General features: G+C 71.0%; 58 protein-coding genes, 1 tRNA gene and 2 pseudogenes. 36 read left to right on the plus strand and 25 right to left on the minus strand.

Annotated features, from left to right (window positions below; all coding sequences use genetic code 11):
- Positions 1–159: 159 nt before the first annotated feature.
- Together lon and ACLF6P_RS19680 are read right to left on the minus strand one after the other, a co-directional pair.
- Complete coding sequence (gene lon, locus ACLF6P_RS19675; protein WP_415951840.1) at positions 160–2,628, minus strand: endopeptidase La; 2,469 nt, start codon at positions 2,626–2,628, stop codon at positions 160–162.
- 106 nt (positions 2,629–2,734) lie between these two features.
- Positions 2,735–3,409 (minus strand): DUF4142 domain-containing protein, encoded by a 675-nt coding sequence (locus tag ACLF6P_RS19680; protein ID WP_415951841.1) that lies wholly within the window; start codon positions 3,407–3,409, stop codon positions 2,735–2,737.
- A 161-nt stretch (positions 3,410–3,570) separates the two neighbouring features.
- On the opposite strand from ACLF6P_RS19680, the gene ACLF6P_RS19685 reads away from it, so the two are divergent.
- Positions 3,571–4,311 carry an SAM-dependent methyltransferase gene (locus ACLF6P_RS19685; protein WP_415951842.1) on the plus strand — a complete coding sequence of 247 codons (741 nt, stop codon included), beginning with the start codon at positions 3,571–3,573 and terminating at the stop codon, positions 4,309–4,311.
- Between the two features lie 86 nt (positions 4,312–4,397).
- Here the strand turns inward: ACLF6P_RS19685 and ACLF6P_RS19690 are convergent, their stop codons facing one another.
- On the minus strand, positions 4,398–5,279 hold the full coding sequence (locus tag ACLF6P_RS19690) for an NAD(P)-dependent oxidoreductase (RefSeq protein WP_415951843.1): 882 nt from the start codon (positions 5,277–5,279) through the stop codon (positions 4,398–4,400).
- Between the two features lie 149 nt (positions 5,280–5,428).
- Here ACLF6P_RS19690 and ACLF6P_RS19695 point away from each other — a divergent pair, with 149 nt between their 5' ends.
- Entirely contained in the window at positions 5,429–5,815 is a 387-nt protein-coding gene (locus ACLF6P_RS19695; RefSeq protein WP_415951844.1) for a winged helix-turn-helix transcriptional regulator, read from the plus strand.
- On the opposite strand, the gene ACLF6P_RS19700 is transcribed toward ACLF6P_RS19695, so the two are convergent.
- Positions 5,712–6,905: a methyltransferase gene (locus ACLF6P_RS19700; protein ID WP_415951846.1), complete on the minus strand. Its 1,194-nt coding sequence runs from the start codon at positions 6,903–6,905 to the stop codon at positions 5,712–5,714. The two genes, ACLF6P_RS19695 and ACLF6P_RS19700, sit on opposite strands and share 104 nt — an antisense overlap.
- Before the next feature lie 168 nt (positions 6,906–7,073).
- Between ACLF6P_RS19700 and ACLF6P_RS19705 the strand changes: the two genes are divergently transcribed.
- The 10 genes from ACLF6P_RS19705 (at position 7,074) to ACLF6P_RS19750 (ending at position 18,797) form a co-directional block, all read left to right on the plus strand.
- Positions 7,074–7,607: an RNA polymerase sigma factor gene (locus tag ACLF6P_RS19705; RefSeq protein WP_415951847.1), complete on the plus strand. Its 534-nt coding sequence runs from the start codon at positions 7,074–7,076 to the stop codon at positions 7,605–7,607.
- Entirely contained in the window at positions 7,604–8,701 is a 1,098-nt protein-coding gene (locus ACLF6P_RS19710) for a cupin domain-containing protein (protein WP_415951848.1), read from the plus strand. Before ACLF6P_RS19705 ends, ACLF6P_RS19710 begins: the two co-directional genes overlap by 4 nt.
- Before the next feature lie 150 nt (positions 8,702–8,851).
- The gene (locus ACLF6P_RS19715) at positions 8,852–9,721 is read left to right on the plus strand and encodes an ABC transporter ATP-binding protein (protein WP_415951849.1); all 870 of its coding nucleotides are present in this window, start codon (positions 8,852–8,854) and stop codon (positions 9,719–9,721) included.
- Positions 9,718–11,145, plus strand: a complete 1,428-nt coding sequence (locus tag ACLF6P_RS19720) for a hypothetical protein (RefSeq protein WP_415951850.1) — start codon at positions 9,718–9,720, stop codon at positions 11,143–11,145. Before ACLF6P_RS19715 ends, ACLF6P_RS19720 begins: the two co-directional genes overlap by 4 nt.
- 42 nt (positions 11,146–11,187) lie before the next feature.
- Complete coding sequence (locus tag ACLF6P_RS19725) at positions 11,188–11,454, plus strand: ribbon-helix-helix domain-containing protein (protein WP_415951851.1); 267 nt, start codon at positions 11,188–11,190, stop codon at positions 11,452–11,454.
- Positions 11,451–11,888, plus strand: coding sequence for a PIN domain-containing protein (locus tag ACLF6P_RS19730; RefSeq protein ID WP_415951852.1), 438 nt, complete (start codon positions 11,451–11,453; stop codon positions 11,886–11,888). The genes ACLF6P_RS19725 and ACLF6P_RS19730 overlap by 4 nt, the downstream gene beginning before the upstream one ends.
- A gap of 25 nt (positions 11,889–11,913) precedes the next feature.
- A complete protein-coding gene (locus ACLF6P_RS19735; RefSeq protein WP_415951853.1) occupies positions 11,914–12,594 on the plus strand; it encodes a spermidine synthase family protein in 681 nt (226 codons plus the stop codon).
- Positions 12,595–12,729: 135 nt separating this feature from the next.
- Positions 12,730–13,467, plus strand: coding sequence for a response regulator transcription factor (locus tag ACLF6P_RS19740; RefSeq protein ID WP_415951854.1), 738 nt, complete (start codon positions 12,730–12,732; stop codon positions 13,465–13,467).
- Positions 13,468–13,697: 230 nt separating this feature from the next.
- The gene (locus tag ACLF6P_RS19745; protein WP_415951963.1) at positions 13,698–14,759 is read left to right on the plus strand and encodes a HAMP domain-containing sensor histidine kinase; all 1,062 of its coding nucleotides are present in this window, start codon (positions 13,698–13,700) and stop codon (positions 14,757–14,759) included.
- A gap of 237 nt (positions 14,760–14,996) precedes the next feature.
- Positions 14,997–18,797, plus strand: a complete 3,801-nt coding sequence (locus ACLF6P_RS19750) for a multifunctional oxoglutarate decarboxylase/oxoglutarate dehydrogenase thiamine pyrophosphate-binding subunit/dihydrolipoyllysine-residue succinyltransferase subunit (RefSeq protein WP_415951855.1) — start codon at positions 14,997–14,999, stop codon at positions 18,795–18,797.
- Between the two features lie 161 nt (positions 18,798–18,958).
- On the opposite strand, the gene ACLF6P_RS19755 is transcribed toward ACLF6P_RS19750, so the two are convergent.
- A complete protein-coding gene (locus ACLF6P_RS19755; RefSeq protein ID WP_415951856.1) occupies positions 18,959–19,738 on the minus strand; it encodes a hypothetical protein in 780 nt (259 codons plus the stop codon).
- Positions 19,739–19,885: 147 nt separating this feature from the next.
- Between ACLF6P_RS19755 and ACLF6P_RS19760 the strand changes: the two genes are divergently transcribed.
- The 4 genes from ACLF6P_RS19760 (at position 19,886) to ACLF6P_RS19775 (ending at position 22,784) form a co-directional block, all read left to right on the plus strand.
- Positions 19,886–20,065: a DUF6104 family protein gene (locus ACLF6P_RS19760; protein WP_003992906.1), complete on the plus strand. Its 180-nt coding sequence runs from the start codon at positions 19,886–19,888 to the stop codon at positions 20,063–20,065.
- An 88-nt stretch (positions 20,066–20,153) separates the two neighbouring features.
- Complete coding sequence (locus ACLF6P_RS19765) at positions 20,154–21,077, plus strand: DUF4097 family beta strand repeat-containing protein (RefSeq protein WP_415951857.1); 924 nt, start codon at positions 20,154–20,156, stop codon at positions 21,075–21,077.
- A 1-nt stretch (position 21,078) separates the two neighbouring features.
- Positions 21,079–22,167, plus strand: a complete 1,089-nt coding sequence (locus ACLF6P_RS19770; RefSeq protein WP_415951858.1) for a helix-turn-helix transcriptional regulator — start codon at positions 21,079–21,081, stop codon at positions 22,165–22,167.
- Positions 22,168–22,274: 107 nt separating this feature from the next.
- Positions 22,275–22,784 (plus strand): DinB family protein, encoded by a 510-nt coding sequence (locus tag ACLF6P_RS19775; protein ID WP_415951859.1) that lies wholly within the window; start codon positions 22,275–22,277, stop codon positions 22,782–22,784.
- A gap of 86 nt (positions 22,785–22,870) precedes the next feature.
- Here the strand turns inward: ACLF6P_RS19775 and ACLF6P_RS19780 are convergent, their stop codons facing one another.
- The 4 genes from ACLF6P_RS19780 to ACLF6P_RS19795 form a co-directional block, all read right to left on the minus strand.
- A complete protein-coding gene (locus ACLF6P_RS19780; protein ID WP_415951860.1) occupies positions 22,871–23,446 on the minus strand; it encodes a Clp protease N-terminal domain-containing protein in 576 nt (191 codons plus the stop codon).
- Positions 23,446–23,655: a helix-turn-helix domain-containing protein gene (locus ACLF6P_RS19785; protein ID WP_415951861.1), complete on the minus strand. Its 210-nt coding sequence runs from the start codon at positions 23,653–23,655 to the stop codon at positions 23,446–23,448. Before ACLF6P_RS19785 ends, ACLF6P_RS19780 begins: the two co-directional genes overlap by 1 nt.
- A gap of 79 nt (positions 23,656–23,734) precedes the next feature.
- A complete protein-coding gene (locus ACLF6P_RS19790; RefSeq protein ID WP_415951862.1) occupies positions 23,735–24,697 on the minus strand; it encodes a zinc-binding dehydrogenase in 963 nt (320 codons plus the stop codon).
- Positions 24,698–24,848: 151 nt separating this feature from the next.
- Complete coding sequence (locus ACLF6P_RS19795; protein ID WP_415951864.1) at positions 24,849–26,057, minus strand: NAD(P)-dependent malic enzyme; 1,209 nt, start codon at positions 26,055–26,057, stop codon at positions 24,849–24,851.
- Between the two features lie 566 nt (positions 26,058–26,623).
- Here ACLF6P_RS19795 and ACLF6P_RS19800 point away from each other — a divergent pair.
- From ACLF6P_RS19800 to ACLF6P_RS19810, 3 genes are read left to right on the plus strand one after another with little or no spacing between them, the layout of a single operon-like run.
- Positions 26,624–27,571: an ABC transporter substrate-binding protein gene (locus ACLF6P_RS19800; protein ID WP_415951865.1), complete on the plus strand. Its 948-nt coding sequence runs from the start codon at positions 26,624–26,626 to the stop codon at positions 27,569–27,571.
- Between the two features lie 50 nt (positions 27,572–27,621).
- Positions 27,622–28,596 carry an amino acid ABC transporter permease gene (locus ACLF6P_RS19805; protein WP_415951866.1) on the plus strand — a complete coding sequence of 325 codons (975 nt, stop codon included), beginning with the start codon at positions 27,622–27,624 and terminating at the stop codon, positions 28,594–28,596.
- A gap of 20 nt (positions 28,597–28,616) precedes the next feature.
- A complete protein-coding gene (locus ACLF6P_RS19810; protein ID WP_415951964.1) occupies positions 28,617–29,369 on the plus strand; it encodes an amino acid ABC transporter ATP-binding protein in 753 nt (250 codons plus the stop codon).
- A gap of 180 nt (positions 29,370–29,549) precedes the next feature.
- On the opposite strand, the gene ACLF6P_RS19815 is transcribed toward ACLF6P_RS19810, so the two are convergent.
- Complete coding sequence (locus tag ACLF6P_RS19815; RefSeq protein WP_415951868.1) at positions 29,550–30,350, minus strand: class I SAM-dependent methyltransferase; 801 nt, start codon at positions 30,348–30,350, stop codon at positions 29,550–29,552.
- 102 nt (positions 30,351–30,452) lie between these two features.
- On the opposite strand from ACLF6P_RS19815, the gene ACLF6P_RS19820 reads away from it, so the two are divergent.
- Entirely contained in the window at positions 30,453–31,109 is a 657-nt protein-coding gene (locus ACLF6P_RS19820) for a CGNR zinc finger domain-containing protein (RefSeq protein WP_415951869.1), read from the plus strand.
- 38 nt (positions 31,110–31,147) lie between these two features.
- On the opposite strand, the pseudogene sodX reads toward ACLF6P_RS19820, so the two are convergent.
- Positions 31,148–31,438 (minus strand): annotated as a pseudogene (gene sodX / locus ACLF6P_RS19825) (nickel-type superoxide dismutase maturation protease); the annotation flags it as partial.
- A 173-nt stretch (positions 31,439–31,611) separates the two neighbouring features.
- Between sodX and sodN the strand changes: the two are divergent.
- Positions 31,612–32,007, plus strand: coding sequence for a superoxide dismutase, Ni (gene sodN / locus ACLF6P_RS19830; RefSeq protein ID WP_415951871.1), 396 nt, complete (start codon positions 31,612–31,614; stop codon positions 32,005–32,007).
- Positions 32,008–32,232: 225 nt separating this feature from the next.
- Positions 32,233–32,400, plus strand: coding sequence for a hypothetical protein (locus ACLF6P_RS19835; RefSeq protein ID WP_415951873.1), 168 nt, complete (start codon positions 32,233–32,235; stop codon positions 32,398–32,400).
- A gap of 2 nt (positions 32,401–32,402) precedes the next feature.
- Here the strand turns inward: ACLF6P_RS19835 and ACLF6P_RS19840 are convergent, their stop codons facing one another.
- Positions 32,403–33,221: a class I SAM-dependent methyltransferase gene (locus ACLF6P_RS19840; protein WP_415951874.1), complete on the minus strand. Its 819-nt coding sequence runs from the start codon at positions 33,219–33,221 to the stop codon at positions 32,403–32,405.
- Positions 33,218–34,555 carry a helix-turn-helix domain-containing protein gene (locus tag ACLF6P_RS19845; RefSeq protein ID WP_415951875.1) on the minus strand — a complete coding sequence of 446 codons (1,338 nt, stop codon included), beginning with the start codon at positions 34,553–34,555 and terminating at the stop codon, positions 33,218–33,220. Before ACLF6P_RS19845 ends, ACLF6P_RS19840 begins: the two co-directional genes overlap by 4 nt.
- A 104-nt stretch (positions 34,556–34,659) precedes the next feature.
- Here ACLF6P_RS19845 and ACLF6P_RS19850 point away from each other — a divergent pair, with 104 nt between their 5' ends.
- The 5 genes from ACLF6P_RS19850 to ACLF6P_RS19870 all read left to right on the plus strand — a co-directional run bounded on the left by ACLF6P_RS19850 (position 34,660) and on the right by ACLF6P_RS19870 (position 37,951).
- The gene (locus ACLF6P_RS19850; protein WP_415951876.1) at positions 34,660–35,160 is read left to right on the plus strand and encodes an ATP-binding protein; all 501 of its coding nucleotides are present in this window, start codon (positions 34,660–34,662) and stop codon (positions 35,158–35,160) included.
- On the plus strand, positions 35,157–36,272 hold the full coding sequence (locus ACLF6P_RS19855; protein ID WP_415951878.1) for a hypothetical protein: 1,116 nt from the start codon (positions 35,157–35,159) through the stop codon (positions 36,270–36,272). Before ACLF6P_RS19850 ends, ACLF6P_RS19855 begins: the two co-directional genes overlap by 4 nt.
- The gene (locus ACLF6P_RS19860) at positions 36,269–36,622 is read left to right on the plus strand and encodes an ASCH domain-containing protein (RefSeq protein WP_415951879.1); all 354 of its coding nucleotides are present in this window, start codon (positions 36,269–36,271) and stop codon (positions 36,620–36,622) included. Before ACLF6P_RS19855 ends, ACLF6P_RS19860 begins: the two co-directional genes overlap by 4 nt.
- 103 nt (positions 36,623–36,725) lie before the next feature.
- Entirely contained in the window at positions 36,726–37,346 is a 621-nt protein-coding gene (locus ACLF6P_RS19865) for a DUF5753 domain-containing protein (protein WP_415951880.1), read from the plus strand.
- Between the two features lie 74 nt (positions 37,347–37,420).
- Positions 37,421–37,951: an NUDIX domain-containing protein gene (locus ACLF6P_RS19870; protein ID WP_415951882.1), complete on the plus strand. Its 531-nt coding sequence runs from the start codon at positions 37,421–37,423 to the stop codon at positions 37,949–37,951.
- A gap of 28 nt (positions 37,952–37,979) precedes the next feature.
- Here ACLF6P_RS19870 and ACLF6P_RS19875 read toward each other — a convergent pair whose 3' ends face one another.
- The gene (locus ACLF6P_RS19875) at positions 37,980–38,618 is read right to left on the minus strand and encodes a hypothetical protein (protein ID WP_415951883.1); all 639 of its coding nucleotides are present in this window, start codon (positions 38,616–38,618) and stop codon (positions 37,980–37,982) included.
- Between the two features lie 329 nt (positions 38,619–38,947).
- Positions 38,948–39,463, minus strand: a complete 516-nt coding sequence (locus ACLF6P_RS19880; protein WP_415951884.1) for a hypothetical protein — start codon at positions 39,461–39,463, stop codon at positions 38,948–38,950.
- 47 nt (positions 39,464–39,510) lie between these two features.
- Between ACLF6P_RS19880 and ACLF6P_RS19885 the strand changes: the two genes are divergently transcribed.
- The gene (locus tag ACLF6P_RS19885; RefSeq protein WP_415951885.1) at positions 39,511–40,059 is read left to right on the plus strand and encodes a dihydrofolate reductase family protein; all 549 of its coding nucleotides are present in this window, start codon (positions 39,511–39,513) and stop codon (positions 40,057–40,059) included.
- 20 nt (positions 40,060–40,079) lie between these two features.
- Here the strand turns inward: ACLF6P_RS19885 and ACLF6P_RS19890 are convergent.
- A pseudogene (locus tag ACLF6P_RS19890) lies at positions 40,080–40,178 on the minus strand (LLM class F420-dependent oxidoreductase); the annotation flags it as partial.
- A gap of 49 nt (positions 40,179–40,227) precedes the next feature.
- Complete coding sequence (locus ACLF6P_RS19895) at positions 40,228–40,794, minus strand: rhodanese-like domain-containing protein (RefSeq protein WP_415951887.1); 567 nt, start codon at positions 40,792–40,794, stop codon at positions 40,228–40,230.
- A 76-nt stretch (positions 40,795–40,870) separates the two neighbouring features.
- Here ACLF6P_RS19895 and ACLF6P_RS19900 point away from each other — a divergent pair, with 76 nt between their 5' ends.
- The gene (locus ACLF6P_RS19900) at positions 40,871–41,152 is read left to right on the plus strand and encodes a metal-sensitive transcriptional regulator (protein ID WP_415951889.1); all 282 of its coding nucleotides are present in this window, start codon (positions 40,871–40,873) and stop codon (positions 41,150–41,152) included.
- 44 nt (positions 41,153–41,196) lie between these two features.
- On the opposite strand, the gene ACLF6P_RS19905 is transcribed toward ACLF6P_RS19900, so the two are convergent.
- A complete protein-coding gene (locus ACLF6P_RS19905; RefSeq protein ID WP_415951891.1) occupies positions 41,197–42,003 on the minus strand; it encodes a sulfite exporter TauE/SafE family protein in 807 nt (268 codons plus the stop codon).
- Entirely contained in the window at positions 42,000–43,409 is a 1,410-nt protein-coding gene (locus ACLF6P_RS19910) for an MBL fold metallo-hydrolase (RefSeq protein ID WP_415951892.1), read from the minus strand. Before ACLF6P_RS19910 ends, ACLF6P_RS19905 begins: the two co-directional genes overlap by 4 nt.
- A gap of 244 nt (positions 43,410–43,653) precedes the next feature.
- Between ACLF6P_RS19910 and ACLF6P_RS19915 the strand changes: the two genes are divergently transcribed.
- Positions 43,654–43,727, plus strand: a tRNA-Ala gene (locus tag ACLF6P_RS19915).
- A gap of 20 nt (positions 43,728–43,747) precedes the next feature.
- On the opposite strand, the gene ACLF6P_RS19920 is transcribed toward ACLF6P_RS19915, so the two are convergent.
- On the minus strand, positions 43,748–44,488 hold the full coding sequence (locus ACLF6P_RS19920; protein ID WP_415951893.1) for a LolA-like protein: 741 nt from the start codon (positions 44,486–44,488) through the stop codon (positions 43,748–43,750).
- A gap of 146 nt (positions 44,489–44,634) precedes the next feature.
- Here ACLF6P_RS19920 and ACLF6P_RS19925 point away from each other — a divergent pair, with 146 nt between their 5' ends.
- A complete protein-coding gene (locus ACLF6P_RS19925; protein ID WP_415951895.1) occupies positions 44,635–45,651 on the plus strand; it encodes a DUF4436 family protein in 1,017 nt (338 codons plus the stop codon).
- Between the two features lie 37 nt (positions 45,652–45,688).
- Here the strand turns inward: ACLF6P_RS19925 and ACLF6P_RS19930 are convergent, their stop codons facing one another.
- A complete protein-coding gene (locus ACLF6P_RS19930; RefSeq protein WP_415951896.1) occupies positions 45,689–46,546 on the minus strand; it encodes an ABC transporter permease in 858 nt (285 codons plus the stop codon).
- Positions 46,547–46,594: 48 nt separating this feature from the next.
- Positions 46,595–47,518, minus strand: a complete 924-nt coding sequence (locus ACLF6P_RS19935) for an ABC transporter ATP-binding protein (RefSeq protein WP_415951898.1) — start codon at positions 47,516–47,518, stop codon at positions 46,595–46,597.
- 132 nt (positions 47,519–47,650) lie between these two features.
- Here ACLF6P_RS19935 and ACLF6P_RS19940 point away from each other — a divergent pair, with 132 nt between their 5' ends.
- From ACLF6P_RS19940 to ACLF6P_RS19950, 3 genes are all read left to right on the plus strand, one after another.
- Positions 47,651–48,901, plus strand: a complete 1,251-nt coding sequence (locus ACLF6P_RS19940) for a sensor histidine kinase (RefSeq protein ID WP_415951899.1) — start codon at positions 47,651–47,653, stop codon at positions 48,899–48,901.
- Between the two features lie 50 nt (positions 48,902–48,951).
- Positions 48,952–49,626, plus strand: coding sequence for a response regulator (locus tag ACLF6P_RS19945; RefSeq protein WP_415951965.1), 675 nt, complete (start codon positions 48,952–48,954; stop codon positions 49,624–49,626).
- Between the two features lie 66 nt (positions 49,627–49,692).
- Positions 49,693–50,523: an ATP-grasp domain-containing protein gene (locus tag ACLF6P_RS19950; protein ID WP_415951900.1), complete on the plus strand. Its 831-nt coding sequence runs from the start codon at positions 49,693–49,695 to the stop codon at positions 50,521–50,523.
- A 40-nt stretch (positions 50,524–50,563) separates the two neighbouring features.
- On the opposite strand, the gene ACLF6P_RS19955 is transcribed toward ACLF6P_RS19950, so the two are convergent.
- The 3 genes from ACLF6P_RS19955 to ACLF6P_RS19965 all read right to left on the minus strand — a co-directional run bounded on the left by ACLF6P_RS19955 (position 50,564) and on the right by ACLF6P_RS19965 (position 52,708).
- Positions 50,564–51,712, minus strand: a complete 1,149-nt coding sequence (locus ACLF6P_RS19955) for a serine hydrolase domain-containing protein (protein WP_415951901.1) — start codon at positions 51,710–51,712, stop codon at positions 50,564–50,566.
- Positions 51,713–51,840: 128 nt separating this feature from the next.
- Positions 51,841–52,254 (minus strand): YciI family protein, encoded by a 414-nt coding sequence (locus ACLF6P_RS19960; RefSeq protein ID WP_415951903.1) that lies wholly within the window; start codon positions 52,252–52,254, stop codon positions 51,841–51,843.
- Between the two features lie 112 nt (positions 52,255–52,366).
- The gene (locus ACLF6P_RS19965) at positions 52,367–52,708 is read right to left on the minus strand and encodes a hypothetical protein (RefSeq protein WP_415951905.1); all 342 of its coding nucleotides are present in this window, start codon (positions 52,706–52,708) and stop codon (positions 52,367–52,369) included.
- Between the two features lie 165 nt (positions 52,709–52,873).
- On the opposite strand from ACLF6P_RS19965, the gene ACLF6P_RS19970 reads away from it, so the two are divergent.
- Positions 52,874–53,107: a hypothetical protein gene (locus tag ACLF6P_RS19970; protein ID WP_415951907.1), complete on the plus strand. Its 234-nt coding sequence runs from the start codon at positions 52,874–52,876 to the stop codon at positions 53,105–53,107.
- Between the two features lie 120 nt (positions 53,108–53,227).
- Positions 53,228–53,818, plus strand: coding sequence for an N-acetylmuramoyl-L-alanine amidase (locus ACLF6P_RS19975; RefSeq protein WP_415951908.1), 591 nt, complete (start codon positions 53,228–53,230; stop codon positions 53,816–53,818).
- The last annotated feature ends 93 nt before the right edge of the window (positions 53,819–53,911 follow it).

Below are 53,911 nucleotides of genomic sequence, written 5' to 3' on the forward strand. Positions count from 1 at the left end.
GTCCTGGCGGTCCGCCAGAGACTGAGCAGACCGCCAAGATCCCCGACAGAGTCAGCGTCTCCGTGGGACGGCCGGGCCTCCAGGCCCGCCTCACACCGTCGCGCAGGCCCGTCTCAGACCGCCGGACAGGGCGGCCTCAAGCCATCCGCGCAGCCCGGTTCACGCCGCCACAGGTGCCTCGACCGAGGCCGGAGCAAGGGCGAGGTCGAGGACCTGGCGTACGTCCGTCACCGGGTGCACGGACAGCTTGTCCAGGACCTCCGCCGGGACGTCGTCCAGATCCGCCTCATTCCGCTTGGGGATGATCACCGTGGTGACGCCCGCCCGGTGCGCGGCGAGCAGCTTCTGCTTGACGCCGCCGATCGGCAGCACCCGCCCGGTCAGCGAGACCTCCCCCGTCATCGCCACATCCGTACGGACGAGCCGTCCGGACAGGAGCGAGGCGAGCGCGGTCGTCATCGTGATACCGGCACTTGGCCCGTCCTTCGGCACCGCGCCCGCGGGGAAGTGGATGTGCACCCCGCGGTCCTTCAGGTCACCGACCGGAAGCTCCAGTTCCGCCCCGCGCGAGCGCAGGAAGGAGAGCGCGATCTGCGCGGACTCCTTCATCACGTCGCCGAGCTGCCCGGTCAGGTTCAGGCCTGCCGCCCCCGTCTCCGGATCGGCGAGCGAGGCCTCGACGAAGAGCACGTCCCCGCCGGCACCGGTGACGGCGAGCCCCGTCGCCACCCCCGGCACGGCGGTGCGCCGCTCGGCCGGGTCCTGGGCGGACTCGGGCACATGGTGCGGGCGCCCGATGAGCGCGCGCAGATCCCCGGCGCCGACCTTGAACGGCAGCTCGCGGTCGCCGAGTTCGTGCTGGGCGGCCACCTTGCGCAGGACCCGTGTGATCGCCCGCTCCAGATTTCGGACCCCGGCCTCGCGGGTGTACTCGCCGGCGAGTTTGCGCAGCGCGGACTCCTCGACGGTGACCTCCTCGCCGTCCAGACCGGCCCGCTCCAGCTGCCGGGGCAGCAGGTGGTCACGGGCGATGACGACCTTCTCGTCCTCGGTGTAGCCGTCGAGGCGGACCAGGTCCATGCGGTCCAGGAGCGCCTCGGGGATCGCTTCGAGTACGTTCGCCGTCGCCAGGAAGACCACGTCGCTGAGGTCGAGTTCGACCTCCAGGTAGTGGTCGCGGAAGGTGTGGTTCTGCGCCGGGTCGAGGACCTCCAGGAGGGCGGCCGCGGGGTCGCCGCGGAAATCGGAGCCCACCTTGTCGATCTCGTCGAGCAGCACGACCGGGTTCATGGACCCGGCCTCCTTGATGGCGCGGACGATCCGGCCGGGCAGCGCCCCCACGTACGTACGCCGGTGTCCGCGGATCTCCGCCTCGTCCCGTACGCCGCCGAGCGCGACCCGCACGAACTTGCGGCCCATGGCGTGGGCGACGGACTCGCCGAGCGAGGTCTTGCCGACACCGGGCGGGCCGACGAGCGCGAGAACGGCACCTCCCCGTCGTCCGCCGACCACACCCAGGCCCCGGTCACTGCGCCGCTTGCGTACCGCCAGGTATTCGGTGATCCGCTCCTTCACGTCGTCCAGGCCCGCGTGCTCGGCGTCCAGGACCGCCTTGGCGCCCTGGATGTCGTAAGCGTCCTCGGTCCGCTCGCTCCACGGGAGCTCGAGGACCGTGTCGAGCCAGGTGCGGATCCAGCTGCCCTCGGGCGACTGGTCGCTGGAGCGCTCCAGCTTGTCGACCTCCTTGAGCGCGGCCTCGCGCACCTTCTCGGGCAGGTCGGCGGCCTCGACGCGGGCCCGGTAGTCGTCCGACTCCTCGGCCGCGTCCTTGTCGGTCCCGCCGTTGATCTCCCGCAGCTCCTTGCGCACGGCTTCGAGCTGACGGCGGAGCAGGAACTCGCGCTGCTGCTTGTCCACTCCGTCCTGGACGTCCTTGGCGATGGACTCGGCGACGTCCTGCTCGGCGAGGTGTTCGCTCAGCCACCTGATGGCGAGCTTGAGGCGGGCCACCGGGTCGGTTGTCTCCAGGAGTTCGACCTTCTGGGCGGTGGACAGGAACGGCGAGTAGCCGGAGTTGTCGGCGAGCGCGCCCGCATCGTCGATCTGCTGGACGCGGTCGACGACCTGCCAGGCACCGCGCTTGCGCAGCCAGCTGGTGGCGAGGGCCTTGTACTCCTTGACGAGCTCGGCGACCGGGCCAGGCAGGGGCTCCGGTGCGCTGTCGTCCACTGTGGTGCCCTCGACCCACAGCGCCGCGCCCGGCCCGGTGGTCCCGGCGCCGATCCTGATGCGGTGGTGGGAGCGGATGAGCGCGCCCGGATCGCCGTCCGCGAGCCGTCCGACCTGCTCGACGGTGCCGAGCACCCCGATGCCCGCGTACGTCCCGTCGATCCGCGGCACGAGCAGCACCCGCGGCTTCCGGGTCTGCCCGCCCGTCTCCCGACCAGCACCCCTCATCGACGGGCTGCGCCCGGCCCCTGGCTCTTTCGGAGCGGCGGCCTGTGCGGCCTCCACCGCGGCGCGTACATCGGGATCGTTGAGGTCGAGCGGAACGACCATGCCGGGCAGGACGACCTCGTCGTCGAGCGGCAGGACGGGCAGGGTGAGCGGTGTGGACGTCGAAGCCATGATCTCCCCTTCGGCATGCAAGTTGAGCTATGTCGACTCAATGCGCGAGGGCGCCCGGATGTTCCCCGTCGGCCGTTCGCTGTGAGCGATCACGCTCCTCGCGGGCTCATTGCGGGACCACGGCCGCAGCAACCTCGTCGTATGTCGCGCCCTCGACCAGGCCGGTCTCGTCGAGCACGTTCTGGTGGTCGAGCACCGTGAGGTTGGTCTGGCTCGCGAAGGCTCGGACGGCCGAGTTCTTGGTGGTGGCGCGGACCTGCGCGATCGTGAGGAAGACCTTGCCGTGGGAGGCGCGCAGGACGTTGGCGAACAGGGCGTCGAACTCCGCGCCCTTCGCGCTCTGCATCCGCTGCAGGAGGGCCAGTTGCTCCGGGGTGGCCTCGTCGGGAATCTCCACGTTCAGACTCTGCGCGGTCTCGCGGACCATGGCGTCGAGCTTGCTGTGCCCTTCCATGAGGTGGAGTCCGGCGCGCTTGACCGCTTCGCTGGACGCGTGGGTCTGGGCAAGCCGGCCGGCCGGCGCCTCCCAGAGGTTGGCCTGCCGCACCTTGACCAGCAGGGTCTTGTCCAACTCGCTGATCGCGCCCCCGGTGCTCACCTCCCCACCGGGGGCGACGGGCGAGGCGCTGGGGAAGTCGGCGGTGATCGGTTCGGATGCGCGGGCGCTGCCGCGCGTCGTCCACAGGGTCGCGGCGGCGAGCAGCATGACGAGCGCCAGCACGGCGGTCATGACGAGCGGCCGGGGATACCGGGAAGCGAAGGTGCGCGCGTGTGCGTTCATGGCGTGTCGTACGGATGCGGGGCGGCTCGCGTTCAACGGACTCGGGAGGGTGGATGCGCGCAGTCCGAGGCCGGGTTGGAGCCGGAGCCGGAGCCGGCCGGGCCGGCCGGGCCGGGTAAATCCGTCGCCCCCGCCCCGTGCACCGGGCAGGATGGCGCGCCATGGACCGGGAGCAGATCAGCACCATCGCCCACAGCGACCACCCCATCGCGGCACCCCTGTACGACAGTTCGGTGGAACGGCTGCTCGACCGCGCCCTGCCGCGCGGCGACGAGCGGATACTCGATCTCGGCTGCGGGGAGGCCGCCTGGCTCGTACGGGCGGCGGGGGGCCGTCCCGGGGTACGGGGTGACGGCGTCGACATCGGTGAGGCGGGCCTGGCCCGTGGCCGGGCTTCGGTCGAGGCGGCCGGTCTTGGCGACCGGCTCGGCCTGCATCTCGCGGATGCGAACGAGTACCGCGCCGACCGACCGTACGACCTGGTCCTGTGCGTCGGCGCGACCCACGCCTTCGGCGGTCTGCTGCCGACGCTCGAAGCCGCCGGGCGGCATCTGGCCGAGGGTGGCAGTGCGCTCGTCGGGGACGGCTTCTGGGAGCGCGAACCCGGCCGGGAAACCCTCGATGTGGGCTTCGCCACCGACGAGTTCGCGGATCTCGCCACGACGGTGGACCGCGTCACCGCGGCCGGCTGGACCCCGACGTACGCCCATGTCAGCACGCCCGGGGAGTGGGACGACTACGAATGGTCCTGGACGGGCAGCCTGGCGCGCTGGGCCCTCGACCACCCCGACGACCCGGGCGCGAAGGACGCGGCCGAGGCCGCCGCACGCCACCGCGAACAGTGGCTGCGGGGGTACCGGGGGACGCTCGGGTTCGTGACGCTGGTGCTGCGGAGGAACTGAGTGACCGCGACCGGTCGGGCGGTCAGCCGGTCGGGCGGTCGGGCGGTCGGTGAGGCGGTCGGGCGGGCGGTGAGGCGACCAGGCGGTCAGTCGGCCAGCAGGTCGATGACGCCCGTGAAGTCCTCCTCACCGCTGCCCTCGGCAAGCCGACGGCGCATCAGCTCGAAGACGGGGCTGAGCAGTTCCGGGCTGACACCCTGCTGCTCGGCGGTGTGCAGGTACGTCGGCGTGGCGGCCACCTGCATGCCGAGGTTGGACACGACGCCCTTGGTGTAGTCGCCGCTGCGCAGCTGGTCGGCGGTCCGGTGCACGCTCGGCGCCATCGCGACGAGCCAGTCGGCGAGCAGCGGGGCGAAGGAGACGGGGTCGATGTCCTCCTTGCGGATCAGGGCGAAGGCGTGCGCGGCCCCGGCGAGCATCCCGTACATGGCGCTGAGCAGGGCCACGTCGTGCAGCGCCGCGAAGCCCGCGTCCTCGCCGACGTACTTGGTGCCGAGGGGTACGCCCAGCGCCTCCTGGTGCCGCTGGAACAGCTCCCGCGAGCCGCTGTAGAAGACGTAGCCGCCCGCCTCGGGGACTCCGATCATCGGCGGGACGGCCATGATCCCGCCGTCCAGGTAGCGGGCGCCGCGCTCGCGGGCCCACTCGGCGCGGGCGCGTCCCTGGGCGGGGGTGGTGGTGGTCAGGTTGACCAGGTCCTTGCCGGTCAGGTCGACACCGGCCAGCGCCTCGCCCACCGAGGCGTCGTCAAGGAGGCAGACGACGACCAGGTCACTCGCCGCGACCGCGTCGGCGGCGCTGTCCGCGGCCTTCGCGCCTTCGGCGGCGAGCGCCGTGGCGCGGGCCGGTGTGCGGTTCCAGACGGTGAGCGGGTGGCCGGCGGCGAGCCAGGTGCGGGCCAGCTCGGTACCCGTCGCGCCGAGTCCGAGCAGAGTGAGGGAGGTCTTCTCAACCGTGTTCTGTGCCATGCCGATCAGGTTGCTCGCGGGCCGGGGGATGATCAAGTACGCACTTCGGAGTGGGTGGTTACCCCGGGGTGAGCGAGCAGGTCGCAGAGGTGGAGCGTGATGGCAGCGGCGAAGGGGTGGAGCATGGCGGCAGTGCGGAGGGGTGGAGCATGACGACGCTGAACAGGCCGTGTGCACCGGACGGACACACCTGCGGGATCGACACCGCGATGGAGGTGATCGGCGGCAAGTGGAAGGTGCTGATCCTCTGGGCGCTCCACGAGCACCCCTGCCGTCGCTTCGGCGAGCTGCGCCGTCTGGTTCCGGGGGTCACCGAGAAGGTGCTCGCCTCCCACCTGCGCGAGATGGAGGCGGACGGCGTCGTGCACCGCGTCTCGTACGACGAGGTGCCGCCGCGCGTCGAATACACACTGACCGAGGCGGGCGAACGCCTCAACGAGGCTCTTCAGCCGCTGGCCGCCTGGGGGCGCGAGCGGCAGACCGGTCTGCGTCCGGAAGAGGAGACGGATGGACGGCCAGCCTCCACAGCGAGGTGATCTCCCGCGAGCGTGCCTCGTACAGCGGGTCCTCGCGGTCGAAGGCGCGCCCGTGCCGGGGGGTGGTCGTCTCGCGGGCGGTGATCCTCAGGCCCGCCGACCCGATCGCCTCGGCCAGCTCCGACTCGCCGCGCAGGCCGAGGCGTTCGGCGAGGTCGGAGATGAGGAGCCAGGCCTCGCCGCCCGGTTCGAGGTGGTCGGGGAGGCCCTTGAGGAAGCGGTGCAGGAAACTGCTGCCCGGATCGTAGACGGCCTGGTCGAGGCGGGTACGGGGGCGGGCAGGGAGCCACGGCGGATTGCAGACGATCAGGTCGGCGCGGCCCTGCGGGAACAGATCCTGCTCCCGCACGTCGACCACCTCGCCGACGCCGAGCCGCTCCGCGTTCTCGCGGGCGCAGGCCACCGCGCGGGGGTCCAGGTCCGTGGCGACGACCTGCGTAGCACCGCGTCGGGCGAGCAGGGCCGCGAGCACGCCGGTGCCGGTGCCGATGTCGAAGGCGACGCGCGGCGGGGCCGTCAGTCCGGCCTCGGCGGCAAGGTCCAGGTATTCGCCCCGGACCGGCGAGAACACCCCGTAGTGCGGATGGATCCGGTCGCCGCCGAGCGCCGGGATGGCAACGCCCTTTCGGCGCCATTCGTAGGCGCCGATGACACCGAGCAGCTCCCGCAGCGAACCGGCCGCCGGGCCCTCGCCGTACTCCGCGTACCCCCCGTACGCCTGTGTGCAGGCCTCCCCTGCCTCGGGGGCGCGCTTGAGCGGGATCGTCCAGCCGTCCTCGTACGGGATGAGGAGCAGGCCGAGGATGCGGGCGCGGCGGGCCTGTTCGCGGCGCTGCAGGTGGAAGGCCTCGGTGAGGGTGTCCGCCGCGGGGCGCCTGCGGGGTTCGGCGCGTTTGCCGAGGGAGGTCAGGAGGCGGCGGGCCGAGGGGTAGTCGCCGGTCCACAGGAGCGCCGTGCCCTCGCAGATGTGCCGGTACGCCGGAGCCACGCCGATGCGGCTGTCGGCGGGGACGACACGGCGGGGGGCGGGTGCGCCGGACTCCGAGATCCACCGGATCTCGCCGCCGTCGTGGGTCCAGGTGGGTGGCACGGGGGGAACGGGGGGCACGGGGGCCTCTCGGTCGGTGGGTGTGGGGTGCGACCAGGGTATTTGACCCGGGCGCCGGGCCGGTCCTTCCCGGTTGCGGGCCGGTCCGCCGACGCCGTGAACCGAACGGCCGGGTCCCGTCGATAACCAGCCGTGAGACTCTTCCGCCCCATGGGGGGTGACCAGGACGACGGGGCGCTGATACGTGCCGTGGCCCGCGGTGACGCGGACGCGCTCGCAGCGCTGCACGACCGTCACGCCGGATGGTTGCACGCCAGGCTCACACGCCGGTGCGCGGATCCGGAGACCGTGCGCGAGGTGCTGCAGGACACGTTCGTGACGGTGTGGCGCTCGGCCGCCTCGCACCGGGGCCGCGAGGCCGGCGGCTGGCTGTGGACGATCGCGGCCCGGCGGCTGGTCGACGCCCGGCGCGCGCAGGCACGCGCCGAACGCGTCACGTACGAGCAGCCCACGAACGCGCCCTCCGCGGAGGAGCGCGTCCTGGGCGGACTCGAATACGGCGAGGTCGGCAGCGCACTCGCCGACATTTCGCCCGAGCTGCGCGAAGTCCTGTGCGCCACCGTCGTCGACGGCCTCAGTACCCGCGAGACCGCCGCCCTCCTGGGCATCCCCGAGGGCACGGTCAAAACCCGCGCACTGCGCGCCCGCCGCGCCCTGCGTGCCGCGCTGGGAGGCGCCGCGTGAACACCCACGACACCCACGACACCCACGACACCCACGGCCCCCGCGCCCGCCGAACCCTCCGCACCCTCCGCACCCTCCGCACCCTCCGCACCGACGGCACCCCTGCCGCACCCGGCGCCTCTGGGAGTCCCGGTACTCCGGGGGATCCCGGTACTCCGGGGGATGCCCGCACTCCGGGGAATCCCGGTACTCCGGGGAATCCCGACGGCCCAACCACCTGGCACCTCACCGAAACCCTCGTCACCGGCTACGCCGACCACAGCCTCCCCGACCCCGCCGCCTGGTCCGTCGAGACGCATGTCGAGGTCTGCGGGCCGTGTGCGGACCGGGTCTCGACGGCTGTGCGGGCGACGGAGGCCGGGGCGGTGCTCGCCGAGCTGCGCGCCGGGCTCCTGGACCGGATCCCCGCCGCCCGGCCGACCGCAGCCCGACCCGCCCCGCCGCCGCGCCGCCTGCGTCTGTGGTGGTCGGCGGGTCCCGCGCTGCGCGGGCCCTGGCTGGGTACCTTGTTGCTGCTCGTCGTGGCGGCGCCCGCGCTCGCCTACGGGGCGGGGCTCGGCGTGGCCCGCAGTGTGCTGCTCGCACTTGCCCCGGTCATGCCGGTCGCCGCCGTCGCCGTCTCGTACGGCCGTGGGATCGATCCGCTGTACGAGATCACCGCGGCAAGTCCGCGCGGCGGGCTGCGGCTCCTGCTCACCCGTACCGCGCTCGCCCTGGCCGTCTGCGTACCGCTGCTGACCGCCACGGGGGCCGTGCTGCCGCCGGGGCGGGGCGGGCCCGCGGCCGCGGTGTGGCTGCTGCCCGGGCTCGCGCTCACCCTCGGCACGCTCGCCCTGGGCACGCTCGTCGGCTGCCGGGCCGCGGCCGCCGTGACGGGCACCGGCTGGCTGCTCGCGGTGGCTCTGCCCGCGCTCGCGGCGGCATCGCCGCCGGACAACACCCGGCCGCACCCCCTCACCGAAGCGCTCGCCGGTTACGTGGCCGGGGCGGGCGCACAGCTTGCCTGGGCGGCCGCGGCCGCCCTGTGCGCGGGCGCGCTCATCCTGCGCCGTACCGCCTTCGACCACACCGTCACCCGGCGGGCGCCCGCGTGAGCCACGTGAGCCACGTGGCTCACCCCACCCGCCTCACCCGCCTCACCCGCCTCACCCGCCTCACCCGCCAGACACTCACCTGACTCACCTGACTCACTCACCCCAGCTCCCGAGCACCCGCCGCTGTACCCGAAACTCCACGGAGCCCGCATGCCCATCCCCGTCTCGACAGCCGGCCTCACCGTCCGCCACCGCAGAACGCTCGCCCTGGACTCCGTCACGCTCGACCTCGAGCGCGGCGTGCACGGGCTGCTCGGGCCGAACGGTGCCGGGAAGTCCTCGCTCATCCGCGTCCTCGCCACCGTCGCCCCGGCGAGCGGCGGCCGGGTCTCGCTGCTCGGGCACGATCTCGCCGAGCACGGCGCCCTGCCCGGAGTGCGGAGCAGGCTCGGGTATCTGCCGCAGGACGTCGGCTACTACCCGGGGTTCACGGTGCGGGAGTTCGTGGCGTACGTGGCGTGGCTCAAGGAAATGCCGCGCGGAAGCACCGGCGCGGCGGTCGAGCGGGCCGTGGAGCGCGTCGGGCTCGCCGAGCGTATCGACGCGAAGATGAAGACGCTCTCGGGCGGCATGCTGCGCCGCGCGGGCATCGCCCAGGCGCTGGTCAACGACCCCGAGCTGCTGCTGCTCGACGAGCCGACGGCCGGGCTCGACCCCGAGCAGCGGGTGGAGTTCCGGGCGCTGCTGCGGGAGGTGGGCCGGGATGCGACGGTGATCGTCTCGACGCATCTCGTGGAGGACGTGGCGACGGCCTGCACGGAGGTGACGCTGCTGGCCGAGGGCCGGATCGCCTACCGTGGCGCCCCCGAACAGCTGGTCGCCCTGGGCGAGGACTCCACGGCGGCGGGCGACCACGCGATCGAGCGCGGCTATACGGCGGCCCTGCGCCACCACCGGGCCACGACCGGTACGGGGTCCACCGCGTCCGGCATAAAGTCCGCAGCCGGTACGGGATCGATGTCCGGCACCGGATCGACGCCCGGCACCGGATCCACGCCCGGCACGGGGGCGGCGCGATGAGCACCTCGCAAGAGACCGGGATCCGCGAGCACAGCCACGCCGGGACGCGGCAGACCGGGGAGGCACGGAAGGCTCCGCCCGCCCCTTCCGTCTGGCGCACCGAGCTCTTCGCCACCTTCCCGCTCCTCACCGGAGCCCTCGTACTGGGTGTGCTCACCCTGACGCTCGGCGCCGAATCGGCCGAGTGGATGGGGAGCTGGGGCGCGGTCCGCACGCATCTGCACATCACCGCCACCGTCGCCTGCGCCCCGCTGGCCGCCGCCGCGGGCTCCTGGCAGGGCGGGCGGGAGCGCCGGCGCGGGATGCTCGGCCTGCGGGTGGGCGCGGCGCGTGGGCCGCTCGTCCAGTTCGCGGCCGCCGCACTGCCCGTGGCGGTGTGGAGCCTCGTGGGGTACGCGCTGGCCGCCGCCGGGGTGCTGCTCGTCAACACGCGGTACGGGGGTGCCGGGGCCCCCGTCGTCGGGGTGCTCGTCGCGGACGGGGTGTTCCTCGCGTCGGCCGCGTTCCTCGGGCATGTCGTCGGCGCGCTGGTGCCGTGGCGCCTCGCGCCGCCGCTGGTCGCCGTGCTCGGCTACGCCGCCATCGGCGCGAGCGGCCACAGCGACGCGGCACTCAGCCCGGCGGGCGGGTTCGGACTCGACGACGAGCTGCCCGTGTGGTGGCAGCCGTGGGCGATGGCCGGGTGGACGGCCGGGCTCGCCCTGGCGGCGGTGCTCGCGTACACGGCCGCCGCGGGGCGGCGGACGGGGCGTCCGCAGGGCTCGCTGCGGAGCTGGAGCGCCCTCGCACCGCTGACCGCGGCAGCCGTGTGCGGGGCGTTGCTCGCCCAGGGCGGCGCGGGCCTGTGGCACCGCGACCCGGTCACCGAGCGGCAGGTCTGCGACACCTCCACCGTCCCGGCGATCTGCGTGAACGCGATGACCAGCGGCTACCTGCCCGAGGTCAGGGCCGCGCTGCTGCCCCTGACGCAGCGGCTGGAAGGCGTACGGAACCTGCCGGAGCGCTGGGAGGACCTGCCGGGCGCTCCGGGTCCCGACGAGGCGCAGCTGCCGATGCTGGTGCCGCTCGGCTGGCATGCGCGGCGCGGGAGGATCCCCAGCCCGGGGCTGTACCGGTGGGAGGCGGCCGCCGCGCTCTCCCAGTGGGAGTGCGAGGCCGGCTCCGCCTCGGACCCGCGGGCCGAGCGGACGATCAGCGCCGTCCGCGACTGGCTGGCACAGGACGGCGGCCGGATGGAGCTGCACAGGGAGGCCGAGCGGTGGGCGGTCGAGCGGGGCGACGCGGAGGAGGTGGCCGCGGTCAGGGCGGAACGCGCGGCCCGTCAACGCTTGGCGGACATGTCCGAGGCCGAGCGCCGCACCTGGCTCGGCGAGTTCTTCGCCGCCCGTCTCTCCTGCGATCCGGGCGATGTGCCCGCCTTGTGATACGGGCCGGTCGGCGACGTATACAACGGCTACCATATGCCCATGGGGTTCAAGCGCACGACCGTCTACGCCGACGCGGAAGACCTTGCCGTGATCAAGGAGGCCGCGGCGCGCGAGGGCGTGCCCGAGGCCGAGATCATCCGCGAGGCTATCCACCTGGCCGCGCTGGCCAAGCGGCACTGGGACGCGCCGCTGTCGTGGCCGCGGTTCCGCAGCGGCGAAGCCTCCGAGCGGACCGAGGACGCGCTCGACGAGGTCTGGGACGAGAAGGCGCGCGCCTACGAGGCGAGCAAGCGGCGGCACATGTGATCGTCGTCGTCGCCGACACCTCCGCGCTGCTCGCGTCCATGGACGAAGACCACCCGGACATGGCATCGACCCTGACGGCGCTCGAACAGGCCGGACTCATCGTCCTCTCGCCACTCGTCCTGGCGGAGTCCGATCATCTGATCCGGCGGGTCGCCGGCCCGGTCCGTCGCGAGGAGTTCCTGGACGGCGTCGTGACCGAGGCCCGGGCGGGCCGGATCATGATCCCCGAGCTGACGCCGGAGGCTCTCGGCACCGCCCGCAGCGTCATGCACCGCTACCGGGACCTCGATCTCGACCTGGCGGACGCGGTGAACGTGGTTCTCGCCGCGGAGTTCCGTACCGACGCCGTGCTCACGTTCGACCGCCGTGACTTCCGCACGATGCGGCCGCTGACCTCGCACAAGGCGTTCCGCATCCTCCCCGACGACGCGTAGCGGGGCGTCAGGGAGGATGGGCGGCATGCATGCCACCGATCAGCCACCTGTCGTCCTCGACCGCCGCACCGGCCCGTACGGGGAGGTCGCCCTGCGGCGGCACGGTGACCTGCTGCAGATCATCGCCAACGGGATGTTCCTGATGGACACGTCCGACGGCCGCTCCGAGCGGCTGCTCGTCGACGCGGCCCGGGACGCGCTCCCCCGGGACCGGGAGAACCCGACCGTGCTGATCGGCGGGCTCGGCGTCGGCTTCTCGCTCGCGCACGCGGCGGCCGACCCGCGGTGGGGGCGGATCGACGTGGTGGAGCGGGAGGAGGCCATCGTCGACTGGCACCGGAGCGGCCCGCTGCGGGAGATCTCCGGCGCCGCGCTCGACGACGGGCGCGCGCGGATCGTCCGGGCCGACCTCGTCGAGTACGTGCACGCCGGGAATGAGAGATACGACGCACTCTGCCTCGACATCGACAACGGCCCCGACTGGACTGTTACCGAGGGAAACACCTCCCTTTACTCTCCGCAAGGACTCGCCGCCTGCGCCGAGATGCTCAACTCCGGTGGAGTTCTTGCGATTTGGTCGGCCCAGCCCTCCGAGGTTTTCGAAGGGAGGTTGCGGAATGCCGGATTCAGCAACGTACGTACGGAAGAGATCCCCGTTGTCCGCGGCGTCCCCGACGTCGTCCATCTCGCCGTCAGGACCGCATAGCCGAGGGGGTGTGACTGCCCGTACGCTGCTCAGCGACAACGCGGATCTTTGCGTGCGGAATCCCGGAGCAACGGGTTCTGCGCGGGGCACGCGTATGACAGTTACGGACGAACGGCGTATCCCAGGGGCGGGGCGATGGAGCAGACACACACCTCCCACAACGGCACGGCGGCCACGCCGGGCGCCCAGCGGCGGATCCTGGTCGTGGAGGACGATGCCACGATCGTCGACGCGATCGGCGCTCGGCTGCGCGCCGAGGGTTTCCTGGTGCAGACGGCGGGGGACGGCCCCGCCGCCGTCGACACCGCCGAGGCCTGGCAGCCCGATCTGCTGATCCTCGACATCATGCTGCCGGGCTTCGACGGACTCGAGGTCTGCCGTCGCGTGCAGGCGCAGCGCCCCGTGCCCGTCCTGATGCTCACCGCGCGTGACGACGAGACCGACATGCTGGTCGGGCTCGGGGTCGGCGCGGACGACTACATGACCAAGCCGTTCTCGATGCGGGAGCTCGCGGCCCGCGTGCACGTGCTGCTGCGCCGGGTCGAGCGGGCCGCGCTCGCCGCACACACCCCGCGCTCGGGGATACTCCGGCTCGGCGAGCTGGAGATCGACCACGCCCAGCGCCGCGTCCGGGTGCGCAGCGAGGACGTGCACCTGACGCCGACCGAGTTCGACCTCCTCGTCTGCCTGGCGAACAGCCCGCGGGCCGTGCTCTCGCGCGAGCAGTTGCTCGCCGAGGTCTGGGACTGGGCGGACGCCTCCGGCACCCGGACCGTCGACAGCCACATCAAGGCGCTGCGCCGCAAGATCGGCGCGGAGCGGATCCGCACGGTGCACGGCGTGGGCTACGCCCTGGAGACGCCGGCGCCATGAGGGGCGCGCTCGCCCGACGGCTCGTGCAGCGCCCGGTCGCCGTCGCCCTTCTGTGGTGGGCCCAGCTGCACCTCTCGCTCTCCGCCGCGCTGCGGCTGCGCGCGGCGACCCTCGCCCGGCGGGCGGAGGCCCACCAGCGCAGGGCGCAGGCCGTGCGCGGCCGGGCTCAGGCCACCGGCCAGGCACGCGAGGGGCGGCTGCTGAGCAGGGCCGTCGCATCGCTGCGGGAGCTGCGGCCGTTCGCCGTGAAGACCAAGCTGGGCACGCTCGTGGTGATCTCCGTGCTGATCACCACCGGGCTGCTGATGATCGCGCTGCAAACCAAGACGGAGCTGCGCTTCATCACCGTCTTCTCTGTGATCGCGACCCTGCTCATCACCCAGTTCGTGGCGCATTCACTGACCTCGCCGCTGGAGGAGATGACGATCGTCGCGCGGTCCATCTCGCACGGCGACTACACCCGCCGCGTCCTGGGCGCCGACCGGCGCGACGAGCTCGGCGACCTCGCCCGGACCATCAACCGGATGGCCGATGACCTGGAGGCCCAGGACCGGCACCGCAAGGAGCTCGTCGCGAACGTCTCGCACGAGCTGCGCACCCCCATCGCCGCGCTGCGCGCCGTCCTGGAGAACGTGGTGGACGGGGTCTCCGCCGCCGATCCCGAGACGATGCGGACGGCCCTGAAGCAGACCGAGCGGCTCGGGCGGCTCGTCGAGACGCTGCTCGACCTGTCCCGTCTGGACAACGGCGTGGTGCAGCTGCGCGTAGGGCGCTTCGAGGTGTGGCCGTATCTCTCGGGCGTGCTCAAGGAGGCCAACATGGTCGCCTCGCAGCGTCGCGGGATGCCCTCGGGGTCGGGCCGGCACACGCGTACCGACGTCCATCTGCACCTGGACGTGACGCCGCCGGAGCTGACCGCGCGCGCGGATGCCGAGCGGCTGCACCAGGTCGTCGCCAATCTGATCGACAACGCGGTCAAGCACTCCCCGCCGCACGGCCGGGTCACGGTGCGCGCCCGGCGCGGCGAGGCGCCGGACTCCCTGGAGATGGAGGTGCTCGACGAGGGTCCGGGCATCCCGCCCTCGGAGTGGCACCGGGTCTTCGAGCGCTTCGACCGCGGCAGCCACATCGACTCGGCGGACAAGCAGAACAGCGACGGCGGCACGGGCCTGGGCCTGGCCATCGCGCGCTGGGCCGTGGATCTGCACGGCGGGCGGATCAGGGTGGCCGAATCCGAGCGGGGCTGCCGGATCCTGGTCAGCCTTCCGGGGAACACTCGGGCGCAGGGTTGACGTAGGGTTCGAAACGGGCGCACGTCATGGCGGGCCACAGCCGCGGCTCTGCTGCCCACTGGGCACGGAACCACACTTGTTTCCCGCCATTTCTCGCCCCGAAACACGTCTTGTGATGTCTTGTGATGTGACTTACGTGACGTAAGGCCCGCCCGGTCTGCACCTCTCGGCCCGGGAGGCGTAGCCTTGATTCCCGCTGTCCATCACCTTGTGAAGCGGAAGAGGGCGGTTACCGCCGTGTCGCCACAGTCCCCCAGTAACTCGAGCACCACGACCGACCAAGCGGGGCAGGGCAAGAACCCTGCCGCCTCGTTCGGCGCCAATGAGTGGCTCGTCGACGAGATCTATCAGCAGTACCTCCAGGACCCGAATTCGGTCGACCGCGCCTGGTGGGACTTCTTCGCCGACTACAAGCCGGGGGGCAATGCCGCCGCCCCGGTGCGGTCGGCGACCCCGAGCAGCGCGGCACCGGCCGCAGCCGCGGGGGCTGCGAGCACCACCGCGCCGGCCGCCCCGGCCGCACCCCCGGTCCAGGCCGCTCCGGCCGCCGCGCCCGCCCCGGCCCGGGCCGCGGCTCCGGCGTCGGCCCCGGCGCCGGCTGCGGCGAAGCCCGCCGCCGCGAAGCCGGCCGCCAAGGCGACTCCCGCTCAGGAGCCCACGGAGTCCCCGGCGGGCCCGGAGCTGATCACCCTGCGCGGCCCCGCCGCCGCCGTCGCGAAGAACATGGACGCCTCGCTCGAGGTGCCCACCGCGACCTCGGTGCGCGCCGTCCCGGTGAAGCTGCTCTTCGACAACCGCATCGTCATCAACAACCACCTCAAGCGCGCCCGGGGCGGGAAGGTCTCCTTCACGCACCTCATCGGGTACGCGATGGTGCAGGCGATGAAGGCCATGCCGTCCATGAACTGGCACTACGCCCTCAAGGACGGCAAGCCCACGCTGGTCAAGCCGGAGCACGTCAACTTCGGCCTCGCCATCGACCTGGTGAAGCCCAACGGTGACCGCCAGCTCGTCGTCGCCGGCATCAAGAAGGCCGAGACGCTGAACTTCTTCGAGTTCTGGCAGGCCTACGAGGACATCGTCCGCCGCGCCCGCAACGGCAAGCTGACGATGGAGGACTTCACCGGCGTCACCTGCTCGCTGACCAACCCCGGCGGCCTGGGCACGGTGCACTCCGTGCCGCGTCTGATGTCCGGCCAGTCCGTGATCATGGGCGTCGGCTCGATGGACTACCCGGCCGAGTTCCAGGGCACCTCGCAGGACACCCTGAACCGCCTGGGCGTCTCCAAGGTCATGACGCTGACCTCGACGTACGACCACCGGGTCATCCAGGGCGCGGCCTCCGGCGAGTTCCTGCGTGTCGTGGCGAACCTCCTGCTCGGCGAGAACGACTTCTTCGACGAGATCTTCAAGGCGCTGCGCATCCCCTACGAGCCGGTCCGCTGGCTCAAGGACATCGACGCCTCGCACGACGACGACGTCACCAAGGCCGCCCGGGTCTTCGAGCTGATCCACTCCTACCGGGTGCGCGGCCACGTCATGGCCGACACGGACCCGCTGGAGTACCGCCAGCGCAAGCACCCCGACCTGGACGTCAACGAGCACGGGCTCACCCTGTGGGACCTGGAGCGCGAGTTCGCGGTCGGCGGCTTCGCCGGCAAGTCGATGATGAAGCTCCGCGACATCCTCGGCGTGCTGCGCGACTCGTACTGCCGCACCACCGGCCTGGAGTTCATGCACATCCAGGACCCGAAGCAGCGCAAGTGGCTGCAGGACCGCATCGAGAGCCCGCACTCCAAGCCGGAGCGCGAGGAGCAGCTGCGCATCCTGCGCCGGCTGAACGCCGCCGAGGCCTTCGAGACCTTCCTGCAGACGAAGTACGTCGGCCAGAAGCGCTTCTCCCTGGAGGGTGGCGAGTCCGTCATCCCGCTGCTCGACGCGGTCATCGACAGCGCCGCGGAGAGCCGCCTGGACGAGGTCGTCATCGGCATGGCCCACCGCGGCCGCCTCAACGTCCTCGCCAACATCGTCGGCAAGTCGTACGCGCAGATCTTCCGCGAGTTCGAGGGCAACCTCGACCCGAAGTCGATGCACGGCTCGGGCGACGTGAAGTACCACCTGGGCGCCGCCGGCACCTTCACCGGCCTCGACGGCGAGCAGATCAAGGTCTCCCTGGTCGCGAACCCCTCCCACCTCGAAGCAGTCGACCCGGTCCTCGAGGGTGTCGCCCGCGCCAAGCAGGACGTGATCAACAAGGGCGGCACGGACTTCACCGTCCTGCCCCTCGCCATCCACGGCGACGCGGCCTTCGCCGGCCAGGGTGTGGTCGCCGAGACGCTCAACATGTCGCAGCTGCGCGGCTACCGCACCGGCGGCACCGTGCACATCGTCATCAACAACCAGGTCGGCTTCACCGCCGCACCCGAGTCCTCGCGTTCCTCGATGTACGCGACGGACGTGGCGCGCATGATCGAGGCGCCGATCTTCCACGTGAACGGCGACGACCCGGAGGCCGTGGTGCGTGTCGCGCGCCTCGCCTTCGAGTTCCGCCAGGCCTTCAACAAGGACGTGGTGATCGACCTCATCTGCTACCGCCGCCGCGGTCACAACGAGTCGGACAACCCGGCGTTCACCCAGCCGCTGATGTACGACCTGATCGACAAGAAGCGCTCGGTGCGCAAGCTCTACACCGAGTCCCTCATCGGCCGTGGCGACATCACGCTCGAAGAGGCCGAGCAGGCGCTGCAGGACTACCAGGGCCAGCTGGAGAAGGTCTTCACCGAGGTCCGCGAGGCGACCTCGCACGCGGCCCCGGCCGAGGTCCCCGACGCCAAGGCCGAGTTCCCGGTGACGCTGACCACCGCGGTCTCGCAGGAGGTCGTCAAGCGGATCGCCGAGTCCCAGGTCAACATCCCCGACCACATCACCGTGCACCCGCGGCTGCTCCCGCAGCTGCAGCGCCGTGCGGCGATGGTCGAGGACGGCACGATCGACTGGGGCATGGGCGAGACCCTCGCCATCGGTTCGCTGCTCCTGGAGGGCACCCCGGTCCGCCTCGCGGGCCAGGACTCGCGCCGCGGCACCTTCGGCCAGCGCCACGCCGTACTGATCGACCGCGAGACGGGCGAGGACTTCACCCCGCTGCTGCACCTCTCGGACGACCAGGCGCGCTACAACGTCTACGACTCGCTGCTCTCCGAGTACGCGGCGATGGGCTTCGAGTACGGCTACTCGCTGGCCCGTCCCGAGGCGCTCGTCATGTGGGAGGCGCAGTTCGGTGACTTCGTCAACGGCGCGCAGACCGTCGTCGACGAATTCATCTCCTCCGCCGAGCAGAAGTGGGGCCAGCACTCCGGCGTCACGCTGCTGCTCCCCCACGGCTACGAGGGCCAGGGCCCGGACCACTCCTCGGCCCGCCCGGAGCGCTTCCTGCAGGCCTGCGCCCAGAACAACATGACGGTCGCGATGCCGACGCTCCCGTCGAACTACTTCCACCTGCTGCGCTGGCAGGTCCACAACCCGCACCACAAGCCACTGGTCGTCTTCACCCCGAAGTCGATGCTGCGTCTGAAGGCCGCGGCGTCCAAGGCGGAGGAGTTCACGACGGGCGGCTTCCGTCCGGTCATCGGCGATGCCAAGGCCGACCCGGCCGCGGTGCGCAAGGTCGTGTTCTGCGCGGGCAAGCTGTACTACGACCTGGAGGCCGAGCGCGCCAAGCGCGGCGTCACGGACACCGCGATCATCCGTATCGAGCGCCTGTACCCGCTGCCGGGTGCCGAGCTCGAGGCGGAGATCGCCAAGTACCCGAACGCCGCGAAGTACCTGTGGGCCCAGGAGGAGCCGGCGAACCAGGGCGCATGGCCCTTCATCGCCCTCAACCTGATCGACCACCTGGACCTGGCCGTCGGCGCGGACGTCCCGCACGACGAGCGCCTGCGCCGCATCTCGCGCCCGCATGGCTCGTCGCCCGCGGTGGGTTCCGCCAAGCGGCACCAGGCCGAGCAGGAGCAGCTGATCGCCGAGGTCTTCGACGCGTAGGGCTCGCGCACGGCAGTACGCGACCGGGGCCGCATCCCTTCGGGGATGCGGCCCCGGTCGTTGTTCGCGGGCCGGTTGGGCGGTCGTTGTTCGCGGGCCGGTCGGGCAGTCCTCGTTTCCGGGCCGGTCGGGCGGTCGTCGTTTCCCGGCCGTCGGGCCGGTCAGCCCTTGTTGACGTCGATCGCGACCCGGCGGTATCCGCCCAGGCGTTCCTTCGCCGTCGCCTCCCGCGGCAGGCCCGTGACCACGGCGTAGGCGCCGATGTACGTGCTCGCGGAGGGCCAGGTTCCGGTCGCCTTGATCCGGAAGCGGACCGTACGCACCGCACCGCGCGCCAGGGCGGTGCCGCCGGTGGTCTGGTAGAGCACGGCGACGTCGTTGGCGATCACGAGATCCGCCTTGCGCCAGCTTCCGCTCGCGGCGTCCCAGCGTTCCAGGGCGAGCGGCCAGGAGGCGTGGTCGCCCTCGCCCCAGTACGGCTCCATCGACAGGCCGACCGCGAGGCGCTCGTAGGCCCGGACGGTGTCGTTGCGCAGGGTCACCGTGAACTCCCGCGCGGGTTCGCCCTCGCGCACCGCGAGCCTGCCGCCCGCAGGCGTCACCGAGACGGTGACCTCCTCCTGCACCGGCCGCGTGGTGGGGGCGGGCTTCGGCGGTTGGGCCGTGGTGGGATCGGCGGCCGGCTTGCGCGGGCTCGGCGGCTTCGGGTAAGCCGAGCGCGTCGTTGCCGAAGCGCTCGGGGAGGCCGACTCGGCTGCCTCGCCCGTCGCGGAGGCCGAGGCGGAGGCCGACGCGGACACGGACGGCGTGGACGCGTCCGTCGCGCTCCCGCCCGCGGACACCGTCGTCGCCCCGGCGGTGTCCTCCTTGCATCCGGCGAGCCCGCCGACGAGCACCGCGGCCAGCGCCACCCCGATCGCGCTCCTGAGGCCTCGCGTCATCTCTCCGACTCCCTCGACAGGTTCCCGGCATGCCACCGGACCGGTCGATCGTTCACGCCCGGGCACCGCGCTGACCAGTGGCGACGGCGCTTCGTTGCAGACCCGAGACGTTTCGGTCCACCCCCTCGGCCTTCGTATCCTTGCCGCATGTACTTCACCGACCGTGGCATCGAGGAACTGGAGAAGCGTCGTGGCGAAGAGGAGGTCACCTTCGAGTGGCTGGCCGAGCAGCTGCGTACCTTCGTCGATCTGAACCCGGACTTCGAGGTCCCCGTCGAGCGCCTCGCCACCTGGCTGGCGCGCCTCGACGACGAGGACGACGAGTAGGGGGCGGGTGTCTTGACGTGACGCATCCGCGATATATCGTGTCTGACAGGGAGACGCGATATGGCGCGTCACGCGAAGGAGGCCAGCCATGCCGGAGTCGACGTGGACCGTCACCGGGTCCGAGAAGCTCACCTTCGACAATCCGGTCACGACACTGCAGGTACGCACCGTCAACGGAACGGTCAACGTGGTCGGCACCGACGAGGACTCCGCCCGCCTGGAGATCTCCGAGGTGCACGGCCCCGAACTGATCGTCAGCCACGAGAACGGCGTGCTGACCGTCGGCTACGACGATCTGCCCTGGAAGGGCTGGCTGAAGTTCCTCGACCGCAAGGGCTGGCAGCGCAGCGCGGTCGTCTCGCTCGCCGTGCCCAGCGGCACCCGCGTCGAGGTCGGCGTGGTCGGCGCGAGCGTCGTGGTCTCCGGGATCGACGGGCCCACCACCGCCAAGGGTGTGAGCGGCGACAGCACCTTGGTCGGCCTGAGCGGCCCGGTGCTCGCGGAGACCGTCTCCGGTGATCTGGAGGCCAAGGCCGTCACCGGCGAGCTGCGCTGCAACTCCGTGTCCGGCAACCTCACCGTCGTGGACGCGGGCGCCTCCGTGCGCGCCGACTCCGTGAGCGGCGACATGATCGTGGACCTCGACCCGGTGGACCGCGCCACCGACGTGGCGCTGAACAGCGTCTCGGGCGAGATCGCGATCCGCCTCCCGCACCCCGCGGACGCCGAGGTCGAGGCGAACACGACGAGCGGCTCCGTCTCCAACGCCTTCGAGGACCTGCGGGTCTCGGGCCAGTTCGGCATGAAGCGGATCACGGGCCGGCTCGGCACCGGACGCGGCAGGCTCAGGGCGACCACCGTCTCGGGCGCGATCGCCCTGCTGCGCCGCCCCGCACGCGAGGACGGCCCGGCAGACGGCCCTGCGGACGCTCCGGCAGGCGGTCCGGCCGGCGGCCCCGCGGGCGCTCCGGCAGGCGGCCCCGCGGACGGCCCGTCCGGAAAGGTGCTCTGACATGCCCCCCGTCTTCGCCCACGGCCGACTGCGGCTGTATCTGCTCAAGCTCCTCGACGAGGCACCACGGCACGGATACGAGGTGATCCGGCTCCTGGAGGAACGCTTCCAGGGCCTGTACGCCCCCTCCGCCGGCACCGTCTACCCGCGGCTCGCCAAGCTGGAGGCCGAGGGTCTGGTCACCCACGCCACCGAAGGCGGCCGCAAGGTCTACTCGATCACCGACGCGGGCCGCGCCGAACTCGCCGAGCGCACGGGTGAGCTGGCCGATCTGGAACTGGAGATCCGCGAGTCCGTCGCCGAACTCGCCGCCGAGATCCGCGACGACGTACGCGGCGCGGCGGGCGATCTGCGCCGCGAGATGCGGGCCGCGGCCGGCGAGGCACGCGCCGGCGGGCGCAGGTCGTCCTCGCCCGGCGGGGGCGGTGAGGGCGCCTTCGGCGACGGCGAGTCGTGGAAACTCGCCAAGGAGGAGCTGCGCCGCGCCAAGCAGGAGCTCAAGGACCAGGCCCGGCGGGCCAAGGACGAGTCGCGGCGGGCCCGCGAGGACGCCCAGCGGGCGCGGCGGCAGGCGCAGGACGCGCACCGGGAGGCGCGGGAGGAGGCCCGTGAGGAGATGCAGCGCGTGGCCAAGTCGGTCCAGGACAAGGTCCAGGACCACTTCCAGCGCGGCGACTGGCCCACGGGCCTGCGCGAGGGCCTCTCGGAGATCACCAGGGAACTGGGCCGCTTCACCAAGCAGGGCACGTGGGTCGGTGCGCCGGCCTCGGAGGGCGGGTCCGGTTCCGTACGGGACACGGCGGCCGAGCGCGTACGGGATGACGCGGCCACGACCGTAGGGGATGACGCACCCGAGGCCGTACGCGAGGACGCACCGTCCCCCGCGCAGGAACCCGCCTGGGCGCGCGAGGAGTCGACGGGCGATCCGGCCCGCGACCTGGACCGTCTCCTGGACCGGTTCCGCGACGACATCCGTGACGCGGCCCGCGATCACGGGGTGACGGCCGATCAGCTCGAGGAGGCACGACGGCAGCTGTCGGCGACGGCCGTGCGGCTCGGTTCCGTGCTTCGGGGGCGGGACGCTCCCTGATCCGCCGGACAGGTCCCAGAGGTCCCCACAGGGCGGGACACCCCCTGGATCCACCCCTGGGGATACTGTCCGGGACGCACCCACCGCTCCCGAGGAGGCCCCCCGGCATGTCCGCCGACCACCGCATCGGACCGCCCCTGACGGGCGGTGAACGCGACACCCTGCGCGCCTTCCTCGACTACCACCGCGCGACCCTCGCGATGAAGTGCGAGGGGCTGGGCGACGAGGAGCTGCGGCAGCGTTCGATGCCGCCGTCCACGCTGAGTCTGCTCGGCCTGGTGCGGCATATGGCGGAGGTGGAACGCGCCTGGTTCCACCGGGTGTTCGAGGACCGCGAGGCCCCCATGGTCTGGTCGCAGGAGATCGACTTCCAGGCCGCGTACGACGCGAGCGCCGCCACGCGCGCGGAGGCCTTCGGTGCCTGGGCGGCCGAGGTGGAGCGCTCGCGCCGGATCGAGAAGGAGGCCGAGTCGCTGGATACGACCGGCGTCCAGCCGCGCTGGGAGAAGGAGGTCTCCCTGCGCATGGTGATGGTGCACGTCCTGCTCGAATACGCGCGCCACAACGGCCACGCGGACTTCCTGCGCGAGGGCGTCGACGGCACTGTCGGGGCCTGACCCGCGGGCGTCGACGGCACCGTCGGGGCCTGGCCCGCGGGCGGAGGCACGGTTTCGGCGCCTGACCCGCAGGCGCCGGGCGCGGCTCAGCTCGCCCGCGCCGCGCCCCCGTCGCCCGCGCCGAGCACCCGCTCCACCCCGTCGAAGCGGACCCCGCAGCCGGCGAGCACATCGCGTACGACCCCGGGGCGCGCGGTCATCGCGAGCAGCAGATGCTCGTCGCCGATGCTCTTCTCCTTGCGGGCCAGCGCCACCCGGAGCGACTGCTCCAGGATCGTCTTGGATTCGCGCGCGAAGGGCCGGTGCCCGGAACCGGCCCGGCGCAGCCATCCGGCCGGCCGGCGGCCGCGCGCCAACGCGCCTTCGCCATGGGCCTCCTCGACCCGCGAGACGATCTCACCGACATCGATCCCGAGCCCGGCGAGCGCCTCCGCGTCCGCCGCCGAGACCCCGCCCCTGCGGCGTGCCTCGTCGAGCCCGGAGACCACGGCTTCGGGCCGCAGCCCGAGGGCGGCAAGGGCGAAGGCCGCCTTCGTGCCCTCGGCCTCGATCAGCGCGAGCAGCAGATGCGCCGGTTCGACCGCCTCCGCACCCGCGCGCTCCGCATGCGTCACCGCGCCCTTGACCACGGTCCTGGCGCCCTGGGTGAACCGCTCGAACATCACTGCCTCCCATGCTTCTTGTGCACGGCCTGCCTGCTCACGCCCAGTTCGGCGGCGATCTCCTGCCAGGACCAGCCCTGGTTGCGCGCGCTGCGCACCTGGACGGCTTCGAGCTGTTCGAGCAGTCGCCGCAGTGCGGCGACCGCCCGCAGCCCGGTCCTGGGGTCGCGATCTCCGGCCCGCTCGGCGAGATCCGTCGCTTCGGTCATGCTGTCAATTTAGGTTGACAGAGGCAGTGGCGTCAACCTTTATTGACAGCAGGCGGGGGTGGACCGAAGCGCCGACGCCTCAGACGGACAGCACCAGCTTCCCGAACAGATCCCCCGACTCCATCCGCGCGAACGCGTCCCGCGCGCGGTCCAGCGGCATGATGTCGTCGATGACGGGCCGGACCCCCGTGGCGGCACAGAAGGCGAGCAGATCCTCCAGTTCGTCCTTGGTGCCCATCGTCGAGCCGACGATCCGCAGCTCCAGGAAGAAGACCCGGGTCAGCTCGGCGTGCGAGGGGCGGTCTCCGCTCGTTGCGCCCGAGATGACGAGCGTGCCGCCGGGGCGCAGGGACTTGATCGAGTGCGACCAGGTGGCGGCGCCCACCGTCTCGATCACGGCGTCCACCCGCTGCGGCAGCCGCTCCCCCGGCGCGACGGCCTCCACCGCGCCCAGCTCCACGGCCCGCTTGCGCTTGGCCTCGTCGCGGCTCGTCGCGAAGACCCGCAGACCGGCCGCCTTGGCCAGCACGATCGCCGCGGTGGCGACACCGCCGCCCGCGCCCTGCACCAGGACCGAGTCCCCGGGCCGCACACCGGCGTTGGTGAAGAGCATGCGGTACGCGGTGAGCCAGGCGGTGGGCAGACAGGCGGCCTCGGCGAAGCTGAGCTCCTTCGGCTTGGGCAGCACGTTCCAGGTCGGGACGGAGACCTGCTCGGCGAAGGTGCCCTGGTAGCGCTCGGTGAGGATGGAGCGGGGCTCCTTGGGGCCGACCCCGTGGCCGGACTGGCCGATGACGGAGTGCAGGACGACCTCGTTGCCGTCGGCGTCGACGCCGGCCGCGTCACAGCCGAGGATCATCGGCAGCTTGTCCTCGGCGAGGCCGACGCCGCGCAGGGACCAGAGGTCATGGTGGTTGAGGGAGGCGGCCTTGACGTCGATGGTCGACCAGCCCTCCCGTACGGCGGGAGCGGGGCGTTCGCCCAACTCCAGTCCGTTCAGCGGCTGGTCACGGTCGATTCGGGCGGCGTATGCAGCGAACATGGGCCAGACGATAGGCCGCCCACGTACCGCCCCGTAACCACCACCCGGTGTGATCTCGCCCGCCACACCGGGTGGCGAGGAAGGGGCGGGGACGGGGACTGGCCACGCAAAAGGGCCCCGCCCAAACGGACGGGGCCCTCTCACACGCACCTCAGCGTCGGGCCACACCTTCGGCGCGAGCCGCGGCCGCCACCGCCGCCGTGACCGCAGGAGCCACCCGCTCATCGAACGGTGAGGGAATCACGTACGAGGCCGAAAGCTCGTCCCCGACCACCGCGGCCAGCGCCTCCGCCGCCGCGATCTTCATCCCCTCGGTGATCCGCGAGGCCCGCACCTGCAGCGCCCCGGCGAAGATCCCGGGGAACGCGAGCACGTTGTTGATCTGGTTCGGGAAGTCCGAACGCCCGGTGGCCACGACCGCCGCGTACTTGTGGGCGACGTCGGGGTGCACCTCGGGGCTCGGGTTGGCCATGGCGAAGACGAACGCGTCCGGCGCCATCGACGCGACCGCCGGCTCCGGCACCGTACCGCCGGAGACGCCGATGAAGACATCGGCACCGGCGAGGGCGGATTCGAGGGACCCGGAGATGCCGGCCTTGTTCGTCAGCTCGGCCAGCTCGCGCTTGACCGGCGTCAGGTCGTCACGGTCACGGCTGACGACACCCTTGCGGTCGGCGACGGCCACGTCCCCGATCCCCGCTTCGAGCAGGAACTTGGCGATGGCCACCCCGGCCGCACCGGCGCCCGAGATCACCGCGCGCAGCTCGCCGAGCGTACGGCCGGTGAGCTTCGCGGCGTTGCGCAGCGCGGCCAGCGTGACGATGGCCGTGCCGTGCTGGTCGTCGTGGAAGACCGGGATGTCCAGCTCCTCCTGGAGCCGCTTCTCGATCTCGAAGCAGCGCGGCGCCGAGATGTCCTCGAGGTTCACACCACCGAAGGAAGGGGCGAGCCGCTTGACGGTCTCGACGATCTCGTCCACCGAGGTGGTGGCCAGGGCCAGCGGGACCGCGTCCACGCCGCCGAACTGCTTGAACAGAATCGCCTTGCCCTCCATGACCGGAAGGGAGGCGGAAGGACCGATGTCACCGAGACCGAGCACGGCCGTACCGTCGGTGACGACGGCCACGACGTTGGAGGTCCACGTGTAGTCGTGGACGAGCTCCGGCTGCTCGGCGATGGCGCTGCACACCTTGGCGACGCCAGGCGTGTACGCGAGGGACAGGTCGTCCTTGTCGCGGACCGGCACAGTGGCCTGAACAGCCATCTTGCCGCCGCGGTGGAGCGCGAAGGCCGGGTCGAAGGGCTCGTCGGCCCCGTGCGTCCCGGCGTCGCTGCGAGGATTGACGATCTCCGCTGCCACTTTGTCTGACCCCTTAAAGGTTCAATCGTTGAGGGTTGCCACTCCCTGTTCAGGAGTGGGCGGGCACCGCGCAGACGCCTCGCCGTTGGGCGATGCCCCTCCCTGCCGGGAGGAAGCTGTCTGCGCGCGGGCGCGCCGCACACGCGCCCTGGTCCCCGGATGAGGGGTGTAACGCTCTTTTGTACAGGATGAACCTGGCCGCGCACGAGAGAGATTCGCCTCAGCCGCAGGCCGGATGCCCGAATTGGGAGGAAAGTCCAATCGGCTCGCCCGGACCTCGGGGCAAACCACCCGGGATCTCGGATCAACTCGGGATCAAGCGGACTTCATCCGTTCAGCGGGGCCACACCGAGCGCATACGGAGACAGGCGCTCACCCTTGAAATCAAGGGGTCCGACCTCCCGACCGGCACCCGTTATCCGATTTTGACATCGGCAGCCCCCTGAATCCGCCCGTCCGAATGGCAAGATGCCGTAATCACACAAGGTCGCGGTACCCGAAATCGTGTGCTTCGACCGCTGAACACCTCAAACGCCTCATCAGCACGCATCTGCCGGAGGACCCTCATGGCCGCAAGCACCATTCGTCGTACGACCGCCAAGTCCCGGCTCGCCGCGGTCGGCGCCATCGCGGTCGCCGGAGCCATGCTCCTGACCGGGTGCGGGGACCAGACCGAGGACAGCGGCTCGGACGAGCCCACCAAGAGCGCCGGCACCGAGGCCGCCCCGCTCGCGGACAAGCTGCCCCAGAGCATCCGCGACGCGGGCGTCATCAAGGTCGGCTCGGACATCGCGTACGCGCCCATGGAGTTCATGGACGAGAACAACAAGCCGGCCGGCGTGGACATCGACCTCGGCAAGGCGATGGGCGAGGTCCTCGGCGTCGAGTTCAAGTTCGAGAACGCCACCTTCGACCAGCTCGTCCTCGGCATGAACAACGGCCGTCACGACATCGTCATGTCGTCGATGACCGACACCAAGGAGCGCCAGCAGGGCGCGAGCGACGACGCCAAGGGCGGCGCCGACTTCGTGAACTACTTCAAGGCCGGCTCGGCGATCCTGACCCACAAGGGCAACCCGAAGAGCATCAACGGCCTGGACGACCTGTGCGGTCTGACCGTCGCCGCCCAGCGCGGCACGGCCAACGAGGACCTCCTCAAGGCCACCCAGGACAAGTGCGGCGACAAGAAGATCAAGGAGTTCATCTCCGACCAGGACACCGACTCCATCACGCAGCTCCAGACCAAGCGCGCCGACGCCGTGATCACGGACTTCCCGGTGGCGCTGTACAACGAGCTGGAGGCCGGCGACGGCAAGCTCTTCGAGGTCGTCGGCGACCAGATCGACGCCGCCCCGTACGGCATCGCGGTCAGCAAGAAGAACACCGAGCTGCGGGACGCGATCAAGGCCGCCGTCGAGAAGATCATCGAGGACGGCACCTACGGCGAGGTCCTGAAGAAGTGGAAGGCCGAGTCCGGCGCCATCGAGACGGTCACCATCAACGCGGGCAGCTGAGCCGGCCGCGCTCCGCTCCCCCCGCTCCGTAAGACAAAGGCAGTAGCTCTGTGACTGACCCCCTCGACAAGGTCCCCGACGCGGTCCCCCCGGACCGCCCCGGTGCGACCGCCGTCTCGAAGACCGTCCCCCCCGAGGCCATCAAGGCCATCCCCGTCCGGCACTACGGGCGCTGGATCGGGTCCGTCGTCGTGATCGCCCTGCTCGCCCTGCTGGTGCGGGCGTTCGCCGACGCCCAGATCCAGTGGAGCGTCGTCGGTGAGCAGATCACCGACGGCACCTTCGCCCGTGGTGCCTGGGAGACCCTGAAGATCACCGTCCTGGCCATGTTGATCGGCGTCGTGCTCGGCGCGATCCTCGCCGTCATGCGCCTGTCGCCGAACCCGGTGCTCTCCTCGGTGGCCTGGGGGTACATCTGGTTCTTCCGCGGCACCCCGGTGCTGGTGCAGATCTTCCTGTGGTTCAACCTGTCCCTCGTCTTCCAGACACTGGACCTCGGGTTCATCTACAAGGACGAGATGAACGACGTCATGACGCCGTTCGTCGCCGCGCTGCTCGCGCTCGGCCTCAACGAGGCCGCGTACATGGCGGAGATCACCAGGGCCGGCATCCAGTCGGTCGACACCGGCCAGACCGAGGCGGCGCACGCCCTGGGCATGAAGGGCTCGAAGACCATGCGGCGCATCGTGCTGCCGCAGGCCATGCGGGTGATCATCCCGCCGACGGGCAACGAGTTCATCAACATGCTGAAGACCTCGTCGCTGGCGTTCGCGATCGGCTACGGCGAGCTCTTCCTGCGCGGCCGTCAGCTCGGCTCCCGTACGCTGGCCGTCATGGAGAGCCTGATCGTGGTCTCCGCCTGGTACCTGCTGCTGACCACCGTGTTCAGCATCGGCCAGTACTACCTGGAGCGGCACTACGCCCGCGGCAGCCACCGCACCCTGCCGCCGACACCCCTGCAGCGCATCAAGGCCCAGCTCACCTCGTTCCGGGTGCAGAGCCAGGTGGGAGGCAAGACCGTATGAGTTCCCAGACCGCGCTGCCGATGGTGAAGGCCGAGGGCGTCCACAAGTCCTACGGGCATGTGGAGGTGCTCAAGGGCATCGACCTGGAGGTCGCCCCGCGCGAGGTGTTCTGCCTCGTCGGCCCCTCCGGCTCCGGGAAGTCGACCTTCCTGCGGTGCATCAACCACCTGGAGAAGATCAACGCCGGCCGGCTCTCGGTCGACGGCGAGCTGGTCGGCTACCGCGAGAAGAACGGCAAGCTCTACGAGCTCAAGGACAGCGAAGTCGCCCGCAAGCGCCGCGACATCGGCATGGTCTTCCAGCGCTTCAACCTGTTCCCGCACATGACGGCGCTTGAGAACGTCATTGAGGCCCCGGTCCAGGTCAAGGGCGAGTCGAAGGCCGTGGCGCGCGAGCGTGCCGTGCGGCTGCTCGACCGGGTGGGCCTCGGCGACAAGTCCGGGAACTACCCCTCCCAGCTCTCCGGCGGCCAGCAGCAGCGCGTCGCGATCGCCCGTGCGCTCGCGATGGAGCCCAAGCTGATGCTCTTCGACGAGCCGACCTCCGCGCTCGACCCGGAGCTCGTCGGTGACGTCCTCGACGTCATGCGGGGCCTGGCCGAGGACGGCATGACGATGATCGTCGTCACCCACGAGATGGGCTTCGCCCGCGAGGTGGGCGACTCGCTGGTCTTCATGGACGAGGGCGTGGTGGTCGAATCGGGCCACCCCCGCGACGTACTGACGAATCCGCAGCATGAGCGGACGCAGTCGTTCCTGTCGAAGGTGCTGTAGCACTCCGGCATGCGGACAGGGGCGGTACGGGCTTCCCGTACCGCCCCTGTCGTTTGCGTCGTTCACGTAGTTCACGTCGTTCGCGGCGTCCACGCCGTTCGCGTCGTCCGCGGCGTCCACGCCGTTCGCGTCAGCCCCCGGGGGCGCGGGAACGGAGCCCCCAGCCGCTCACCCCGTGCGCTACTTCAGGGCGAGCACCAGAGCATCCGCCGGCGAGGCCCACACCGTGCGGGCCTCGGCGAAACCCTGCTCGCGCAGGGCCGAGGCGTGCCACTCGGCCGAGGGCATGTCGCCGTCCGCGTGCTCGCCGTAGATCGCGAAGCGCTCGGCGGTCGGCTCGGCAAGCACCGGATCCGCGGCGGCGAGCTGCCACCACTCCGTCCAGTCGAGCACTCCCTCGGTCTTCGCCCGCCGGGCGCGCGCATTGCGGTACGCGCTCTCCGCCGCGTTGATCCCCGGCGTGGCCGGATCGGGCATGTGGTCGGCGTTCATGAAGACGCCGCCCGCGCGCACGAGGCCCGCGATCTGCCCGTACAGAACGGCGAGCTCAGGACTGTGCAGCCAGTGCAGCGCCGTCGCGGTGAGCACCGCGTCGTACGAGTCGTACGGGAGCTTCGCCGCCCACTGCGGATCCTTGAGGTCGGCCCGTACCAAGGTGACGCGCTCGTCGCCCGCGAACGTGCCCTCGGCGATGGTGAGCAGCGCCGGGTCGAGGTCGACGCCGGTGGACCGCGCCTCGGGGAACCTCCTGAGGAGCCGGTCCGAAATACTCCCCGTACCGCAGGCGAGATCGAGCACCCGCGCCTTCGGGCCGGCGAAGGCCTCCACCATGTCGAGCATGACCGCGAACCGCTCCTCGCGGTCCGGCAGGTACCACTGCTGCTGCCGGTCCCAGCTGTCCTGCCAGGCGCGCCAGTCGGTGCGCGTGCTCTCGCCGGTGGTGCTCGTGCCGGTGCCGATGTCGGTGCCGGTGTCCGTCATGGATCCCCTCCGTAACGTAATACCCTGGGCGTAAGGCCTGACTGCAGCCCCAGCCCATTACCTCCGCACGAAGAAGATAGACCTCATCCGTAAGGACTACAAGTGGAACTGGCCTATTACTCGAACTATGCGGTGCGCCTCGTGAACAGCGAGGAGCCGCTCCGCGGCAAGGACGAACTGACGAACGTGGAGGCCGTGCGCGCGCTCTTCGGCGCGAACCAGTCGGCGGCCCGGCGCGCCACGGACACGGACGTCACCCGCTTCCGCTCCGTACGGGCCCGCCTGCGCGCCGTCTTCGACGCGGCCGACGGCGGCGACGAGACGCTCGCCGTCGACCTGCTGAACTCACTGCTCCTGGAGTTCCCGGTGAGCCCGCAGATCTCCGGGCACGACCACCGCGACGACGACGGGCGCCCGCTGTGGCACATGCACCTCGCGGACCACCCGTCCAACGCGACTGCCGGCTACGCGGCGATCGCCTCGATGGGCCTAGCCTTCCACCTCACCGAACACGGCGTCGACCGCCTGGGCCTGTGCCAAGCGGCCCCCTGCCGCAACGCCTATCTCGACACATCGACCAATCGCTCGCGCCGCTACTGCTCCGACCGCTGCGCGACCCGCGCCAACGTCGCGGCCTACCGGGCCCGCAAACGCGAGGAGGCCGCCGAGCGCACCGAACGCGAGGACGCGGCCGAACGCACCGAACGCGAGGCGAGGACCGGCCGCAGCGCCGACAACAGCCAGAACACCAGCAACTGACCCTTGGCCCGCGGCCGGTAGCGCCCCAGCACCTTGGCGAGCACCAGTTCCTCGGGCACCGTCCCGTAGTCCGTGCTGTCACCGCCGGCGAAGGAGTTGTCCCCGAGCACCCACCAACCGCCGTCCCGCCGTTCGGCGGCGCGCTTGACGACGAGCAGATCCTGCTGGAAGGGATGCCGGAGCACCACCACGTCGCCCGGCCTGATCCGCACCCCGTACCGGATCAGCAGCTGATCGCCGTGGTGCAGCGTGGGCACCATCGACGGTCCGTGCACCTCTGCGATCCCGAACGGCACCCTGTCCTCGCCGCCACGCCCCGACTTCCGCATCAGGTACCTCCGCCTTCGTGTCCCCGACCACCTCTCAGTGTGCCGTGGGATCCTCCACGGGTCCCAGGCTTGCCCTGGACTTTTGGCCTAAGCCGCCGGGGGCACCCGCGAAACCGACTCCTCAGGGGAGTAACCTCCCACGTGAGAAGACGATCACGAGGAAGGACAGCTCTATGCTCTCCCGCCTGTTTGCGCCCAAGGTGAAGGTCAGCGCCCACTGCGACCTGCCCTGCGGCGTGTACGACCCCGCCCAGGCCCGTATCGAGGCGGAATCCGTCAAGGCCGTCCAGGAGAAGATGGCCGCCAACGACGACCCGCACTTCCAGGCTCGCGCCGTTGTCATCAAGGAGCAGCGCGCCGAGCTCGCCAAGCACCACGTCTCGGTGCTGTGGAGCGACTACTTCAAGCCGCCGCACTTCGAGAAGTACCCGGAGCTGCACCAGCTGGTCAACGACGCCCTCAAGGCCCTCTCGGCCGCCAAGGGCTCGACGGACCCGGCCACCGGCCAGAAGGCGCTGGACTACATCGCCCAGATCGACAAGATCTTCTGGGAGACCAAGAAGGCCTGATCTGCGCATGGCCATCCCGGCTCGCCAACTCAGCGCGCACGGCAGGTCAGAGCACCAACGAGAAGAGCCCGGCCGCAGTATGCAGTCGGGCTCTTCTTCCGTCTCAAGATCCAATGGGAGACGTTTGGGAGACGAGGTCAGGATGACCGCCTGCGGCCCTCCGACTGCACGGACCCCTGCTCGTCCGACGCCGACTTCTCCCACGCCTCCTGGAGCGTCCGAGCAATGCTGAGCTCCATCTCCGGCGAGGTGTGGCTCAGGCCGCTGGTCGACAAGACCGACGCCTACAACGACTGGGCAGCGGTCCGACGCGGCGACCGGGACCAGCTGGCGGAAGCAATCGTCGAGGAGGCAGGACGCCTGCTCGCCGGGCCCTGGCCGCCACTGGACTGATCTCACCGGCGGCAAACGAGGATGCCGCCAAGACAGGTGATCTCGTACGCGCCATTGCGGGCGATGTGATCGGCGACGAGGGCCCGGGCCCGGTCGATGGTCGCGTCGAAGGGCACGTCGTGCTGGTCTGCCCAGGCGCGATACGAGGCCATGTGGGCGATGACGGGCTCGGGGTCGCGGACCGTGATGGTCCCCGGCAGTTCGGCGACCTCCACCCGTCCAAACTCCTCGCCGAGGAGGGCCGGGGCCTGCTCCAGAGAGAAGCGGGCACTGAGCGAGATCCGGGCCGGGCCCCGGTCGGTACCGAGGACCTCGCCCGCGGCCCGTTGCCAGAGGTCGTCGAGTTCGGCCTTGTCGCGGTCGCTGTTGGTGGAGGCGACCACCACCCCGTCGTCGGCTACGACCCGAGCCAGTTCCCTGATTGCCTGGGAGATGTCGGGCACGTGGTAGAGCATGTGGAGCGCGAGAGCGGCGTCGGCCCTCCCCGCCGCCAGCGGAAGCCGCGTGGCATCCGCCACGGCAACCGGGCCGGGGACGCCCGCAAGAATGCCGGTAGCGATGTCGAGGCCGAGCAGGGACAGGTCCGGACGGTCCCGACGGAGCCGCTGAATGAACTTGCCGTTGCCACAGCCGATATCTACGACGCGCCCGCGTACGTCGCCCAGCTGCTCGGCGACGAGACCAGGCAGGTCGTACCGAGGCGTCTGCCACTGGTAGAGCGACTGCCGGGCCGCAAGGTCGCGGTCTCCGTTGTACGCACGGCCCGCCAGGCGGGCCCGGTCGGTGACGGCAGCGTCGTGGGCAGCAGACAGGTCGGTCACGTCGGCAACTCCGGAGGGTGGGCGGCGGGCAGGGACGCACGGACGGCCGTGTGCTGGAGTCGTTCGCGCAGGTGCACTGCCTGCGCGGCTCCACCGTACTGCGGCCCTTCCAGCTCCCGCCCGAGAACGGTGAGCCGGCGCACGATACTGGCCGACATGCGCTCGGGCGAGGACTGAAGAACAAAGCCGAGCATCTCCTCCGTGCCCTCCAGGTCGCCCAGGAACAGGTGCCCGCTGGCGAGGTCGAGGTGCGCGGCGAACAGGTCACCGACCGACTGGTCATCTCCGTCCGCGCTGCGGTAGAGGCGGATCGCCGTCTCCGCGCTGACGATAGCCCGGTGGACGTGCTCCTGCCCGCCCAAGGCCAAGAGGGTCGTTCCGGCGTACGCGAACTGCTTGGCCGCGGGGAAGTCGAAGACTCCCAGTACCTCGTCCCGGCCCGAGATCGCCTCGCGCGATCGTTCGGCATCCGACAGGGCGGCGAGCGCGCCTGCCGAGTCGCCGACTATCGCCAACGCCCGTGCCTCCAGACTCGCCAACCGTGCGCCGATGCTGCCGCTGGCCCTGTGCCGCCGACCGGCCTGCGCCAGCCGGGCCGCCTGCTCGTACCGCCCTGTCCAGTACGCGATCAACGACTCCACGGCCCGTACCCAGGCCAGCATCCCCTCGTGCCCGGCCGCCTCGGCACAGGCGCGTGCGGTGCGGGCGTGGGTGGCGGCGGAGTCGTAGTCGCCGAGGTCGAGGCAGACGTGCGCGGACAGGCCGCAGAGGCGAGCAGCGGAGAGGTAGAGGTCAGTGGTCTGCCGAGGGTGTTGACGCCCGCGCAGCAGCTCGAAGGCCCCGTCCCGTAACCGCCTGATCTCAACGTACTGCTCCATCAGCGGGTGGCTGACGTACGTACGGGCGAGCCGGCCGACGTCTGCCTCCAACTGCTCGACGACGAACTTGTCGGCGTTCCGCTGCGCGATGAAGCGGGCGAAGTCCGCCGACCGCACCGCGTCCTCCGAGAGCGGGACTTCACGGACGTGAGTGTCTTTGGACGGCAGCACCGATGGCACGGTCTCGACCTCAGCGGCGTCAGCCCCGTCCCGCTGCCTCTTGCTGATGGCAACGGCTTGGTCGAGTACGGCGACATCGACACCGAAGACCTGCGCCAGGTACTTCCGGGCGTAGGGAACAGGAACTCGCGCTTCGCGCTCGTACCGCCCGATCTCCTTGCCGGTCTTCGCAGAACGCCCCTCCAGGGCGTTGTACTCGTCGGCAACCCTCTGCTGGCTCCAGCCGCGCTCAGTACGCAGCCGGACGAGCAAGGCGCCGATCCCGGTGTCGCCCATGCCGTCCCTCAGGAACACGTGACCTCTGGCCCCCATAGTGGCCCCCGTCTTGGCCCCCGTGCTGGCTCCCGACCCAAATGAGTTAAGTCGCTTTGCTGTTGACCATGGCAAGCAGACTCACCAACCAGACGACCGACGCCGCCCCGGACCTCCTTCCGGGCACGGGCCGGCACCGCACCATGCTCTTCCCCCGCCGTCGGACCACGCCGCGTACCGCTCGCGACTTCGTCGCCGCCACGCTGACCGAATGGGGTGAGACGAGCCGCCTCGACGACATGCGGCTGTGCACCTCGGAGCTCGTCACCAACGCCGTGCTGCACGGGGTCCCCGTGGGCCGGCTGGTCCTGGTACGGGTCGAGTCCCTCGACGCGGAGCTGCGGATCGAGGTCCACGACAGCGGCGTGAACAGGCCGACGCAGCGGGTTCCCGAGGAGTCCGCCGTCGACGGCCGCGGTCTGCTGATCGTCGCCGTGACCACCGACAGCTGGGGCGTGAAGGAGCGGACGGGCCCCGGAAAGTGCGTCTGGGCCGCCTTCGACCGTGCCAAGAACGGGGCCGCGCCCATGCCTCCCCACACCACCGGCCCCCAAGGAGACACCTCGTGACCACCCACCCCGTCTCGCCGAACACCGTTCTCGCCAACGCCCTCCACCACGCCGAGGACGTCCTGACGCCGCGCATCCTGGCTGCCCCACCCGAGCGGATCGTGCTGGTCGTCGGCACTCAGATCAACGGCGCCCCACACATCGGCACCTCGCTCGTGCAGTCCCTGGCCTTCGCCATGGCCGCCCGACTGCGCGACCGCTTCGGGCTCCCCACCGAGGTGCTCTTCAGCGCCCTCGACAACGCCCCGTACGAGCTCGCCACCGACCCGGCCAGCGGCAACCGCTACCAGCGCGCCTACGCCCAGGCCCTCGTCGAGCAGGCCCTGCTCGACATCGTCACCGCCCTCTACCAGCCCCTCTTCACCGCTCTGTCCAGGCGCCTGGGCATCCCGCACCGCATCGAGACGTACACCCAGCAGCAGGCCGGCGAGCACTACCGCCGCACGTGGCTCCGGCTCCTCCCCCGCATCGACGCCGCCCGCTGGTGGCTCGCTCCCTCCACCGGAACCCCGCACCTCCGCGTCCCCTGCCCGCGCCCCGCCTGCGGCTGGGCGGAGAAGCACGCCGAACGCACCCGGGTCCGCCTCACCGGGCCCGAGTCGGCGGTGGTCTCCGCCGTCTGCCTCCACCACGGCCCGTACGAGGCCACCATCACGCCCACCGCCGGCGGCTACCTCGACCTGGCCACCCTCTATCGCAACCTGGTCAAGGAACTCGCCCTGACCAGCCCGCAGGGCACCCTGCACGTCATGATCAAGGGCGGCGACTGGGTCTTCGGCTCCCACCTCGTCGACGAGGCCCTCCAGGCCGTGGGCCTCACCCGCGCCCAGCTCCCTGCCCGCCTGTTCTGCCCCCAGGTCGTCACCGACACCGGCGCCAAGCTGTCGAAATCCCTCATACGAGAAGGCCGTGCCCCCTTGCCCGAGGGCGCCGCCCCTTGGATGCTCGACACCCGGCAGTGGCCCGGCACCGCCACCGAGTACGCCGACCAGCTGCTCGCCATGGCCGAGACCCTGCTCTCCGCCCCCCGCCACTTCTTCCGCTCGTACTCGGCCGCCGAAATCGGCCGCCTGATCACCGCACCGTCCCTCAGGAGCGTTCCCTCCCGATGACCGACCGCACCGCCCGCGTCCGCGAGCTCAACCTCTACCGCCAGTACTTCGAGCTCGTCGCCGCGGGCACCAAGACCATCGAGGTGCGGGTCAAGTACCCGCACCTCGCCGACCTCGCCGTCGGCGACACCATCCGCTTCCGCATCAAGGACACTGACGAAACCTGCGACGTCGAAGTCCTCCAGGTCACGGAGTACCCCGACTTCGAGGCCCTCCTCGACGGCGAAGGCCCCTCCAGCGTCAACCCGACCGCCACCCGCGACCAGCAGCTGGCCAACATCCGCACCATCTACGGGCCCGAGAAGGAAGCCCTCGGAGCCCTCGCCATCGAGATCAAGCGCATGGCCTGACCGATTCCCGCTCTTACAAGATCGGATACTCGGAGCCATCCTCGACCGGAACGGCAACGCCCATCGAAGCCGCCCCCGGCGGCACCACCCAGGAGGGGATGCGGTGACCAGTTCAGTTCGCTGGACGGATCGTCTGTCCACCGGTACGGAAGCGACTCAGGACGACGTGGTGCGCTGGTACCAGAGCACGCGCGAAGGCAAGGCGTACGTGCCCACGATGATCTGGGGCACGCTCCAGACCGAGGCGTACGCCACCGTGATCCTCGGCCAGGTCGTCGACTTCCTCGGCATCCCGAACGACGTACCGGCAGGCGTCGCCAGGCGCATGCAGCGACAGGAGGTTCTGTACGACGGCGAGCACCACTACGACGTCGTCGTCGGGGAGCAGGCGCTCTACACGAACATCGGCGGACCCGAAGTCATGCAAGAACAGATCGAGCGCCTCCTGCGAGAGCTCGACCTGGCTTCTCTCACACTCGGGATCCTTCCCTCCACCGCACGGGTGGACCTGTTCCCCGTCCACGCGTTCAACATCTACGGCGATGGCGACCGGGCCCACGTCGAACTCGTCTCCTCCTCCGTGGACATCACGGAACAGAGCGAACTCGACCTCTACAGCAAGGCCTTCGCCGCCCTGAGCAGTGCGGCAGCGTACGGCGACGCCGCCGAGGATCTCCTGAGGAAGGCCCACTCCTTCTGGACCAACACCCCGCTCCCGCAGTAGTCCCCTCGACGCACCAACGGCCGGAGCGCCGCAACGGTCTGCAGCGCACCCGATCAGACCGTCCCGCCCCTCACATGCCCGACAGCCGGTCCGACGAAGGGAACCCTGTGACCCAGCAGGCCGACGGCCAACCGAAGGCCCTCAAGCCGGCGCTCGAATCGATGACCCTGCTGGTCGCGGCTGTCATCGTCCACGACAAGGCCACCAACCGCGTCGTCCTCCTCCAGCGCAGCGAGAACGCCAAGTTCGCCCAGGGCATGTGGGACCTCCCCGTCGGCAAGAGCGAACTGGGCGAACCCATCACTGAAACTGCGGTCCGCGAGCTGTACGAGGAGACCGGCCTCACAGTGAAGCCCGAGTCCCTCAAGGTCGCCCACATCATCCACGGCGCCTGGGGGGTGGAGGCCCCCAACGGCTTCCTCACCGTCGTCTTCGTCGCCCACGAGTGGGCAGGCGAGCCCGAGAACCGCGAACCGCTCAAACACGCCCAAGTCGGCTGGGTCCGCGCCGACGCCATCCCCGAGAACTTCGTGGACACCACGTCAAGCGCCCTCCACCGGTACCTCACCGGAGGCCCGGAGGTCTCCCTGTGCGGCTGGCGATAGAAGCGCCGGGTACGGGCACGTCGTCGCCCTACGGGTTCGGGACTGCAGGCGCGGGCAGGTCAAGGGCACGAGCAAGAGCCGCACAAACGGGGTCAGCATGGTCAGGCAAGTGCAGGGCTGCCCAGCCGATGGCAAGGCGATGGAAGGCAGCCAGGTCACGTTCCGCATCGGCAAGCAGGCGACGCAGATCGATGATGGGCAGCTCGATCGCAGGGCTGTCCTGCTGCTCAGCGTCAATGGTCAGCCGCACCACGTCGCCCATCCGTTCGGCAAGCGGAGAGGGGTCATGGCCGAAGGAGGCCCAGCCATCTCCAGCGACGACCGCAAGCCAGTCGCGTCGTTCGTCCAGCCCGCTGCAACAGCCCGGCGACAGGGCGATGCCGGTTGCTGTATCAGTCACCCGCAGGCCGCCGGCGGCGAAAAGGTTGTCCATAGTGAGGAGCCCGTGCAGGAAGTTCCCTAGCGGATCGGTAGGCCGTTGCGGTCGCCCCTCACCCTCCAGGTCGACGTTGTTGCACTCGGCAATACGCATGACAGCCGTGCCGACCTCGGCAGGGCTGAGCGCACCGCCGAGCGCAAGGAAGTCGTAAGCCCCACACTCGGCCACCGGCCAGAGGTCGAAGTCATCGGTGGCGCAGGTCTCCAGGACGGGCTGCAGGACGATCATCCGGAGAGTGTGCGGCATCCCTGCGGGCCGGCGCATTCGAATACCGAAGAGTGCCCGCCCCAGTCCGCACACAGTCCGCAGGACACCCGATCAGGACCGCCGTACCCCATCGCCAGCCATCAGCAAAGGGCCAGGTCAGCACCTCGCGGGGAAGATCCCCGCAGGACACCGACCTGGCCGATTACCAGGAGACCAAGAAGGCCTGATCGAGGGCTGTTTCGTTTCGGGCTGCGATCGGTGCACCATCGCAGGTCAGAGCGACGGTCACAGAGGGCTCGGCCATTCGGCCGGGCCCTCTGTGCAGTTGGGGACCGGCCCCGGCCCGGTCCTCAGGAGGCCGGGGGGAGCCGGTTGCAGAGGAAGCAGCCCTCCCAGAGCGGGAGCGCGGTGAGGATGCGGTGGCGCACGCACGACGCCATCGCGGCCTCGTCCGGGCCGGGAAAGCCGTCTGCGGCGCCGCTGCCGGCGGACGGGGTGCACGACTCCACCATGGTCGTGAAGTGGCGCAGGTAGTCATGCGCGCGGGGCGGATAGTAGCCCAGCTCGCTCCAGCGGTGTCCGCTTGCCGCGAGTGCCACGGCACTCAGCACGAAGTCCTTGGCGCGGGCGCGTTCCCGCTCCGTCGCACCCCAGTCGAACTCCGTCAGGTCGAACCCGACGTCACCGCGCCCCATGATGGTCTGGTCCTGCAGGCTCAGCAGCGCCGCGAAGCGGAAGTCCCACGGCTCGGAGGCGAGGTCGGACACGGCGAGCATCAGCACGTCGATGAACACCTCGGTGGCGCCGTTGGACAAGTTCAGGTCATGGCCGGTGCCGGCGCCGGTGCCGGAGAATGTGTTGCTCACCGGCCTATGATGCGGTCCCTGCCCCCCCGCCTGGCCGGAGAATTCGCATGACGGATCCCAGCACCGGAAAGGTGGTCGTGAACAGGGCGATGTCCCTGGACGGGTTCATCGCCGGTCCCGGCCACACGATGGACTGGGTCTTCGAGCACATGACGTCGGCCACGTTCCCCGAGGTCATGGCTGCCACCGGCGCCATGCTCATCGGCCGGCGCACGTACGAGGTGGGCAAGCGCATGTCCGGCGGGAACCCCGACTACGACGGCGGGGCGCGATTCGTCCTCACCCATCGCCGGCCCGACGAGCCGGACCCCGGCGTCACCTTCCTCACCTGTGGCGTCGAGGAAGCCGTGGCCACGGCACGCCGCGCCGCCGGGGACCGGAACCTTGAGATCCTCGGCGCCGACGTGGCCGCCCAGTGCCTGCGGCTCGGCCTCGTCGACGAGATCCTGGTGTACGTGCTGCCGGTGCTGCTCGGCGACGGCGTCCGCTTCGCGCCCGAGGGCCGCCTCGGACGGATCGACCTGGAACCGTTCGACAACGTCCGGTCGGGCGAAGTCACCATGCTGCGATTCCGCGTGCGGCGGGCGCGGCCATGATGCTTCCGCGGGGGACCGGCGTTGGCCGCCATCCGCGCGGTCATCAGCGGGTGCCGGCAGGAAGCGGTCAGGAGCGTCACGCCCGACCGGATGCGGGTGGTCAGGCCGGCCTGCCAGGACCGTGAACGGCTCTCAGCGGCTTCCGGCCGGCCGGAACAGCCGGTGGTGTCAGCGGGTCAGGCTCGCGAGGGTGTCGTTCAGGTCGGTGGCCTTGGGGCGGTTGTGGGGGAGCTTGGCGAGGAGTTTGGCCATGCCGCAGGTGTCCGTGAGGGCGGAGAAGACCAGGCCGCCGGCGACGCCTGCGGAGAGCCAGCGGGCCGCGTTCCAGCGGCGGCCGGCGACGAGGCCGGTCAGGACGAGGGATCCGGCGGCGAGGCGGACCTGGCGGTCCATGGCCCACGGGGTGCGGGTACCGGCGGCGCGGTGGGTGTCGTGGCCGAGCTGCGTCCACGTGGTGGTGCCGCCAGTGAGGGTGGCGGCGGTGATGCCCTGATCGGCCAGGAGCTGGCAGGCGGTGGCCGAGCGGGCCCCGGAGGCGCACACCATCAGGAGGTCGCCGCGCTCGGCCGCGGACTTCAGCGCGGGCAGGGCGGTGTCCAGGTGGTCGAGGGGGATGTTGTGGGCTCCGGGCACATGACCGGAGGCGTACTCGCCCGGCGTGCGTACGTCGATGATGGTCAGCTCGTGCAGACGGGCGTTGGCCTGCTCGGCGGTGAGGGCGGTGGTGTGTGCCACGGGGAATTTCCTTTGCTCGGTGGGGGCTACCCCTTGGGTAGGGTACCCATGGGGGTATTTCGAAGGAGTGTGGGTTGTGGAACTGGCGATGGCGGCTGAGGAACTGAAGACGGTGGTCAACCGGCTGCGCCGGGCGCAGGGCCAGATCGCCGGGGTGATCAAGATGATCGAGGAGGGGCGGGACTGCGAAGACGTGGTCACGCAGCTCGCCGCGGCCTCCCGGGCCTTGGACAAGGCGGGATTCGCGATCATCGCCACGGGGCTCGAGCACTGCCTGACCGATGAGGACATGGCCGCTTCCGGTGACCGGGAGCAGATGCGGGCGCGTCTGGAGAAGCTGTTCCTTTCTCTGGCCTGAGGTCGCTCACCTCGTACGCCACCTGAGGTCGCTCGCCTCGTACGTCAGGTGAGCGCGTCGATGAGCATGAAGGCGGCCACAGCGAGCAGCACGACGGCGAAGGTGCGACGCAGTCGCGTGCCGCTGAACTTGGCGGCCAGGCGTTTGCCGTCCCAGGCGCCGAGGATCGCGGCCCCGGTGAAGGGGCCGATGACCGCCCAGTCGATGCCCGCGGTGGTGGCGCCTCGCGTGGCCAGGGAGGCCAGCGAGTTCACCGAGATGACCAGCAGGCTCGTACTGACGGCGGCCTGCATCTCGAAGGCAAGCACCGTGACCAGGGCCGGGACGGCGAGGAAGCCTCCGCCGACGCCGAGCAGTCCGGTCAGCGCCCCCAGTCCCGCGCCGGTCCCGGCGGCCTTCGCCGGGCGCACGGCAGGGGTCGGTCCACTGCCGGTGCCAGTGCCGGTGCCACTGCCAGTTCCAGTGCCACTGCCGGTGTTCGGTACCGCCTTCGGGCCGGTGCGCAGCATCTTCACGGCGGCCAGGGCCGCTACGGCGGCGAACGCAGCGGTCAGTACGGGCTGAGGGAGCCGGGATGCGGCGGCACCGGCCGCCGCGGCGGGCAGAAGCCCGGCGGCGGCGAACAGGGCACCGGCCTTCCAGCGCACGCTGCCGGTGCGGGCGTGCGCGTACAGGGCGGTGAGCGAGGTGACGGTGACGATGATCAGACTGGCGGTCGTGGCGGCGGCCGGGGCGAAGCCGAGCAGGTAGATCAGCGCGGGAACCGCCAGCACGCTGCCGCCCCCGCCGAGCGCACCGAGCGCGAGGCCGACCACGGATCCTGCGATCAGGGCCAGGATCAGCACGCTCACGCGATGACACCGCCGCCGCCCTCGGGTCCGGCGCCGCCGTCCTCGGGTCCGGCGAGGGCCAGTCCCGCCTCGGCGGCAGCGTCGAAGGCGTCGTCGACCGCGACCACGTCACGGCCGGCGGCAGCCAGCAGGGACGCGGCGATCGCGGCGCGCATACCGCCGGCGCAGTGCACCCAGACCACCCCGTCCGGCACCTCGTCGATACGGCCGCGCAGCTCGTGGATCGGGATGTGCACCGAGCCGTCGATGAAGCCGCCCGCGCGCTCGGAGTCCCGGCGCACGTCCAGGACGACGGTGCCCTCGCCGCGCTCGCGCACCTGGGCGAGGTCGGCGAAACGGGCGCGGGGGAAGGAGGCGAGCTGTTCTCCGGGACGGATCCAGCCGCCCGGATCGCCGGTGGCGGCGGCAGCCGGGCGGTCGATGCCGACCCGGGCCAGCTCCCGCTGGGCCCGGGCGATCTGCTCCGGGGTGTCGGCGAGCAGGGTGACGGGCTTGCCCCAGGGGATCAGCCAGGCCAGGTACGTGGCGAGCTTGCCCTCGCCCTCGAAGTTGTAGGAGCCGGCCACGTGCCCTTCGGCGAAGGCCATACGGCTGCGCAGGTCCACCACCCACTCACCGGCGGCCAGCCGGGCGGCGATCTCCTCGGCGTCCGCGGGCCGGGGCGGGGTGAGGTCGAGGGGTGGGGGGCCCGCGGCGTTGGCCGGGCCCATGTGCGCGTAGTAGGCGGGTACGTCGTCGAGCCCGGCGAGCATGCGGGCGACGAAGGTGTCCACGTCCAGGGTGAGCGCCTCGTTGGTGCTGCGCTCCTTGCCGATCGTCGTCGCGTCCCCCTCGGCCTGGGACGAGGAGCAGAAGCTGCCGAAGCCGTGGGTGGGCAGTACCGGCACCTCGTCGTCCAGCTCGTCGACCAGGCGGTGGGCGGAGGCGTGCTGGGCACGGGCCAGCTGTTCGGTCAGCCTCGGTTCGACCAGGTCCGGGCGGCCCACGGTGCCGATGAGCAGCGAGCCACCGGTGAACGCCGCCACGCCACGTCCGCCCTCGGTGAGGACGTAGGAGGTGTGGTGCGGGGTGTGGCCCGGAGTGGCGATGGCGCGCAGCGCCAGGCCCTCGTCGACCGTCACGGTGTCCCCATCGGCGACGGGGGTGCGGGCGAACGACACGTAGGCCCCGGCCGGGACCAGGTACTGGGCGCCGGTGATACGGGCCAGCTCCAGGCCGCCGGTGACGTAGTCGTTGTGCACATGGGTCTCGGCCACGAAGGCGATGCGCACCCCGCGGCGGGCCGCTGCGGCGATGACCTGGTCGATGTCACGTGGCGGGTCGATGACCACTGCGGCATCGGGCCCGCCGGCCAGGTAGCCACGGTTTCCCAGGCCCTCGAACTCCATGGTGTCGACGAAGAACACGACTCACGACTCCTCTCGAACGTGTACCCCGGGGGGTATCTGCCACTCACCCTAACAGCTATACCCAGGGGGGTATTCCGAGGGAGAAGTGCGCGATCGATCAGGAGCGGGTCGGCAGTCGGACACACCTCAGGGGCCCGACCGAAGAAGTACGGGGTACGGCCGGGCCCCTGAGGTGCTCGTACGGGCGGCGCCATATCGGTGGCGGCCCGAGCCGACGGGTCCGTAGGATCCCGGGCAGGATGGGGCTCGTAGCGCAGTGGTCGTCGCGCCTTCACGGCATGTAGGAGGACGCCGGTTCGAATCCGGCCGGCCCCATCCCGCCCCGACCGAGGGTCCTACAGCGTGGTGACCTCGCCAGCCGGCGGGGGCATGACCGTCACCAGTTCGCCGAAGTCGCTGAGCGCCGCGGAGAGTTCACCGTCCGCGGACTCGGATCCGACCGGGTAAGGCTTGCCCTCCGCGGCCACGTAGAGCGTGTGCTCCTGGCCGTTGGCCATGCCCGTGACGGCGATGACCTTCGTGTCGTCGATCTCGCTCCGCTCGCCCTTGACCGGGTCCGTGAGCTGCGTGGTGGCGAGCGTCTGCAGGGTGTCGAGGTTGCAGAGGATCTTGAGGCCTTCGAGCCCCTCGGAGCCGTCGAGGTCCCGTTCGATCCACTTGCCCTCGAGCTCGTCGGTCTCGGAGGAGGGAGAGGAGGGGCCGCCCGAGTCGGAGGTCAGGTTCTCCAGCATGTTGTCGTCCGGCTTGATCCACGTCGTCCGGTCCGCCTGGACCATGAAGGCGAAACCGCCGCCGTCGTCCGGCAGCTTCATGTCGCCGGTGCAGTTGCCCTGGCGGTCCACCGACAGGTCGGCCTCCTCCACCCCGGTTCTGGCGCCGTCGTCCTTGATCTCGATATGTACGGAGTCCGCCGCCTTGAACGCCGCCGCGGACCGCCGAAGGATCTGTTCCGGATCCAGGTTCACGACGCCGTTGTCATCCGCCGCCACCGCCGCCGTTCCCGCGAAGCCACCGAGGGCCAGCGCCGCCGCGGTAGCCGTGACACCCAGGGTCCTGGCCGCATGTGAGCCCGCCATGAGAAGCCTCCCGTTACCCGATCGGCCCCCCTTTCTCACGTGTCGACCGTATCCGTCACCCATTCGGCCCGCATCCGGGCCGGGCGCCAGGGCCTGGCGGAGTGCCCGGATGGTGCACCCAGCCCGGCCCGGCCGAAGATCGGGCCGTGCCTGAGTCGGACGTGCGCGGCGCGGACCCGCACCGCCTCCGCTCCCTGCACCGCGCCGCAGCCGCGCGGACCACGCAGCTGCCGTGGCGTCACTTCCTGCTGATGTTTCTCGCCCTCCTCGTCGTCTTCGGTCTCGGTATCGGCTTGTACGTGAATGAGCGGCTGACCCGTGAGCGCACCCTGACCGTGGGTGCCGCCGAAGCACGCAACCGCATCGAGGTCGAGGCCACGGTGCACGGCACCGATGCGCAGAAGCGCGAAGTGACGCTGAGGCTCACCGCGGAACCGCAGGGCCTATACGCCGATTCCGACGGAGGCCCCCGCAAGGAACTGAAGATCATCACCAACGCGCCGGACGCGCAGGAACTCACCTTTCCCACGGACGGCACGGCCCGGCTGCGCGACCTCACCCTTCCGCTGCGCCAAGGCACCGTCTCCGACTATCCCTTCGACCGCTACGAGAGCCTGCTCGCGGTCGGCGCGATGCTGGGCGGCGACGAGGTTCCGGTGGTGCTCAACTTCCGTGACCAAAACGCGAACTTCGTCTACGGCACACGCACCACCGGCTACTCCTCGGATGTGGCGCATGTGACCAGCAAGGTGTCCCGCTCCAGATCCACGTTCATCATGGCCTGGTTCATGATGGGCGCGATGTGGGCCATCGCCCTGTCCGTGGTGCTCGCCTGCTGGCTGGTGGTGCGCCAGGGGCGCGGCCTGCTGTGGGCGGCCCTCGGCTGGTTCGCCGCCAGCCTCTTCGCCCTGGTGGGTCTGCGTAATGCCGCTCCTGGCTCACCTCCCAATGGCTGTCTGCTCGACTACGCCGCCTTCTACTGGGCCGAGGCCCTGATCGCGCTCGCCCTGACCCGCCTGGTCTTCCACGGCATCAGCCTGGAACACCGCCTGGGCGGCCCGGCCTCACCGGCCTCCGCGGACGAGACCGCACGCCCGCGGGGGCTGCACCGGCGCCGGGTGCAAGCCGGCAGCAGGGTCCGGCGTCCCCGTCCACGCAGGTGACGGGTATCGCTCGGGCTTCTGCGCGCCTCCCGCTCCCCTACTGGTCCCTGCGGCGGACGCACACGACCGCGATCCCGGCCGCCACGACGATCCACACCCCATAAACCGTCCAGGCCCCGCTTTCGCTCCACCCGAACCGGGCCGCGCTGTAGTTCGGTTCGGCAAGGCGGGACCAGGCCGCGGACGGCAGGGTGTGGCCGAGGAGGGCCGACCAGTAGCGGCCTTCGGTCAGGGCTATCGGCAGGAGCAGCAGGACGGTCACCATCGCGATCAGGGTCGTCGAGGTCTGCCGGATGAGCGCGCCGAGCGCGAAGCCTGCTAGCGCGCAGACCGGGGCGAGGAGCGCGGAGGCGAGCAGGAGCCGGAGCGCACCAGGGTGGTCGAGGCCGATGCCCGCATCGCGTGCGCCGAGGATCGCCTGCGTGCCGAAGAAGGAGGCGGCGGCAAGGAACAGTCCGAAGGCCGTGGTCAGAGCACCGAGCACTGCGGCCTTCGCGGCCATCACCGCACCGCGGTCCGGGACGGCGGCGAAGGTCATGCGCACTGTGCCGGTGCTGTACTCGTTGACGATGGTGAACGCCCCCAGCGCGCCTAGGGCGAGCATCAGGATCATTGCGGCGTTGGTGTTGAAGGCGTGCTGCAGCGGTATGCCGTCGTGGATGAACTGCGCGCGATCGGCCGCGCTCCGCTCCGTCCAGTACTTGTACGTGTCGTAGGCGCCGCCCAGGTTGAAGGCGAGGACGGCCAGGGCCGTGACCCCGTACGCAAGGGGAGTGGAGCGCAAGGAGCGGAGTTTGCTCCACTCGGCGGCCATCAGGTCGAGGAAACGGGGCCGGGGTTCAGGGCGGCTCTCGCTGTCCGGGCCTGCGGTCGGGTTCAGGGATGCGAGCGTCATGACGTCTCCTGGGGTCGGAGTCGGGCGGGGCGGTAGGAGTGCGTGCCGTCACGCACCCGGTATCGCGGCCGTCTCCCTCGCGCCGTACTCGACGCTGTGAGCGGTGAGTTCCATGAACGCCCGCTCCAGCGAGGCGTTCTCGGTGGACAGGTGGTGCAGCAGGATCCGGTGGTCGAGGGCGAGGCGGGCGACCTCGGGCGCCGTCGCTCCGGTGACCTCCAGGCGCTCCCCGTAGGAGGCGACCATCGCGCCCGCTGCCCTGAGCTGGTGGGTGAGCGTGTCGGCCTGGGGTGTACGGACGGTGACGGTGAGCCGGGTGCCTCGGGCGGCGAAGGCCGCAAGCGGTTCGGCGGCGATCAGCTCACCGCGGCCTATGACGATCAGGTCATCGGCGGTGTGTTCCATCTCGGACATCAGATGGCTGGAGACGAAGACGGTGCGGCCCTCGTCTGCGAGTCGCTGGAACAGGTCCCGCACCCACTTCACCCCCTCCGGGTCGAGCCCGTTGAGCGGCTCGTCGAAGAGGAGGACGGGCGGGTCGCCCAGGAGGGCGGCGGCGATGCCGAGTCGCTGCTTCATGCCGAGCGAGTAGCCGCCTATCCGCCGGCCGGCCACCTCGCCCAACCCCACCTCGGCGAGCACCTCGTCGACCCGGCTCCGCGGTATCCGGTTGCTGCGGGCCAGCGCGCCGAGCTGGGCGCGGCCGCTGCGGCCGCCGTGCACATCATGGGCGTCGAGCAGCGAGCCGACATGCCGCAGGCCGCACGGCCATTCGGCGAACGGCCGCCCGTCGACGGTGACCGTGCCCGATGACGGAGCGTGCAGACCGAGGATCATGCGCAGGGTCGTCGACTTGCCCGCGCCGTTCGGCCCGAGGAAGCCCGTGACGCGGCCGGGCCGCACGGTGAATGTCAGGTCGTTCACGGCCGTTTTGCCGCCGTATCGCTTCGTGAGCTCCGTGGCTTCGATCATGCGAATACGGTCCCGCGGGCGGCCCTGCCGCGTCGTCCGGCCGTGGCTGACAATCCCCGGCGCCGGATGTCATCCCAGGTTGTACATCCGTGGGCCGATGTCCGCCGACGGCCGCGTCGATACGATCGCGACATGCTCACGAACTCGGCCGATCCGGCCCCCGCAGCGCCTGGCACTCCTTCCGTGCCCGGCGCGGCAGGCGCGCCCGTGGCCCCGCTGCTGCGGCGTGTTCCGGCAGAGACGTGGGCGGTTGTGCTGTGGTTCGGCACGCTGGTCTTCGCGCTTCTCGACGGGTTCTACCGGCTGCCCGGCGAGGCCACGATGGACCATGCGCCCCTGCCTTCGTTCGAGCCCGGCCTGCTCGGCTGGGTGCTGATCATCGGGATGTCCTGTGCGGTGATCCTCGGCGGCCGGCGGCTTCGTCGCCGCCCCCTGAAGGGATATGCGGTGTTCCTGCTCGGTCCGGCAGGAGCCGCCGGGGCGCTCGGCATGTCCGAGTTCCCCGTCGTGGCGTTCCTCGGCCCGGCGCTCGCCCTGTACTGCCTCGCGCGCGTGCACGGGCGGCGTATCGGTGCCATCGCGGCGTCCTTCGCACTGGCCGTCATCCTGTTCCCGGTGGCCGTCCGGATAGCCGTGCGCGGGAACATCGACACGGCCCAGCTGCTCGCGGTGGTGCTGCTGGTCCTCGTCGCCCTGGTCGTCGGGGACTCTGCACACCAGGCCCGGGCGCACGCCGCGGCGCTACGGGCCCAGGCGGACGCCCAGGCGGTCACGGACGAGCGGTTGCGGATCGCGCGCGAGATGCACGACACCGTGGCACACAGCATCGGCATCATCGCGCTCCAGGCCGGCGCGGCCGCGCGAGTCGTGCACAGTCGGCCGGACCGCGCGGGCGAGGCGATGCGCACCGTGGAGGAGGCCGGCCGGGACACCCTGTCGGGGCTGCGCCGGATGCTCGGCGCTCTGCGCGAGGGCGAACTCGCCCCGTTGCAGGGCCTGTCCGACCTGGACCGCCTGGCCGAGTCGATCTCGGCGGCCGGTGTCCGCGTCGAGTTGGACTGGAAGGGCCACCGGCGCCCGCTGCCGCCGGACATAGACCTGTCCGCGTACCGGATCGTGCAGGAAGCGGTCACCAATGTCGTACGGCATGCGAGGACGGAGGCTTGTGAGGTGCGGGTGGAGTACGGGGAGCGGGAACTGGCGCTGGAGATAACCGACCGGGGGAAGGGCGTGAGCGACTCCAGGAGTCCTGGCGGCTTCGGGCTGACGGGCATACGGGAGCGGGTGGCGCTGCTGAACGGCGAGTTCGGGGCAGGCCCGCGCTCCGGTGGCGGTTTCCGTGTCGCGGCCCGGCTGCCGTTGCCGGCGGGTGAGGTCCGGTGATCCGCGTGGCGCTGGTCGACGACCAGCCCCTCGTGCGGGCCGCCCTGCAGATGGTGATCGAGGCAGCGGAGGATCTGGAGCTGGTCGGCGAGGCGAGCAACGGCGCCGAGGCGGTGCGGCTCGCCGAGGAGGCCGATCCGGATGTGATCGTGATGGACATCCGGATGCCGGAGATGGACGGGATCGAGGCCACGCGGCAGATCGTGGCGGGCACGTCCGCAGCCCAGATCATCGTCCTGACGACCTTCGACGACGACGCCTATGTATACGGCGCGCTCCGGGCTGGTGCGGCGGGTTTCCTGGTCAAGGACATGGCGCTCGAGCAGATCCTCGACGCGGTACGGGTGGTGGCCTCCGGCGACGGACTGCTCGCCCCGGCCGTCACTCGCCGCCTGATCAAGGACTTCGTCTCGCGGTCCGACCTCGCCACGGGGTTCGGCTGCGCCTCGGGAACCGCCGCGGCCTCGGGGGCGCTTCTGGCCCCGGCCAAGGAGCAGCGGTCCGCCCCCGTGCGCGAGCTGCGCGGCATCACCGGCCGTGAGCGTGAGGTACTCACCCTCATCGGCTCGGGCCTGACGAACACGGAGATCGCCGAGAAGCTGCACCTGAGCGTGGCGACGGCCAAGACGTATGTGACCCGGCTGCTGGCCAAACTCGATGCCCGGGACCGGGTACGGCTGGTGATCATGGCGTACGAGGCGGGACTGGTCGGCACCGGAGAGTGAGGAGACGCGGCCACGGCCCGGATAACTTGAACCCGCAACAAACAACCCTCGCACGGAAGGACCCGCATGACGCCCGGCAAGCCCCGCATCCTCTACGTCGCCGATCTCGCCTACCCGGCACGTGGGCGACGCTACGGCGATGAGGACATCGCGCTGACCGCGCGGCTGCGTGAGCACTTCGCTCTGGCGCTGTGCCATCCAATGGACGCCACGGCGCTGATCGGGGGCTTCGACGCGGTCATCGTCCGCAACAGCGGTCCGGTGCTCAACTACCAGGAGGAGTACCGCGTGTTCGGGCATGCCGCGCTCACGCGCGGCATCCCGGTGTACAACACACTCGACGGCCGCGGAGACATGGCCGGCAAGGAGTACCTCCTCGACCTCACCGCCGAGGGTCTGCCCGTGATCCCCACGGCCGACCGCGCGGCGGACACCGGGCTGCTCCCGGCCGCGGAGGCGTACATGGTGAAGCCGAAGCTGGGCGCCGACTCCATCGGGCTGCGCACGGTCCCACCCGGGGAGCTGGCCTCGCTGCCGTACGGGGACGGAATCCTCGTCCAGCCGAAGATCCCGTTCCGCTACGAGGTGTCCTTCTACTTCGTCGACGATGCCTTCCAGTACGCCCTGTACGCACCTGATCCTGAGCGGCGCTGGGAGCTTGTGCCGTATGAACCGACGCCCGCCGACCTGGAGTTCGCCCGGCGCTTCATCGACTGGAACAAGCTGACGCACGGCATTCAGCGGGTGGATGCCTGCCGGGCGCCGGACGGCGAGCTGCTCCTCGTGGAGTTGGAGGACCTCAATCCCTATCTCTCGCTCGACCTTGTCGACGAGGCGACCCGCGGGCGGTTCGTGGCCGCGATGGTCCGGTCGGTGCGGCGGCTGCTCGGAGTCTGATCGGGGTCTGATCGGGATCTGATCGGGGTCTGATCGGAACCTAAGAGGTGCCCGTCGCCGCCCGGACCACCGCCTCACCCAGGGGCAGATTCTCGGCGGACGCTCCTCCGGGGTAGGCCCAGAGGCGGCGGGTGTACGCGTAGGTGAGCCCGGTGGACGGGTCCGCCCAGGCCTCCGCGCCCGCCGCACCGCAGTGGCCGAAGGCATCGGCGCCGAGGTACGGGTAGCGGACCTGCTGGGCCTCGAAGCCGACGAGGAAGTGGCGCTCCTCTCCCGTGACGACATCGCTTCCGGCCGTCGCCGCGCCGGTGAACAGCGCGAGCGTCTCCGGCTTGAGCAGCGCGGGGCCGCCGTCGAGGCCGGTCAGCGCGGCCGCGTACAGGGCGGCGACGCCGCGTGCGTTGCCGACGCCGCCCGCCGAGGCGGGGCCGTTGGCGCGTATGAGGCGGGAGTTGCCGTAGGTGGGGAGGTCGGGGGTGCCGTCGATGTTGAAGGCGAGGTGCATCGCCTGCGAAGGAACCTGCCGACCCAGCTCGGCGGCCTGTTCCGGCGTCGGGCGCATCGGCAGTATGTCGCGCGTGCGGGCTTCGAGTCCGGCGGGCAGGCCCAAATGGAAGTCGAGGCCGTAGGGGGCGCGCAGCCGCTCCTCGTACTGCTCCTGCAGGCTGCGGCCGGTGACCCGGCGCACCACCTCGCCGATGAGCGCGCCGATGGTGAAGGCGTGGTAGCCGTAGGCGGTGCCGGACTGCCACAGCGGGATCTGTGCCGCCAGGCGGGCAGCGAGCGCCGGCTCGTCGGCCAGTTCCTCGATGCTCGCGCCGCCCGGGACCCCGACCAGGCCTGCGCGGTGCTGGAGCAGACCGCGCAGGGTGAGCCCGCCCTTGCCCTGCTGGGCGAACTCTGGCCAGTAGTGGGCGACTTCGCGGTCCAGGTCGAGTGTGCCGTCCTGGACGAGCAGTGCGATGACGAGATGGGCCGCGCCCTTGGTCACGGAGTACAGGGGCGCCAGTTCGTCGCCGGTCTCCTGCGCCTCGGTCGCCGCCCAGAGGTCGACGACCCGCCGCCCGTCCCGGTAGGCGACGAGCTGCGCCCCGGTGTCGGCGGGCTCGCGTGCCACGACGTCGGCGAACTCCTCCCGTACGGCCTCGAATCCGTTCGCGACCTCGCCCGCCACATGCGCGTGCGCCATGTCATCCCCCTGCTGTTCGCTGCTGACCGGCCTGTAGGTGATCAACTGGCAGGCAGCCGACGGCATTCCCGCGAGGGCCAGTTGAACGAAAGCCCCTCCTCGCCGGACCGCGCTCGCGGCGGCAGGCGTCAGACCTCGCCGGGGCCCGATTCGATCGGCCGGATGAGCACCGGATAGAAGGGCGCGCCCTCGGGCTGCGGGCACTCGGTGATCTTCTCGGCGATCTCGGTGACGCGCTCGACGGATTCGCAGTCGAGCACCCAGTAGCCGGCGAGCAGCTCCTTCGTCTCGCTGTGCGGACCGTCGGTGATGACGACCCGGCCGTCCGCGCCTCGGAGGACGGAGCGCTGCTGGGCGGGCGAGGTGAGGCCCTGGCCGTCGACCATCTCGCCGGACTGGGCGAGGTCGTTGTTGAGGTCGGACATGAAGGCGTACATCGCCTGTACGTCCTTCTCGCTCCAGGCCGGGCTGTGCTCGTTCGCCTTTCCGCTCATGGCGTCGTAGTCGGCCTTCGATCCCTGCACCATCACGAGGTACTTCATGAGCCCACTCCTTGTTCCGTGCCGCCCGCCCGGTCGCCGGGCGGCATTCACAGGAGACGTCGGAGCGGGCGGGCATCTCTCGGCAACCCGCCGCAAAGTCCTCAGGAATTTGCTACGTGGGGTCCTCTGGCCGCCAGTCGGCCTGCTCCTCGGTCTCCCGCCTGGCCACGGGTTCACGCTCGGCCCCGGCCTCCCCCTCGGCCCCGCTCTCGCGCCCGGTCCCGGTGTCGACCGCGGTGTCCGTACGGTCGGGGTTAGCCGAACAGCGCGGATTGCGGCAGGGACCTGCTGCATAGCCGGGTACATAGGCGCCGAGCACCTTGCGGGCCCTGACCACCGTGTCCACGGGCTCCTTGCAGACCGGGCAGATGTCGCTCTCGCGATGTGCGCCGATCCTCCGCGCCGTCTCACCATGAGCGCGGGCCGCGGGGGTGCGCTCATCTCGTCCGGACATATTTCCAAGGTATTCCCCGTCATGGAGTACGGCCAGGGGGCCGGAAAACACCGAGAGGAACCTCAAGATCCGCCCACGCGTTAAGCACGTCAGGAACGAGACACACCAGCACCACGAGACATCAGCACCACGAGGCACCAACACCACGAGGACGGGAGAAAGACCATGGCAGGGTTCCTGGACCGGGCCAAGGAGCAGGCCCAGCGCGGGCTCACCCAGGGCAAGCAGAAGCTCGACGAGGTGCAGGCCCAGCGCGCGGGCGCGGACCTCCTCAAGAAGCTCGGCGCCGCCTATTACGCGGAGCAGCGGGGCAGCGGCAGCCCGCAGGCCACCCAGCAGGCGCTGCAGGCGGTCGAGGCGCATGTCGCGACGCATGGGGATGCGTTCCTGCGCGACTGACTCGTTCGGCTCGCTCACGGTTCGAACGGGTCGCCCTCGTCCTGCGGTTCCGGTACAAGCGTCCGCTATGGGCAGGACGCAGCCGGGCGCTTCTGCCGCATGCACCACGAGGAGGGCGGCATGGCCCCACCCATGTCCGCGAGCCGTCTGCTGGACGCTTTGAGGGACGAAGGACTCACGGTCGTCGAGGTCGGCGACTGGCGCCACCACAACCGCAACCACAAGGGGCCCTGGGGCCCGGTGCACGGGGTGATGGTCCACCACACCGTGACGCGGGGCAGCGAGCACACCGTGCGGCTCTGCCGCGACGGGTACGCCGGGCTCCCCGGGCCGCTGTGCCACGGCGTGATCACCAAGGACGGCCGGGTCCATCTGGTCGGCCACGGCCGCGCCAACCACGCGGGGCTCGGCGACGACGATGTGCTGCGCGCGGTCATCGCCGAGAAGGGCCTGCCGCCGGACAATGAGGCCAACACCGACGGCAACCGTCATTTCTACGGATTCGAGTGCGAGAATCTGGGGGACGGTGACGACCCTTGGCCCGGGGTCCAGCTGGAGGCGATCGAGCGCGCGGCCGCGGCGATCTGCCGCCACCACCGGTGGACGGCACGGTCCGTGATCGGGCACCTCGAATGGCAGCCGGGCAAGATCGATCCGCGCGGTTTCACGATGCGCGCCATGCGGGAGCGTATCGACGCACGTCTGAAGTGACCCGGGGGATCCCCTGCCCCGGCCGGCCCGGGGGCGTCCGAGTCCACACGTCCCCGGGCCGACCGGCCTCCCACCGGCGCCGCGTCACGCCCG

It is taken from the genome of Streptomyces lothianensis (genome assembly GCF_047779955.1).
In the GTDB taxonomy this organism is placed as follows: domain Bacteria; phylum Actinomycetota; class Actinomycetes; order Streptomycetales; family Streptomycetaceae; genus Streptomyces.

Coding starts and splice junctions, on each gene's coding strand:
- lon (WP_415951840.1), bottom strand. CDS start 2,628: ATGGCTTCGACGTCCACACCGCTCACCCTGCCCGTCCTGCCGCTCGAC.
- ACLF6P_RS19680 (WP_415951841.1), bottom strand. CDS start 3,409: ATGAACGCACACGCGCGCACCTTCGCTTCCCGGTATCCCCGGCCGCTC.
- ACLF6P_RS19685 (WP_415951842.1), top strand. CDS start 3,571: ATGGACCGGGAGCAGATCAGCACCATCGCCCACAGCGACCACCCCATC.
- ACLF6P_RS19690 (WP_415951843.1), bottom strand. CDS start 5,279: ATGGCACAGAACACGGTTGAGAAGACCTCCCTCACTCTGCTCGGACTC.
- ACLF6P_RS19695 (WP_415951844.1), top strand. CDS start 5,429: ATGACGACGCTGAACAGGCCGTGTGCACCGGACGGACACACCTGCGGG.
- ACLF6P_RS19705 (WP_415951847.1), top strand. CDS start 7,074: ATGGGGGGTGACCAGGACGACGGGGCGCTGATACGTGCCGTGGCCCGC.
- ACLF6P_RS19715 (WP_415951849.1), top strand. CDS start 8,852: ATGCCCATCCCCGTCTCGACAGCCGGCCTCACCGTCCGCCACCGCAGA.
- ACLF6P_RS19720 (WP_415951850.1), top strand. CDS start 9,718: ATGAGCACCTCGCAAGAGACCGGGATCCGCGAGCACAGCCACGCCGGG.
- ACLF6P_RS19725 (WP_415951851.1), top strand. CDS start 11,188: ATGGGGTTCAAGCGCACGACCGTCTACGCCGACGCGGAAGACCTTGCC.
- ACLF6P_RS19735 (WP_415951853.1), top strand. CDS start 11,914: ATGCATGCCACCGATCAGCCACCTGTCGTCCTCGACCGCCGCACCGGC.
- ACLF6P_RS19740 (WP_415951854.1), top strand. CDS start 12,730: ATGGAGCAGACACACACCTCCCACAACGGCACGGCGGCCACGCCGGGC.
- ACLF6P_RS19755 (WP_415951856.1), bottom strand. CDS start 19,738: ATGACGCGAGGCCTCAGGAGCGCGATCGGGGTGGCGCTGGCCGCGGTG.
- ACLF6P_RS19760 (WP_003992906.1), top strand. CDS start 19,886: ATGTACTTCACCGACCGTGGCATCGAGGAACTGGAGAAGCGTCGTGGC.
- ACLF6P_RS19765 (WP_415951857.1), top strand. CDS start 20,154: ATGCCGGAGTCGACGTGGACCGTCACCGGGTCCGAGAAGCTCACCTTC.
- ACLF6P_RS19770 (WP_415951858.1), top strand. CDS start 21,079: ATGCCCCCCGTCTTCGCCCACGGCCGACTGCGGCTGTATCTGCTCAAG.
- ACLF6P_RS19775 (WP_415951859.1), top strand. CDS start 22,275: ATGTCCGCCGACCACCGCATCGGACCGCCCCTGACGGGCGGTGAACGC.
- ACLF6P_RS19780 (WP_415951860.1), bottom strand. CDS start 23,446: ATGTTCGAGCGGTTCACCCAGGGCGCCAGGACCGTGGTCAAGGGCGCG.
- ACLF6P_RS19785 (WP_415951861.1), bottom strand. CDS start 23,655: ATGACCGAAGCGACGGATCTCGCCGAGCGGGCCGGAGATCGCGACCCC.
- ACLF6P_RS19790 (WP_415951862.1), bottom strand. CDS start 24,697: ATGTTCGCTGCATACGCCGCCCGAATCGACCGTGACCAGCCGCTGAAC.
- ACLF6P_RS19800 (WP_415951865.1), top strand. CDS start 26,624: ATGGCCGCAAGCACCATTCGTCGTACGACCGCCAAGTCCCGGCTCGCC.
- ACLF6P_RS19810 (WP_415951964.1), top strand. CDS start 28,617: ATGGTGAAGGCCGAGGGCGTCCACAAGTCCTACGGGCATGTGGAGGTG.
- ACLF6P_RS19815 (WP_415951868.1), bottom strand. CDS start 30,350: ATGACGGACACCGGCACCGACATCGGCACCGGCACGAGCACCACCGGC.
- sodN (WP_415951871.1), top strand. CDS start 31,612: ATGCTCTCCCGCCTGTTTGCGCCCAAGGTGAAGGTCAGCGCCCACTGC.
- ACLF6P_RS19835 (WP_415951873.1), top strand. CDS start 32,233: ATGCTGAGCTCCATCTCCGGCGAGGTGTGGCTCAGGCCGCTGGTCGAC.
- ACLF6P_RS19845 (WP_415951875.1), bottom strand. CDS start 34,555: ATGGGCGACACCGGGATCGGCGCCTTGCTCGTCCGGCTGCGTACTGAG.
- ACLF6P_RS19850 (WP_415951876.1), top strand. CDS start 34,660: ATGGCAAGCAGACTCACCAACCAGACGACCGACGCCGCCCCGGACCTC.
- ACLF6P_RS19860 (WP_415951879.1), top strand. CDS start 36,269: ATGACCGACCGCACCGCCCGCGTCCGCGAGCTCAACCTCTACCGCCAG.
- ACLF6P_RS19870 (WP_415951882.1), top strand. CDS start 37,421: ATGCCCGACAGCCGGTCCGACGAAGGGAACCCTGTGACCCAGCAGGCC.
- ACLF6P_RS19875 (WP_415951883.1), bottom strand. CDS start 38,618: ATGATCGTCCTGCAGCCCGTCCTGGAGACCTGCGCCACCGATGACTTC.
- ACLF6P_RS19885 (WP_415951885.1), top strand. CDS start 39,511: ATGACGGATCCCAGCACCGGAAAGGTGGTCGTGAACAGGGCGATGTCC.
- ACLF6P_RS19920 (WP_415951893.1), bottom strand. CDS start 44,488: ATGGCGGGCTCACATGCGGCCAGGACCCTGGGTGTCACGGCTACCGCG.
- ACLF6P_RS19930 (WP_415951896.1), bottom strand. CDS start 46,546: ATGACGCTCGCATCCCTGAACCCGACCGCAGGCCCGGACAGCGAGAGC.
- ACLF6P_RS19935 (WP_415951898.1), bottom strand. CDS start 47,518: ATGATCGAAGCCACGGAGCTCACGAAGCGATACGGCGGCAAAACGGCC.
- ACLF6P_RS19940 (WP_415951899.1), top strand. CDS start 47,651: ATGCTCACGAACTCGGCCGATCCGGCCCCCGCAGCGCCTGGCACTCCT.
- ACLF6P_RS19945 (WP_415951965.1), top strand. CDS start 48,952: ATGGTGATCGAGGCAGCGGAGGATCTGGAGCTGGTCGGCGAGGCGAGC.
- ACLF6P_RS19950 (WP_415951900.1), top strand. CDS start 49,693: ATGACGCCCGGCAAGCCCCGCATCCTCTACGTCGCCGATCTCGCCTAC.
- ACLF6P_RS19955 (WP_415951901.1), bottom strand. CDS start 51,712: ATGGCGCACGCGCATGTGGCGGGCGAGGTCGCGAACGGATTCGAGGCC.
- ACLF6P_RS19960 (WP_415951903.1), bottom strand. CDS start 52,254: ATGAAGTACCTCGTGATGGTGCAGGGATCGAAGGCCGACTACGACGCC.
- ACLF6P_RS19965 (WP_415951905.1), bottom strand. CDS start 52,708: ATGTCCGGACGAGATGAGCGCACCCCCGCGGCCCGCGCTCATGGTGAG.
- ACLF6P_RS19970 (WP_415951907.1), top strand. CDS start 52,874: ATGGCAGGGTTCCTGGACCGGGCCAAGGAGCAGGCCCAGCGCGGGCTC.
- ACLF6P_RS19975 (WP_415951908.1), top strand. CDS start 53,228: ATGGCCCCACCCATGTCCGCGAGCCGTCTGCTGGACGCTTTGAGGGAC.